This window comes from Streptomyces sp. UG1 (genome assembly GCF_049974585.1).
Classification (GTDB): Bacteria; Actinomycetota; Actinomycetes; order Streptomycetales; family Streptomycetaceae; genus Streptomyces.
The window spans coordinates 1-57,671 of record NZ_JBNGGG010000041.1 but is presented as its reverse complement, the minus strand read 5'-3'; the positions used below and the strand labels follow the sequence as shown (position 1 = coordinate 57,671).

The 57,671-nt window shown below is 71.1% G+C and carries 45 protein-coding genes and 3 pseudogenes (1 of these 48 running past the window's edge); 27 read left to right on the top strand and 21 right to left on the bottom strand.

The window, feature by feature from the left end; all coding sequences use genetic code 11:
* Window positions 1-283, bottom strand: the 5' portion of a protein-coding gene (locus ACP4J3_RS37575; RefSeq protein WP_426540807.1) for a cytochrome P450. 917 nt of this gene lie to the left of the window's left edge; only the first 283 of its 1,200 coding nucleotides appear in the window; the start codon lies at window positions 281-283; the stop codon falls past the left edge of the window.
* A 192-nt stretch (window positions 284-475) separates the two neighbouring features.
* Window positions 476-1,756, bottom strand: a complete 1,281-nt coding sequence (locus ACP4J3_RS37570) for a PP2C family protein-serine/threonine phosphatase (RefSeq protein WP_426540806.1) — start codon at window positions 1,754-1,756, stop codon at window positions 476-478.
* 358 nt (window positions 1,757-2,114) lie between these two features.
* Between ACP4J3_RS37570 and ACP4J3_RS37565 the strand changes: the two genes are divergently transcribed.
* On the top strand, window positions 2,115-2,762 hold the full coding sequence (locus ACP4J3_RS37565; RefSeq protein ID WP_426540805.1) for a DUF1707 SHOCT-like domain-containing protein: 648 nt from the start codon (window positions 2,115-2,117) through the stop codon (window positions 2,760-2,762).
* A gap of 6 nt (window positions 2,763-2,768) precedes the next feature.
* On the opposite strand, the gene ACP4J3_RS37560 is transcribed toward ACP4J3_RS37565, so the two are convergent.
* From ACP4J3_RS37560 to kdpF, 8 genes are all read right to left on the bottom strand, one after another.
* Window positions 2,769-3,491 carry a potassium channel family protein gene (locus ACP4J3_RS37560; protein WP_426540804.1) on the bottom strand — a complete coding sequence of 241 codons (723 nt, stop codon included), beginning with the start codon at window positions 3,489-3,491 and terminating at the stop codon, window positions 2,769-2,771.
* Window positions 3,484-4,896 (bottom strand): TrkH family potassium uptake protein, encoded by a 1,413-nt coding sequence (locus tag ACP4J3_RS37555; protein WP_426540803.1) that lies wholly within the window; start codon window positions 4,894-4,896, stop codon window positions 3,484-3,486. The genes ACP4J3_RS37560 and ACP4J3_RS37555 overlap by 8 nt, the downstream gene beginning before the upstream one ends.
* A 137-nt stretch (window positions 4,897-5,033) precedes the next feature.
* On the bottom strand, window positions 5,034-7,580 hold the full coding sequence (locus ACP4J3_RS37550; protein ID WP_426540802.1) for an ATP-binding protein: 2,547 nt from the start codon (window positions 7,578-7,580) through the stop codon (window positions 5,034-5,036).
* Between the two features lie 41 nt (window positions 7,581-7,621).
* Window positions 7,622-8,305, bottom strand: a complete 684-nt coding sequence (locus ACP4J3_RS37545; protein ID WP_426540801.1) for a response regulator — start codon at window positions 8,303-8,305, stop codon at window positions 7,622-7,624.
* A 13-nt stretch (window positions 8,306-8,318) separates the two neighbouring features.
* On the bottom strand, window positions 8,319-8,933 hold the full coding sequence (gene kdpC, locus ACP4J3_RS37540) for a potassium-transporting ATPase subunit KdpC (RefSeq protein WP_426540800.1): 615 nt from the start codon (window positions 8,931-8,933) through the stop codon (window positions 8,319-8,321).
* A gap of 5 nt (window positions 8,934-8,938) precedes the next feature.
* Window positions 8,939-11,089, bottom strand: coding sequence for a potassium-transporting ATPase subunit KdpB (kdpB, locus tag ACP4J3_RS37535; RefSeq protein ID WP_426540799.1), 2,151 nt, complete (start codon window positions 11,087-11,089; stop codon window positions 8,939-8,941).
* Window positions 11,086-12,750, bottom strand: a complete 1,665-nt coding sequence (gene kdpA / locus ACP4J3_RS37530) for a potassium-transporting ATPase subunit KdpA (RefSeq protein ID WP_426540798.1) — start codon at window positions 12,748-12,750, stop codon at window positions 11,086-11,088. The genes kdpB and kdpA overlap by 4 nt, the downstream gene beginning before the upstream one ends.
* Before the next feature lie 8 nt (window positions 12,751-12,758).
* Entirely contained in the window at window positions 12,759-12,848 is a 90-nt protein-coding gene (gene kdpF / locus ACP4J3_RS37525; protein ID WP_033264828.1) for a K(+)-transporting ATPase subunit F, read from the bottom strand.
* Between the two features lie 598 nt (window positions 12,849-13,446).
* Between kdpF and ACP4J3_RS37520 the strand changes: the two genes are divergently transcribed.
* From ACP4J3_RS37520 to ACP4J3_RS37420, 21 genes are all read left to right on the top strand, one after another.
* A complete protein-coding gene (locus ACP4J3_RS37520; protein ID WP_426540797.1) occupies window positions 13,447-14,925 on the top strand; it encodes a sugar transferase in 1,479 nt (492 codons plus the stop codon).
* Window positions 14,926-14,998: 73 nt separating this feature from the next.
* Complete coding sequence (locus tag ACP4J3_RS37515) at window positions 14,999-16,327, top strand: nucleotide sugar dehydrogenase (protein WP_426540796.1); 1,329 nt, start codon at window positions 14,999-15,001, stop codon at window positions 16,325-16,327.
* Window positions 16,317-17,573, top strand: coding sequence for a glycosyltransferase family 4 protein (locus ACP4J3_RS37510; RefSeq protein WP_426540795.1), 1,257 nt, complete (start codon window positions 16,317-16,319; stop codon window positions 17,571-17,573). The genes ACP4J3_RS37515 and ACP4J3_RS37510 overlap by 11 nt, the downstream gene beginning before the upstream one ends.
* Window positions 17,570-18,940: a Wzz/FepE/Etk N-terminal domain-containing protein gene (locus tag ACP4J3_RS37505; protein ID WP_426540794.1), complete on the top strand. Its 1,371-nt coding sequence runs from the start codon at window positions 17,570-17,572 to the stop codon at window positions 18,938-18,940. Before ACP4J3_RS37510 ends, ACP4J3_RS37505 begins: the two co-directional genes overlap by 4 nt.
* Window positions 18,937-20,487 carry a Wzz/FepE/Etk N-terminal domain-containing protein gene (locus ACP4J3_RS37500; protein ID WP_426540793.1) on the top strand — a complete coding sequence of 517 codons (1,551 nt, stop codon included), beginning with the start codon at window positions 18,937-18,939 and terminating at the stop codon, window positions 20,485-20,487. Before ACP4J3_RS37505 ends, ACP4J3_RS37500 begins: the two co-directional genes overlap by 4 nt.
* A gap of 3 nt (window positions 20,488-20,490) precedes the next feature.
* Window positions 20,491-22,407 carry an asparagine synthase (glutamine-hydrolyzing) gene (asnB, locus tag ACP4J3_RS37495; protein WP_426540792.1) on the top strand — a complete coding sequence of 639 codons (1,917 nt, stop codon included), beginning with the start codon at window positions 20,491-20,493 and terminating at the stop codon, window positions 22,405-22,407.
* Window positions 22,408-22,432: 25 nt separating this feature from the next.
* Window positions 22,433-24,610, top strand: coding sequence for a bi-domain-containing oxidoreductase (locus tag ACP4J3_RS37490; RefSeq protein WP_426540791.1), 2,178 nt, complete (start codon window positions 22,433-22,435; stop codon window positions 24,608-24,610).
* Complete coding sequence (locus tag ACP4J3_RS37485) at window positions 24,607-26,544, top strand: alginate lyase family protein (protein ID WP_426540790.1); 1,938 nt, start codon at window positions 24,607-24,609, stop codon at window positions 26,542-26,544. The genes ACP4J3_RS37490 and ACP4J3_RS37485 overlap by 4 nt, the downstream gene beginning before the upstream one ends.
* Before the next feature lie 8 nt (window positions 26,545-26,552).
* A complete protein-coding gene (locus tag ACP4J3_RS37480) occupies window positions 26,553-28,082 on the top strand; it encodes a right-handed parallel beta-helix repeat-containing protein (protein WP_426540789.1) in 1,530 nt (509 codons plus the stop codon).
* A gap of 1 nt (window position 28,083) precedes the next feature.
* On the top strand, window positions 28,084-29,316 hold the full coding sequence (locus ACP4J3_RS37475; protein ID WP_426540788.1) for an O-antigen ligase domain-containing protein: 1,233 nt from the start codon (window positions 28,084-28,086) through the stop codon (window positions 29,314-29,316).
* Window positions 29,317-29,324: 8 nt separating this feature from the next.
* On the top strand, window positions 29,325-30,536 hold the full coding sequence (locus tag ACP4J3_RS37470; protein WP_426540787.1) for a glycosyltransferase: 1,212 nt from the start codon (window positions 29,325-29,327) through the stop codon (window positions 30,534-30,536).
* A complete protein-coding gene (locus tag ACP4J3_RS37465; RefSeq protein ID WP_426540786.1) occupies window positions 30,533-31,765 on the top strand; it encodes a methyltransferase domain-containing protein in 1,233 nt (410 codons plus the stop codon). The genes ACP4J3_RS37470 and ACP4J3_RS37465 overlap by 4 nt, the downstream gene beginning before the upstream one ends.
* A 3-nt stretch (window positions 31,766-31,768) precedes the next feature.
* Window positions 31,769-32,566 (top strand): glucose-1-phosphate cytidylyltransferase, encoded by a 798-nt coding sequence (locus ACP4J3_RS37460; protein ID WP_426540785.1) that lies wholly within the window; start codon window positions 31,769-31,771, stop codon window positions 32,564-32,566.
* A complete protein-coding gene (locus ACP4J3_RS37455; RefSeq protein WP_426540784.1) occupies window positions 32,563-33,210 on the top strand; it encodes a PIG-L deacetylase family protein in 648 nt (215 codons plus the stop codon). Before ACP4J3_RS37460 ends, ACP4J3_RS37455 begins: the two co-directional genes overlap by 4 nt.
* A 3-nt stretch (window positions 33,211-33,213) precedes the next feature.
* Window positions 33,214-34,239, top strand: coding sequence for an NAD-dependent epimerase/dehydratase family protein (locus ACP4J3_RS37450; RefSeq protein ID WP_426540783.1), 1,026 nt, complete (start codon window positions 33,214-33,216; stop codon window positions 34,237-34,239).
* Window positions 34,236-35,510: a DUF4910 domain-containing protein gene (locus ACP4J3_RS37445; protein WP_426540782.1), complete on the top strand. Its 1,275-nt coding sequence runs from the start codon at window positions 34,236-34,238 to the stop codon at window positions 35,508-35,510. Before ACP4J3_RS37450 ends, ACP4J3_RS37445 begins: the two co-directional genes overlap by 4 nt.
* A gap of 5 nt (window positions 35,511-35,515) precedes the next feature.
* A complete protein-coding gene (locus ACP4J3_RS37440) occupies window positions 35,516-36,805 on the top strand; it encodes a hypothetical protein (protein ID WP_426540871.1) in 1,290 nt (429 codons plus the stop codon).
* Window positions 36,802-37,749, top strand: a complete 948-nt coding sequence (locus ACP4J3_RS37435; RefSeq protein ID WP_426540781.1) for a glycosyltransferase family 2 protein — start codon at window positions 36,802-36,804, stop codon at window positions 37,747-37,749. The genes ACP4J3_RS37440 and ACP4J3_RS37435 overlap by 4 nt, the downstream gene beginning before the upstream one ends.
* The gene (locus ACP4J3_RS37430; protein WP_426540780.1) at window positions 37,746-38,945 is read left to right on the top strand and encodes a polysaccharide pyruvyl transferase family protein; all 1,200 of its coding nucleotides are present in this window, start codon (window positions 37,746-37,748) and stop codon (window positions 38,943-38,945) included. Before ACP4J3_RS37435 ends, ACP4J3_RS37430 begins: the two co-directional genes overlap by 4 nt.
* Window positions 38,942-39,493: a dTDP-4-dehydrorhamnose 3,5-epimerase gene (gene rfbC / locus ACP4J3_RS37425; protein WP_426540779.1), complete on the top strand. Its 552-nt coding sequence runs from the start codon at window positions 38,942-38,944 to the stop codon at window positions 39,491-39,493. The genes ACP4J3_RS37430 and rfbC overlap by 4 nt, the downstream gene beginning before the upstream one ends.
* A 7-nt stretch (window positions 39,494-39,500) precedes the next feature.
* Entirely contained in the window at window positions 39,501-40,832 is a 1,332-nt protein-coding gene (locus ACP4J3_RS37420; RefSeq protein ID WP_426540778.1) for a glutamate-1-semialdehyde 2,1-aminomutase, read from the top strand.
* A 43-nt stretch (window positions 40,833-40,875) separates the two neighbouring features.
* Here the strand turns inward: ACP4J3_RS37420 and ACP4J3_RS37415 are convergent, their stop codons facing one another.
* From ACP4J3_RS37415 to ACP4J3_RS37405, 3 genes and pseudogenes are all read right to left on the bottom strand, one after another.
* Complete coding sequence (locus ACP4J3_RS37415; RefSeq protein WP_426540777.1) at window positions 40,876-41,535, bottom strand: phosphatase PAP2 family protein; 660 nt, start codon at window positions 41,533-41,535, stop codon at window positions 40,876-40,878.
* Between the two features lie 483 nt (window positions 41,536-42,018).
* Window positions 42,019-42,301: pseudogene (locus ACP4J3_RS37410) on the bottom strand (M17 family peptidase N-terminal domain-containing protein); the annotation flags it as partial.
* Between the two features lie 78 nt (window positions 42,302-42,379).
* Window positions 42,380-43,295 (bottom strand): annotated as a pseudogene (locus ACP4J3_RS37405) (GNAT family N-acetyltransferase).
* Window positions 43,296-43,540: 245 nt separating this feature from the next.
* Between ACP4J3_RS37405 and ACP4J3_RS37400 the strand changes: the two are divergent.
* Window positions 43,541-44,341, top strand: coding sequence for an alpha/beta fold hydrolase (locus ACP4J3_RS37400; RefSeq protein WP_426540776.1), 801 nt, complete (start codon window positions 43,541-43,543; stop codon window positions 44,339-44,341).
* Between the two features lie 189 nt (window positions 44,342-44,530).
* A pseudogene (locus ACP4J3_RS37395) lies at window positions 44,531-45,259 on the top strand (ATP-binding cassette domain-containing protein).
* Here ACP4J3_RS37395 and urtE read toward each other — a convergent pair.
* The 5 genes from urtE to urtA all read right to left on the bottom strand — a co-directional run bounded on the left by urtE (window position 45,172) and on the right by urtA (window position 50,027).
* Window positions 45,172-45,864, bottom strand: a complete 693-nt coding sequence (gene urtE / locus ACP4J3_RS37390; protein ID WP_426540870.1) for an urea ABC transporter ATP-binding subunit UrtE — start codon at window positions 45,862-45,864, stop codon at window positions 45,172-45,174. The pseudogene ACP4J3_RS37395 and the gene urtE overlap by 88 nt on opposite strands.
* 5 nt (window positions 45,865-45,869) lie before the next feature.
* Complete coding sequence (gene urtD, locus ACP4J3_RS37385) at window positions 45,870-46,661, bottom strand: urea ABC transporter ATP-binding protein UrtD (RefSeq protein WP_426540775.1); 792 nt, start codon at window positions 46,659-46,661, stop codon at window positions 45,870-45,872.
* Window positions 46,658-47,779, bottom strand: coding sequence for an urea ABC transporter permease subunit UrtC (urtC, locus tag ACP4J3_RS37380; RefSeq protein WP_426540774.1), 1,122 nt, complete (start codon window positions 47,777-47,779; stop codon window positions 46,658-46,660). Before urtC ends, urtD begins: the two co-directional genes overlap by 4 nt.
* Window positions 47,776-48,660 (bottom strand): urea ABC transporter permease subunit UrtB, encoded by an 885-nt coding sequence (gene urtB, locus ACP4J3_RS37375; RefSeq protein ID WP_426540773.1) that lies wholly within the window; start codon window positions 48,658-48,660, stop codon window positions 47,776-47,778. Before urtB ends, urtC begins: the two co-directional genes overlap by 4 nt.
* Window positions 48,661-48,773: 113 nt before the next feature.
* Entirely contained in the window at window positions 48,774-50,027 is a 1,254-nt protein-coding gene (gene urtA, locus ACP4J3_RS37370) for an urea ABC transporter substrate-binding protein (RefSeq protein ID WP_426540772.1), read from the bottom strand.
* 414 nt (window positions 50,028-50,441) lie between these two features.
* On the opposite strand from urtA, the gene ACP4J3_RS37365 reads away from it, so the two are divergent.
* On the top strand, window positions 50,442-50,918 hold the full coding sequence (locus ACP4J3_RS37365; protein WP_426540771.1) for a MarR family winged helix-turn-helix transcriptional regulator: 477 nt from the start codon (window positions 50,442-50,444) through the stop codon (window positions 50,916-50,918).
* Here ACP4J3_RS37365 and ACP4J3_RS37360 read toward each other — a convergent pair.
* The 3 genes from ACP4J3_RS37360 to ACP4J3_RS37350 all read right to left on the bottom strand — a co-directional run bounded on the left by ACP4J3_RS37360 (window position 50,875) and on the right by ACP4J3_RS37350 (window position 55,683).
* The gene (locus tag ACP4J3_RS37360; protein WP_426540770.1) at window positions 50,875-51,993 is read right to left on the bottom strand and encodes a substrate-binding domain-containing protein; all 1,119 of its coding nucleotides are present in this window, start codon (window positions 51,991-51,993) and stop codon (window positions 50,875-50,877) included. The genes ACP4J3_RS37365 and ACP4J3_RS37360 overlap by 44 nt on opposite strands.
* 208 nt (window positions 51,994-52,201) lie before the next feature.
* On the bottom strand, window positions 52,202-53,530 hold the full coding sequence (locus ACP4J3_RS37355; RefSeq protein WP_426540769.1) for a class I SAM-dependent RNA methyltransferase: 1,329 nt from the start codon (window positions 53,528-53,530) through the stop codon (window positions 52,202-52,204).
* 104 nt (window positions 53,531-53,634) lie between these two features.
* Complete coding sequence (locus tag ACP4J3_RS37350) at window positions 53,635-55,683, bottom strand: APC family permease (RefSeq protein ID WP_426540768.1); 2,049 nt, start codon at window positions 55,681-55,683, stop codon at window positions 53,635-53,637.
* 506 nt (window positions 55,684-56,189) lie between these two features.
* Between ACP4J3_RS37350 and ACP4J3_RS37345 the strand changes: the two genes are divergently transcribed.
* Both ACP4J3_RS37345 and ACP4J3_RS37340 read left to right on the top strand, forming a co-directional pair.
* Window positions 56,190-56,861, top strand: coding sequence for a potassium channel family protein (locus ACP4J3_RS37345; RefSeq protein WP_426540767.1), 672 nt, complete (start codon window positions 56,190-56,192; stop codon window positions 56,859-56,861).
* The gene (locus ACP4J3_RS37340) at window positions 56,861-57,538 is read left to right on the top strand and encodes a potassium channel family protein (protein ID WP_194039877.1); all 678 of its coding nucleotides are present in this window, start codon (window positions 56,861-56,863) and stop codon (window positions 57,536-57,538) included. The genes ACP4J3_RS37345 and ACP4J3_RS37340 overlap by 1 nt, the downstream gene beginning before the upstream one ends.
* Window positions 57,539-57,671: the final 133 nt, after the last annotated feature.

The window sequence follows — 57,671 nt, the reverse complement described above, 5'->3', positions numbered from 1 at the left end:
GCTGGGGCTCGTCCGTGAGCAGGAACTCGCCGGGCGGCGCCGGGGGAAGCTCGAAGTCGACCACGTTCATCAGCTCCTTGCGCGAGCTGAACCGCGGGTCGGCCAGGACCGACCTGACCTGGTCGTATCCGGTGATCAGCCAGCCCGGGATGCCGCCGGGGTGGGTGTAGCGGCTGATCGGGCCGTGCCGACGGGCGTCCAGTAACTCGGCCGGCGGGTCGAAGGGGCAGCCGGGCCGACGCGTCGTCGGCAGTGTGGTGACGGTGTGCGGGGATTCAGTCATGACGACTCCTCATCTCGCGATAGTACGCGTTTGACACAGCGGGAAAGCTACGTTGCATTCACGTATTAGTCAATCCATGAAATAGCGAAAGCCCAGCTAGAGAGCGTCGAATTGATGCAATCACGCTGACGGTGAATGCAACGTCCCGTTGCAATGAAAGACTAGGGGCCGACCGGATCCGATGGCCGCGCCTCAGTCGCGCGGGGTGCGCAGGGCCAGGAGGGCCATGTCGTCGTGGCCGTCGCTGGGGTGGTGGTCGGCGAGGAACCGTACGAAGTCGTCCAACGGCAGGTCGACGTGGCCCGCGGCGAGTTCGGCGAGTCGGGCGAGGCCGTGGTCGATGGGGCGGTCGGGATGTTCGACGAGCCCGTCGGTGAAGAAGAGCACGGTGGCCCCGGCCGGCATGGGATGGATGTGGTCGGGACGTTCCTGGTCGAGGTCGACGCCGAGCGGCAGGCCCGGCTCGGCGTGGAGATACTCCACCTGCCGGTCGGGGCCGATCAGCAGCGGGGGAAGGTGACCGGCCGTGCTCCAGTGCAGCCTCCAGCCCTCCTTGGCGGGTTCGATGCGGGCGAGGCAGGAGGCGGTGACCGGGAGGTCGGTGATGGCGTGCAGGGTGCGGTCGAGCTGGGCGAGCACGCTGCTGGGCGGGGTGAAGCGGTCGAACAGCAGGGCGCGCAGCATGCTGCGGGTCTGGGCCATGGCGGCGGCCGCGCGCATGTCATGGCCGACGACGTCGCCGATCACGACGGCGCAGGCGTCGTCGGGCAGCCAGAGGGCGTCGTACCAGTCCCCGCCGAGGTGACCGGGAGCGAGCGCCGGGCGGTAGATGGCCGCGGCGGTGAAGGGGTGCAGATCGGGCAGGGTGGGCAGCAGAAGCCGCTGGAAGTGTTCGGCGCTGTCGCGGACCTGCTCGAACAGGCGGACGTTCTCGATCGCGATGCCGGCGGCGCCGGCCAGAGCGACGACGATGTCCTCGTCGTCGCGGTCGAAGGGCTGGCCGTCACGGCGTTCGGACAGGTAGAGGTCTCCGTAGATGGTGCCGCGAACGCTGACGGCGACGCCCAGCAGAGTGCGCATTCGGGGGTGGCCGGGCGGGAACCCGGTGGAGGCGGGGTGGGAGGGGATGTCGTCGACGCGCAGGGGCTCGGGGTGGTGGATCAGATGCCCCAGGACTCCGCGGCCGCGGGGGAAGTCGATGCCGGCCAGGTCCGCGCGCTCGGACTCCGACAGGCCCGCCGTGATGAACCGCGCGAGCTGGTCGCCGGACTCGTCCAGCACCCCCAGCGCCCCGTAGCGTGCGCCGGCCAGGTCCATGGCGGTGGTGACGATGCGATGCAGCACCGCGGGCAGATCCGTCTCCCGGCTGATCGCCAGCACCGCGTCCAGCAGTCCCTGCAGCCGGTCCCTGGCGGTGGCCAGCTCCCGCAACTGCGCGGCGATCTGTTCCAGCTCGGCATCCGGCCGCGACATCGACTCGGAGTCGGGCGGCTGTTGCGGACCTCCTCCCCCTCCGTCCGCCATCATGGACACCCGACGATCTCGGCGGCTTCGTCCGCACGCACCCAGAGCCTCCCTGACCGGGCCGGTGATCAACCCGCACAGGGTGCCGCAGCAATCGGTCCAACCAGCCGATTACTCCGCAGGCGGCATGTTCCCCACCGTCATACGAGGCGGCCGGATCCCGCGCGGACGAGCACATCGCCAACGCCCCTTGGTGTAGGGGTCGTTGAGCCACCCCCATGAATCCATGTCGCGATATAGCGCTACTCTTCTACTCGCGCCGCTGCCCGCGTCGCCCGGAGAAGTTCGACAGGACCAGGACGGAAGCATGTCGGGAGAGATTTCGCCCACTGGGAAGCCCTCCGGCCCCGGCTCGTCGCCCGAGCTGCGAGCCTCTCATGCGGACCGGGACCGGGTCGTGGATGTGCTGCGTATCGCGGCGGGGGACGGCCTGCTGACCGCGGACGAGCTGGACGAGCGCGTGGAAGCCGCCCTGTCGGCGCGTACCGTCGGGGAGCTGACCGCGCTGACCGCTGACCTGCCGGCCGTGTCCGCTTCGACCGGCACAGCCGTGGCGGAGGTCAAGGACGTACTCCGGATCGAGGGGATTCACAGCGGTGCGGTCAAACGCGTGGGGCGCTGGGTGGTGCCGCGAAGACTGGAGCTGGCCACTACGTGGTGCGAGGTGACGCTCGACTTCACTCAGGCAGTGATCACGCAGGACACCCTGCGGATCGACATGAACACGGCTGGCAAGAAGCTGACGCTGATCACCAAGCCGGGCATCGTGGTCGATACCGGTGCCCTGAGCCTCGTACACAGCAAGATCAAGATTCGTCAGGCTCCGGAGCACGGGACGCCGATCACGCTGCGCGTGGAGCTGGTCGGCACGACGACCCACGGCCGCGTCGTGGTGCGGCCCGCACGACGCACGTTCGGGCAGTGGCTGCTGCGCAGGCCCAGGCCCCTTTCGTAAGGCGGCTCAGTCGCGTTCGGTGAAGGACTCCACCGCCTGGGTCTTGCCGGTGACGATGATGACGTCGCCCTTGGTGATGACGGTCTCGGCGGTGGCATAGGTGAAGCCCTCGCCCGGCCGCTTGATGCCGACGACCGTCACCCCGTACTTCGCACGGATCCCGCTCTCACCCAGCGCCATCCCGGTGGCGATCTCCGGCGCGATGGTCTTCACCAGGGCGTAGTCGTCGTCGAACTCGATGAAGTCCAGCATCCGGCCGGTCACCAGGTGGGCCACCCGCTCGCCCATCTCATGCTCGGGCAGGACCACGTGGTGGACGCCGAGACGCTCCAGGATCTGCCCGTGCTGGCGGCTGATGGCCTTGGCCCAGATGTTGGGGACCTCGGCCTCCAGCAGATTGGCAGAGATGAGGATGGACGCCTCTATGTCGGTGCCGATGCCGACGACCGCGCTGGTGAACTCGTGCACGCCGAGCTGGCGCAACACCTCGGGGTCGGTGCAGTCGGCGACGGCGGTGTGGGTGAGGTCGTCGCTCAGGCGCTGCACGATCTGGGTGCTGGTGTCGACGCCGAGCACGTCCCAGCCGCGGCGCATCAGCTCGTTGGCCAGGGAGCTGCCGAAGCGGCCCAGGCCGATGACGGCGACGCGCTGGTCGCCGTGGGGGTTGGCGTACTGGGTGGCGAGCTGCTTGGCGCGGCGGCGGCGCAGGTTGTGCAGGTAGTTAGCCAATGACGGGTCGCTCCTCGGGTAGCTGGTAGCGGCGGGTGCGCTCGCGCAGGGCCAGCGCGGAGACGAGGGTGACCGGTCCGAGTCGGCCGACGAACATGAGCACGATGACGATCAGGCGCCCGACGGTCGGCAGGTCACCGGTGATGCCGGTGGACAGGCCCACGGTGCCGAAGGCGGACACCGCCTCGAAGAGCACCTGCTCAAAAGGTTTGTCCACGACCACGAGAAGGGCAAGGGTCGCGGTCATCACAAAGCCCACACCGGCGAGGGCCACGGTCAGCGCCTGGCGCAGGACGTGCGGGGCGAGCTTGCGGCCCATCACTCCGGAGTGCGGCTCGCCGCGCACCTCGGCCAGCATCGCCGCGCCCAGCACGGCGAAGGTGGAGACCTTGATGCCGCCCGCGGTGCCCGCGCTGCCGCCGCCCACGAACATCAGCATGCACGTCATCAGCAGCGTCGCGTCCGTCATCGCGCCGATGTCGACGCTGTTGAACCCGGCCGTGCGGGACATGGCGGAGTGGAAGAAGCCGGCCAGGATCTTCTCGGGCCAGTCGAAGGGTCCGAGGGTGTCGTCGTTGCCCCACTCCAGGGCACAGGTCAGCACGGTGCCGAGGGAGAGCAGGATGGCGGTGGTGAGCACCGTGAGCCGGAAGTGCAGCGACCAGCGGCGCCGGCCGGTGAGCTGTCTGCGGCGGCGGTGGCGCAGCAGCTCGAGGAGCACGGGGAAGCCGATGCCGCCGAGGATCACCGCGACGGCTACCGGCAGGGTCACCCACGGGTCCTGGGCGTACCTGGTGAGGCTGTCGGCGTGCAGCCCGAACCCGGCGTTGTTGAAGGCCGACACCGCGTGGAAGAAGCCCAGGTAGGAGGCCTGCCAGATGGACTCGCCGTAGCCGAAGCGCAGCCGCAGCGCGAGGACGGCGCCCACGGCCAGCTCGACCACCAGAGTGCATCCGGCCACGCCGAGCAGCACCTTGCGGACGTCGCCGATGCCCAGGCTCTTGGTCTCCGCCTGGGCGGTGAGCTGCATCCGCAGCCCGAGCTTTCCGGAGATCAGCAGGCCCAGCAGCGAGGCCATGGTCATGATCCCGAAGCCGCCGACCTGGAACAGGGTCAGGATCACGCCTTCGCCGAAGCCGCTCCAGTACGTGCCGGTGTCCACCACCACCAGGCCGGTCACACAGACCGCCGAGGTGGACGTGAACAGGGCTGTCACGAAGTCCGCGGACGAGCCGTCCTCGCTGGCGACCGGGAGCATCAGCAGGACGGTGCCGAGGAGGATCACCGCGCCGAAGCCCGTCACCACGGTGCGTGCGGGATGCGCCGCGAACAGCGCCTGCCATCCCCGCGCGACCCTGGAAGGGCGCACCGCCTTCGTCGGTCGCGCCGCCGCACGTCCGGTCACGCTTCGGTTCCTCCACCTGTCGTATCCCGCCAGGACATCGTCAAGGATCCGACAGGTCTGCGCCAAGATCCCGGCGGCACACCATAACCGAACGTGTAACCGAAGAAAGCATCCGCCTCTCCCGCGGAGGCGGAGCGCTACGTCGTCGTCGTGGTCGGCAGTTCGGGCTGCGCCCGCGGCCGGCCCGGGGCCGTACGGAGCGTGAGGACCATCGTGAGGCCGCCGCCGGGGGTGTCCTCGGCGTTGAGGGTGCCGCCCATGGCCTCGGCGAAGCCGCGCGCGACGGCGAGGCCGAGGCCGACTCCCGCGCCGCGCGGGGCGTCGCCGTAGCGCTGGAACGGCTCGAAGATGCGTTCCTTGGCGTCGTCGGGCACGCCGGGTCCGCGGTCCGCGACCCGCAGTTCGACGCGGTGGCCCATCGCGCTGGCGGACACGTGGACGGGCCGGCCGTCGGGGCTGTACTTGACGGCGTTCTCCACGACGTTGGCGACCGCCCTCTCCAGCAGCCCCTTGTCGACGGCGACCATGGGCAGCGTCTCGGGAATGTCGAGGTGGACGCTGTCCTCGGGCACCCCCACGAGGGCCATCGGGACCACCTCGTCGAGGTCGATCTCCCGGATCAGCGGGGTGACCGTGCCGGTCTGCAGCCGGGACATGTCCAGCAGGTTGTCCACCAGGCCGCCGAGCCGGTCGGCGCCCTCCTCGATGCCCTCCAGCAGCTCGGCCTCGTCCTCCTGCGACCACGCCACGTCGTCGGAGCGCAGCGAGGAGACGGACGCCTTGATGCTCGCCAGCGGAGTACGCAGATCATGGCTGACGGCGGCGAGCAGCGCGGTGCGGATCCGGTTGCCCTCGGCCAGCTCCTTGGCCCGGTCGGCCTGCACCTGCAGCCGCTGGCGGTCCAGGACCACGGCGGCCTGGGCGGCGAACGCGGCCAGCACCCGCCGGTCCTCGGCCGGCAGCACCCGCCCGGACAGGGCGAGCGCCATATGGTCGCCGACCGGCATGTCGACGTCCGCGTCCTCGGGCCGCTCGATCGCGCCGGGGTCTCCGACCCGGCCCGCGCAGGTCCACGGGTCGACGTCGCTCTCCCGTTCCAGCAGGGCCACCGACTCCATGGCGAAGGTCTCCCGGACGCGCTCCAGCAGCGCGTCCAGGCTGGTCTCCCCGCGCAGCACACTGCCGGCCAGGAGGGAGAGGATCTCCGACTCGGCGCGCAGCCGGGCCGCCTGGTGGGTGCGGCGGGCGGCCAGGTCCATGACGGAGGCGACGGAGACGGCGACCGCGAAGAAGACCGCGATCGCGACGACGTCCTCCGGCTCCGCGATGATCCAGGTGTGGACCGGCGGGGTGAAGAAGTAGTTCAGCAGCGCCGATCCGACGGTCGCCGAGGCGAGGGCCGGCCACAGACCGCCGAGCAGCGCCGCGGCGACCGTCAGCAACAGGAACAGCAGCACGTTGTTCGTCAGGTCCGGGCCCACGTCGACGCGCGTGAGAGCGAGGGTGAGCAGCAGCGGGCCGGCCACGCCGACCAGCCAGGCCGAGATGATCCGCGAGCGGCCCAGCCGGGTGCCGCGGGCGATGGGCAGCCCGCGGCCCTTGCCCGCCTCGTCGTGGGTGATCAGGTGGACGTCGAGGTCGGGTCCGGACTCGCGGGCGACGGTGGCGCCGACGCCGGGTCCGAAGACGTACTGCCAGCTCTTGCGCCGGGAGACGCCGAGGACGATCTGGGTGGCGTTGACGCCGCGCGAGAAGTCCAGCAGCGCGGTCGGGATGTCGTCGCCGATGACGTGGTGGAAGGTGCCGCCGAGGTCCTCGACCAGGGTGCGCTGGACGGCGAGTTCCTTGGGCGAGGCGGACGTCAGTCCGTCGCTGCGGGCGATGTAGACGGCGAGCACCTCGCCGCCGGCGCCCTTCTCCGCCAGCCGCGCCGCCCGCCGTATGAGCGTGCGCCCCTCCGGTCCGCCGGTCAGGCCGACCACGATCCGCTCGCGGGCCTGCCAGGTGGAGCGGATGTTGTGCTCCCCGCGGTACTGCTGGAGGTACTCGTCGACCCGGTCCGCCACCCACAGCAGGGCCAGCTCGCGCAGGGCGGTCAGGTTGCCGGGGCGGAAGTAGTTCGACAGGGCCGCGTCGACCTTGTCGGGCTGGTAGATGTTGCCGTGCGCCATGCGGCGGCGCAGGGCCTGCGGCGACATGTCGACCAGTTCGATCTGGTCGGCGCGGCGGACCACTTCGTCGGGAACGGTCTCCTTCTGCCGGATCCCGGTGATCGTCTCGACGACGTCGCCGAGCGACTCCAGGTGCTGGATGTTCACCGTGGATATCACGTCGATGCCGGCCGCCAGGAGTTCCTCGACGTCCTGCCAGCGCTTGGTGTTGCGGGAGCCGGGCACGTTGGTGTGCGCGAGCTCGTCGACCAGGGCCACCTGGGGGCGGCGGGCGAGGACCGCGTCGACGTCCATCTCCGTGAACGTCGTGGCGCGGTACTCGATCTCGCGGCGCGGGACGAGTTCCAGGCCGTGCAGCATCACCTCGGTGCGCGGCCGGTCGTGGTGTTCCACGAAACCGACCGCGCAGTCGGTGCCGCGCTCCACGCGCCGGTGGGCCTCGGACAGCATGGCGTAGGTCTTGCCGACGCCCGGCGCCGCGCCGAGGTAGATGCGTAGCTTGCCACGTCGCATGAGTTCTCGACTTGCTCCTCTTGCTCCTCTTGCTCCTCGGATCACTCCTCGAAGCGGTATCCCATCCCAGGTTCGGTGATGAGGTGGCGCGGGTGCGAGGGATCCGCTTCGAGTTTGCGGCGGAGCTGGGCCATGTACACCCGCAGATAGTTCGTCTTGTTGCTCTGGGACGCCCCCCAGACCTCGCGCAGGAGCTGCTTCTGGGTGACGAGGCGTCCCGGGTTGGTCACCAGGATCTCCAGCAGATGCCACTCGGTCGGGGTCAGCCGTACGTCCCGCCCGCCGCGGTGGACCTTCTTCGCGGCCAGGTCGACGGTGAACTCGTCCGTCTTCATCAGCGTCGTCTCGGTCACGACCGGCAGGCTCTCGGTCCGGCGGACGGCGGCGCGCAGGCGGGCGAGCAGTTCGTCCATGCTGAACGGCTTGGTGATGTAGTCGTCGGCGCCCGCGTCCAGCGCCGTCACCTTCTCGTCGGACGCCCGCCGGGCGGACAGCACGAGGATCGGCACGCGGCTGCGGCCCCGCACCGCCTTGATGACGTCGACGCCGTCCATGTCCGGCAGCCCCAGGTCGAGGACGACGACGTCGGGGCGGCGCGCCGCCGCCAGCCGCAGGGCCGTGGCGCCGTCCGGGGCCGCGTCGACGCCGTAATGGCGGGCCTGCATGTTGATGACGAGCGCGCGTACGAGCTGGGGGTCGTCCTCCACTACCAGCACCCGGGTCATCGGTGTGCCTCCATCAGCTCCGCGCCGCGAGTTCCTTGAGTGCGATGTTGAGTTCGAGGACGTTGACGTGCGGCTCGCCCATGAAGCCGAGGGTGCGGCCGTCGGTGTGCCCGTCGACCAGCTTGTGCACCTGGGCGACGGACAGTCCGTTGTGCTCGGCGACCCGCTTGACCTGGATGTCGGCGTACGCCGGGGAGATGTCCGGGTCGATGGCCGAGGCCGAGCCGGTGACGGCGTCCTTCGGTACCTCGGACTCGGGTACGCCGTTGAAGGCGGCGACCTGCTGCTTGGCGGCCTTGACGTCCTTGACGAGCGTCGGGTCGCTCGCCCCGAGCTGGCTGGAGCCGGTGGACAGGGGGTCGTAGCCGCTGTTGGAGGGCCGTCCCTGGAACCACTTCGGGTCGGGCTTGTCGGTGCCGGGCAGGTTCCAGCTCTGGCCGATCAGCTTCGAGCCGACCTCCTTGCCGTCGACCTTCACGATCGAGCCGTTCGCCTTGTCGTGGAAGGCCAGCCGGCCGATGCCGGTCACGACGAGCGGGTAGGCGATGCCGGTCACGACGGTGAGGACGAGCAGCATGCGCAGGGCCGCCCAGACCATGCGGCCGGTGTTCAGTACGGAGTTGTTCATGTTCTTCACCCGATCCCGGGGATGAGCGAGATGAGCAGGTCGATGAGCTTGATGCCGATGAAGGGCACGATCAGGCCGCCGAGGCCGTAGAGGCCGAGGTTGCGCCGCAGCATCATGTCCGCGCTCATCGGCCGGTAGCGCACGCCCTTCAGGGACAGCGGCACCAGGGCGATGATGATCAGCGCGTTGAAGATCACGGCCGACAGGATGGCCGACTCGGGGGAGGCCAGATCCATGATGTTGAGCTTGTCGAGGGAGGGGTACGCCACCGCGAAGATCGCCGGGATGATCGCGAAGTACTTCGCGACGTCGTTGGCGATGGAGAACGTGGTCAACGCGCCCCGGGTGATCAGCAGTTGCTTGCCGATCTCGACGATCTCGATCAGCTTGGTCGGGTTGGAGTCGAGGTCGACCATGTTGCCGGCCTCCTTGGCGGCCGACGTACCGGTGTTCATGGCCACGCCGACGTCCGCCTGGGCGAGGGCCGGGGCGTCGTTGGTGCCGTCGCCGGTCATCGCGACCAGCTTGCCGCCCGCCTGCTCCCGCTTGATCAGCGCCATCTTGTCCTCGGGAGTGGCCTCCGCGAGGAAGTCGTCGACGCCCGCCTCCTCGGCGATCGCCTTGGCGGTCAGCGGGTTGTCACCGGTGATCATGACGGTCTTGATGCCCATGCGGCGCAGCTCCTCGAACCGCTCGCGCATGCCGTCCTTGACGACGTCCTTGAGGTGGATGACGCCCAGGACCCGGGCACCCTTGTCGTCCTCGACGGCCACGAGCAGCGGCGTGCCGCCCGCTTCGGAGATCTTGTCCGCGATCCCGTCGGCGTCGTCGGAGACCTGGCCGCCCTGGTCCTCGACCCAGGCGATGACCGAACCGACCGCGCCCTTGCGGACCTTGCGGCCGTCGACGTCCACACCGGACATACGGGACTGGGCCGTGAAGGCGATCCACTCGGCATGGGCCAGCTCGCCCTGGTGCCGCTCGCGCAGCCCGTACTTCTCCTTCGCCAGTACCACCACGGAACGCCCCTCGGGCGTCTCGTCGGCCAGCGAGGAAAACTGGGCGGCGTCCGCCACCTCGGCGGCCGTGGCGCCGCGCACCGGCACGAACTCGGCGGCCTGCCGGTTGCCGAGGGTGATGGTGCCGGTCTTGTCGAGCAGCAGGGTCGACACATCCCCGGCGGCCTCGACCGCGCGGCCCGACATCGCCAGGACGTTGCGCTGCACCAGGCGGTCCATACCGGCGATGCCGATCGCGGACAGCAGCGCACCGATCGTGGTCGGGATGAGGCAGACCAGCAGCGCGGTCAGCACGATCAGCGAGGTCTGCCGGTCGGCACCCGCGTAGACGGCGAACGGCTTCAGCGTCACCACCGCGAGCAGGAAGACGATCGTCAGCGACGCGAGCAGGATGTTCAGCGCGATCTCGTTCGGCGTCTTCTGCCGGGCCGCGCCCTCGACCAGGCTGATCATCCGGTCGATGAAGGTCTCGCCCGGCTTCGTCGTGATCTTGACGACGATCCGGTCGGACAGCACCTTCGTGCCGCCGGTCACCGCGGACCGGTCACCGCCGGACTCCCGGATCACCGGAGCCGACTCACCGGTGATCGCCGACTCGTCCACCGAGGCCACGCCCTCGACGACGTCTCCGTCGCCGGGGATGACGTCGCCGGCCTCGCACACGACCAGGTCGCCGACCTTCAGGTCGGTGCCGGGGATCCGCTCCTCGGCCGTGCCGTCCTTGCCGAGCCTGCGGGCGACGGTGTCGGTCTTGGCCTTGCGCAGCGTGTCCGCCTGCGCCTTGCCGCGGCCCTCGGCGACCGCCTCCGCGAGATTGGCGAAGATCACGGTCAGCCACAGCCAGCCGGCTATGGTCCAGCCGAACCAGTCGCCCGGGTCCTTGAACGCGAAGATCGTCGTCAGGGCCGAGCCGATGAGGACCACGAACATCACGGGCGACTTGACCATCACCCGCGGGTCGAGCTTGCGGAAGGCGTCCGGCAGCGACTTGACGAGCTGCTTGGGGTCGAACAGACCCGCGCCTGCCCGGCACTCGGGAGCCTTGTGCCCGGTCGGTGCGTCCTGGTGGGGCGCGAGGGTGGGAGTGGACATGGAGTCCTGCTTCTTTACGTCGGTGTGCTGCGTGTCGGTCGTCATGCCGCCAGCCCTTCGGCCAGCGGTCCGAGCGCGAGCGCCGGGAAGAACGTCAGGCCGGTGATGATCAGGATCGCCCCCACGAGAAGGCCGGTGAACAGCGGTTTCTCGGTGCGCAGGGTGCCCGCCGTGGCCGGGATCGGCTGCTGCTCGGCGAGCGAGCCGGCCAGCGCGAGGACGAACACCATCGGCAGGAACCGGCCCAGCAGCATGCACAGGCCGAGCATCGTGTTGTGGTACTCCGTGTTCGCGCCGAACCCGGCGAAGGCCGAGCCGTTGTTGTTGCCGGCCGAGGTGTAGGCGTACAGCACCTCGGAGAAGCCGTGCGCCCCGACGTTCGTCATGGACGACTCGCCCTTGCCCAGCGCCATCGCCAGCGCGGTGCCGGTCAGCACCAGCGCCGGGGTGATCAGGATGTAGCAGGCGGCCAGCTTGATCTCGCGGGTGCCGATCTTCTTGCCCAGGTACTCGGGCGTACGGCCCACCATCAGACCGGCGATGAACACCGCGATGACCGCCATGATCAGCATGCCGTACAGACCGGAGCCGACCCCGCCGGGCGCGATCTCGCCGAGCATCATGCCGAGCAGCAGCACCCCGCCCGACAGCCCGCTGAAGGAGTCGTGGAAGGAGTTCACCGACCCGGTCGAGGTCATGGTCGTGGACACCGCGAACAGCGAGGAGTTGCCCTCGCCGAAGCGCTGCTCCTTGCCCTCCATCGCGCCGCCCGCGAGCTGCGAGGCGGTGCCCGGGTGGGCGTACTCGGTGATCGTCACGGCGATCACGCCGAGGAACCAGATCACGCCCATGGCCGCGACGACGGCGTAACCCTGCTTCACCGAGCCGACCATCCTGCCGAAGGTGCGCGGCAGCGAGAACGGGATCACCAGCAGCAGGAAGATCTCCAGCAGGTTGGTGAAGCCATTGGGGTTCTCGAACGGGTGCGAGGAGTTGGCGTTGAAGAACCCGCCACCATTCGTACCCAGGTCCTTGATGGCCTCCTGGGAGGCCACCGCACCGGGGCTGATGGCCTGCTTGTCGCCGGTCAGCGTGGTGACGCTGTGGATGTCACCGAAGTTCTGGATCGCACCGGCCGCGATCAGGATCACGGCGGCGACCACGGAGATCGGGATCAGGACGCGAACGACGCCGCGCACCAGATCCGCCCAGAAGTTGCCCAGCTCACCGGTCCGGGAGCGGGCGAAGCCGCGCACCAGCGCCACCGCGACCGCGATGCCGACCGCCGCGGAGACGAAGTTCTGCACCGCCAGGCCCATCGTCTGGGTGACGTGGCTCATGGCCGACTCGCCCGAGTACGACTGCCAGTTCGTGTTGGACACGAAGGAGGCGGCCGTGTTGAACGCCTGGTCCGGCGTGATCGCGTTGAAGCCCAGCGACAGCGGCAGCTTGTCCTGCACCCGCTGCAGCAGATACAGAAAAAGCACGCTCACCGCGGAGAAGAACAGCACCCCGCGCAGGTACGCCGGCCAGCGCATCTCCGCGTCCGGATTGGCACCGACGGAGCGGTAGATCCACCTCTCGACCCGGAAGTGCTTCTTGGAGCTGTACACGGCGGCCATGTAGTCGCCGAAGGGACGGTGCACCAGGGCGAGCGCGCCGATCAGCGCGGTCACCACGAGCACGTCAGCAAGTACGGGACCCATGCCTGATCTCAGAACCTCTCCGGGAACACAAGGGCGAGGACGAGATAGCCCAGCAGGGCGACGGCCACCACGAGGCCGACGATGTTCTCGGCGGTCACAGCTTGCCCACCCCCCGGGCGATGAGAGCCACGAGCGCGAACACCGCGACCGTGGTGAGGACGAAGGCCACGTCGGCCATCGCGATCTCCTAGTGAGGTTCGAATGAGAATCGGACGAATCGAGGAAAGCGCCTCTGTGACCGGATTCGGCCGCCCTTGACAGCCCTCTTACGGCGGCCCTGCCGCCTTTGACGCATCTCTAACGCCCGTCCGACCCTGTGTGATCGGGGCCACGCACGCCGTCTTTCTCAGCCAATCCCCAACCAACCTGCGGCGCACGGCCCTTGACGCGTCTCCTGCGCCTAACGTTGGATCAAGCCCCAAAGCTTGAACACAAATCACACACATCCCCTCTACACATCGGCCCACCATGGTCTAGATTGACCGTGCTTCAGCAGTTCGGACACGTAGCGACCCAAATGATCTATGGGTGATCAATGCGGGGACATGCGGGTCCGCGGGCACCAAGGTGAGTTGCGCGGGAGGCGGGGGCCTCCCGCGCGGAGAGAACAGCGCGGCGCGGGGGGCGGGGGGCGCCTCCCTGCGGAACACAGTGTGCGGCGAACACGTCGAACCACTGGTGACCTTGGGGGGTCCTGTGCAGCAGGGGGGATTAATCGACCCGTTTTCGTCGGCGCGCAGGCGTCTGGAGAACGGGACGATCGGCCGGCCCACGAGCGACTGGGAGCACCGCTACCGCCGTGCCGTGATCATCAGCGATACGGTGACCACCGCCGTCGTGGTGGCGGCGATCGGCCTCTTCTTCGGGGCCCGGGACGCGGCCGACTGGCACGAGAAGTGGAGAATTCTCGCGTTCGGCACCGAACTGCTGGTGCTGGGAACGCTCGCGGTGAGCCGGTCATGGGCGCCGGCCGTGCTCGGCCAGGGCGCCGAGGAGTTCCGCCGGCTCGGTCGCTCACTGTTCACGGCGGTCGTCGTGCTGGCGCTCGGCGGGATCGCCCTCACCTCGCGCAACATCAAGCTCTGGATCTTCGTCGCCATCCCGGCGATCGCGCTCACCACCATGACCGCGCGCTATCTGCTCCGTCTGTGGCTGCACAGACAGCGCAAGGAGGGACGGTGCCTGCGACCGGTGCTCGCCGCCGGGAGCCCGGCCACCGTGCGCGATCTGATCATCCGGACCCGCAAGTTCCCGCACCTCGGCTGGCGGGTGGACGGCGTGTGCACGGCGGACGGTCTCGGGCCCGACGGCGACCAACTGGACGGGGTGCCCGTCGTAGGACGACTCGCGGACGTCGCCACTCACGTCCGCCGCGACGGCTACCGTGTCGTCGCGGTCACACCGGACCCGCACTGGTCACCGGACAAGCTGCAGCGGCTGGCCTGGAACCTCGAGGGCAGCGATGCCGAGATGGTCGTGGCCCCCGTGCTGATGGAGGTGGCCGGCCCGCGGCTGCACGTCGACGCGGTGCTCGGGATCCCGCTGCTGCGGGTCAGCATGCCGGCCTTCACCGGGGGCCGCCGTGCGGTCAAGGAGGTCGTCGACCGGCTGGGTGCGGCGCTCCTGCTGATCCTGTTCGCGCCGCTGATGGTGCTCGTCGCGCTGCTCGTGGTGGCGGACAGCCGGGGCGGGGCGCTCTACCGGCAGCGCAGAGTCGGCAAGGACGGCCGCGAGTTCACCATCTTCAAGTTCCGCACCATGGTCGCCGGGGCCCACGGGGCACGTGCCCGCCTTGCCGACCGCAACGAGGGCGCCGGCCTGCTGTTCAAGCTCCACCGGGATCCGCGGGTGACCCGGGTGGGAGCGGTGCTGCGCCGGTACTCCATCGACGAACTCCCGCAGCTGTTCAACGTACTGACCGGATCGATGTCGCTCGTCGGTCCGCGCCCGCCCTTGCCGGAGGAGTGCGCCGCGTACGGCCCCGACATCCGGCGGCGGCTGCTGGTCAAGCCGGGGCTCACCGGCCTGTGGCAGATCAGCGGACGCAGCGACCTGCCGTGGGAGGAGGCGGTCCGGCTGGACCTGCGCTACGTGGAGGACTGGTCGCTCGCCCTCGACACGGTGATCTTGTGGAAGACGCTGCGCGCGGTGCTCCACGGGCAGGGGGCCTACTGATGCGCGGGGAGCGTCGTCCGGCCGGCGCACGGACGGCAGGCCGCGAGGGCCTGCCCGGGGGGAGGAACGGGTCATGAGAATAAGCGTCCTGGGGCTCGGCTATGTGGGCTGTGTGTCGGCCGCGTGCCTGGCGAGCCAGGGGCACGACGTCATCGGGGTGGACGTCAACCAGGTGAAGGTCGACCTGGTCAACGACGGCAAGGCCCCGGTGGTCGAGGAGCGGATCGGCGAGCTGGTCGCCGAGGCCGTGCGGGCCGGGTCGTTGCGCGCCACCGGCGACGTCCGCGAGGCGATCATGGGCAGTGAGGTGTCGCTGGTCTGCGTGGGCACGCCGTCGGAGTCCAACGGCAGCCTGTGCACCACGTACTTGGAGCGGGTCACCGAGCAGATCGGCGCCGCGCTGGCCGAGCGGGGCAAGCAGGGGGGCCGGCACACCGTCGTGTTCCGCAGCACCATGCTCCCGGGCACCTGCCTGAACCTGCTGGTACCGATCCTGGAGAAGTACGTCGGCGGCACGGCCGGGGTGGACTTCGGGGTCGCGGTCAACCCGGAGTTCCTGCGCGAGGGCACCAGCGTGCGGGACTTCTTCGACCCTCCCAAGACCGTCATCGGCGAACTCGACCCGGCGAGCGGCGACGCGGTGGCGGCGCTGTACGACGGCCTGCCCGGCGAGGTGTTCCGGGTGCCGGTCCCGACGGCCGAGGCGATCAAGTACGCCGACAACGCGTTCCACGGCCTCAAGATCGGCTTCGCGAACGAGCTGGGCGCGGTGTGCCAGGCGCTCGGGGTGGACTCGCACCAGGTGATGGACGTGTTCCTGGCCGACCGCAAGCTGAACATCAGCCCCGCCTATCTGCGGCCCGGCTTCGCCTTCGGCGGTTCCTGCCTGCCCAAGGACCTGCGCAGCCTGGTCCACGCGGCGCGGCGGGCCGACGTCTCGGTGCCGATCCTCTCCCATGTGCTGCCCTCCAACTCCGACCATCTGCAGCGCGCGGTGGAGCTGGTCGAGCGCACCGGCAAGCGCCGGGTGGGGCTGTTCGGGCTGTCCTTCAAACCCGGCACCGACGACCTCCGCGAGAGCCCGCTCGTCGAGCTGGCGGAGCGGCTCTTCGGCAAGGGCTACGACCTGCGGATCCACGACGCCAATGTGAGCCTGTCCCGGCTGATCGGCGCGAACCGCGAGTACATCGAGACCCGGCTGCCGCACCTCGCGCAGTTGCTCGCGGACTCCGTCGACGAGGTGCTCGAGCACGCCGAGGTGTGCCTGGTCGGGACCAGGGATCCGGACGTGCTGTCGGCTCTGCCCCATGGCGGCGAGGGCCCCGTGATCGTCGATCTCGTCCGCCTCCCCGACGCCGAGGCGCGCCGGGCCGAACCGGGGTACATGGGCCTTGCTTGGTGACACGGTCGGCACAGGCCGACGCGCGCTGATCCTCGTAGAAAACCTGTCGGTGCCGTTCGACCGGCGGGTGTGGCAGGAGTGCACGACGCTGCGCGACGCGGGCTGGGAGGTGCACGTCATCTGTCCTCGGGGGAGCAAGCGGGACACGGAGCCGGAGGCGGAGATCGACGGGGTGCGGATCCACCGCTACCCGCTCAGCGCGGCCACCGGAGGGCCGGCCGGCTATCTGCGGGAGTACGCAGCGGCGCTCTGGCACACGGTCCGGCTGGCCCGGAAGGTCGGCCCGGTCGACGTGGTGCACGCCTGCAACCCGCCCGATCTGCTGTTCCTGCCGGCGCTGTGGCTGAAGCGGCGCGGCGCGCGGTTCGTCTTCGACCAGCACGACCTGGTACCCGAGCTGTATCTCTCCCGGTTCGGCCGCGGAAAGGACCTGCTGTACCGCGCCGTGTGCGCGCTGGAGCGGATGACCTACCGGAGCGCGGACGTCGTACTCGCCACGAACGAGAGCTACCGGGACGTCGCGGTGCGCCGTGGCGGCCGGCGCCCCGAGGACGTCTTCGTGGTGCGCAGCGCGCCCGACGTCGACCGGTTCCACCCCGTCCCGCCCGAGCCGGAGTTGAAGCGCGGCAAGCCCCATCTGCTGTGCTACCTCGGCGTCATGGGCCCGCAGGACGGGGTCGACTACGCCTTGCGGGCCCTGGCGAAGCTGCGCGACGAGCTCGGGCGGAGCGACTGGCACGCGGTGTTCGTCGGCGCCGGCGACACCTTCGAGGCGATGGTGGAGCTGTCCCGGCGGCTCGGGCTCGCGGAGCAGGTGCAGTTCACCGGGCGCATTCCGGACGCCGACCTGGCGCGCTACCTGTCCACCGCGGACGTGTGCCTCTCCCCCGACCCGCGCAATCCGCTCAACGACGTGTCGACCATGAACAAGGTCCTGGAGTACATGGTGATGGGCCGGCCGATCGTCTCGTTCGACCTGAAGGAGGCGCGCGTCTCCGCCGGTGACGCCGCCCTCTACGCGCCCGCCAACGACGAGGCCGAGTTCGCGAAGCTCATCGCGGTGCTGCTGGACGATCCGGAGCAGCGGGCCAGGATGGGCAGGACCGGCCAGGACCGGGTCGGCGGCCCGCTGTCCTGGCGGAACTCGCAAACGTCGCTGCTCGCCGCCTACGCCGCTGCCTGCCGTGACCACACTCCGGTGTCGGGGCACGGCCCGGACCGGGCAAGAAGGAGGCCGCGCCATTGAGCGATGACACGATACGCCTGGTCACGATCGGGCGGATGATCCGTCGGCGCCGGCGGCTTCTCACCGTCCTCGCCCTGGTGGGTGCGCTCGTCGGCTACGGCGCCTCCCTGCTCTTCCCGCCGCGTTACACGACGTCGGCCTCGGTACTGCTGCCAGGGGCGTGGGAGGAGCGCGAGCTGCTGACCCAGACGGAGATCGCGACCAGTTCGGTGGTGGTCGACCGGGTGGCCGCCACGCTCGACTGGTCCGGGGTCGGCGCCAGCGAGCTGCGGGACCGGGTGAGCGCCGAGGCCGCCGACGGGAACATCATCAAGATCTCCGGCACGGCCGACACTCCGAAGCGCGCGCAGCAGCTCTCCGACCAGGTGGCCGAGCAGTTCGTCGCGTTCGCGGCGCGGATCGCGGGCGAGGACACCGACGCCGAAGCGGCGGCGCGGCCCGAGGCGCTGCGGCAGATGGTGGTGCGGACCAGCCGCCGTATCACCGAGCTGGCCGACGCGGCCGATCCGGGGCGGACCGTGGAGAGCGTGCAGACCCGCACCGAGCTGGCGAAGCTGCGCACCGCGCTGCAGGAGGCCATCACCAAGCTGGACCAGGCCGACTCGGCGGCCGGCAAGGCCAACATGGTCGTCATGGGCCCGGCGGCCCGGCCGACCGGCGAGGCCCCGCCGACGAGGCTGCAGCTCATCGTCGCCGGGGCGGTGCTGTTCTTCCTGCTCACGGTCGTCGGCCATCTCACCGCCGCGCGGATGAGTCGCCGGCTGCGCACCGAGCCGGAGATCACCGCGGCGCTGGGCGCGGCGCTGCTGGGGACCGTCGACGTACCCGGTGGCCGGCCCGCACACCGGCCGGAAGGACGTGGCCCGCGGGCCCGGATCCGCCGGCTGCTGGGCCTGGACATCCGGTGGGACCTACCGACCCCGCGGACGTCCGGCGACGAGGCCGGCCTGCGGATCCGCTACCGCCGGGTGTGCGCCCGGCTCCGGGACCGGCTGCCGGCCGCCCGGCGGCTGCTGGTCGTCGTCCCGGACGGCGACGAGGTCGCCCGCCGCGCCGCCGAGCGGCTCCTCGCCGAGGCCGGGGGCGATCCGCTGCTGCGGGTGGTGGGGGTCTCGGAGTCCCGGCCGCTGGTGCCGGACCGCGACGACGAGTCCGGTGCCCTGGTCGTGCTCAGCGCGGGCGGCTCGACCGCGGGCGAGCTCGCCGGCATCGCCGAGGCGTGTGCGGACGCGGGGCACGAGATCGTCGGCATCGTCCTCGCGGGCGCGGTCCGGGGCCGTCCGGCGCGCTCTGCCGACCGTCCCCGGGAGGCCGCCGCCGTGCCGGCGCTCGCGGTGGGCGACGACTCGACGGGAGGTTCGAGGTGACGAGCACGACTTCGGAGGCGTCGGCCGCCGCTCCCCTCCTTGACCTGCACGCACTGGTGGTGGCGGTGCGCAGGCGGCGCCGCCTGTGGTGTTCCGTGGCGCTGCTGGGGCTGCTCGTCGGCGCGGGCGTGGCGGTCCTGATGCCACCGCCGCCGACCGCGGTGACCAAGGTGCTGGTCGCGCACGAGGAGGACCAGCCCAGCGACCCCGGAACGCTGATCCGCACCGATGCCGCACTGCTGCACACCACGCGGATCGCCGACAAGGCCCTGCGGTCCCTCGAATCCCCGGAGAAACCGGCGGACTTCATGAAGGACTACGAGGGCACCGGGCTGACCAACAACCTGCTCCAGATCACTGCCACGGGTGACAGCGACGCGGAAGCGGTGGCCCGCGCCAAGGCGCTGGCCGACGCGTTCGTCGCGGACCACGTGAAGCGGATCCAGCAGGCCGCGGACGCCGAGGCCAAGACCCTGCTCGACCAGCGTGACCGGATGCGGGACGAACTCGCCGAGGTCAACGAGGAGATCGGGCAAGGACCGCCGCAGAGCGGGCCGGAGGCGTCGGCGAACATGGAGTCGCTCTTCGCCCGCCGGGCCGAACTCACCTCGCGCATCTCCGACTTCGACCAGCGCGCCGCAGAAGCGCGCACCGGCACGCCCCAGCTCATCGCCCGCACCCAGATCGTGGACGCCCCGCGCGCGGTGGAGCTCTCCCTGCCCAGGACCGCTGCCACCAACGCCGGCATCGGGCTCGTCCTGGGGCTGGTCCTCGGGCTCGCGGTGGCCGCGGTCGGCGCGGTCGTGGCGGACCGCCCCGTGCTGCGCCGGGAGATCGCGGCGAACCTCGGCGCCTCGGTCATCGCGGAACTGCCCCGCAGGACGGCCCGGCTCTGGCGGCGCCGACGGACCCGGGCGGCGCGCGAACGGCTCACGGTGATGCTGGCCCGCACCGTGCGTGGCTCCGCGGAACCGGTGTCGCTGCTGGAACTGGGCTGTGCGCGCGGCGCGAGCGTGATCGCCCTGGACGTCGCCAGGGCACTGGCGGCGGACGGGCCCGTGGTGATCGTCGACGCTCTGCCCGGCTCGCAGCTCGCGGGCCGCCGCCGCAGGCCGGGAGACCCGGCCGTGGTCAGCGGCGAGCGTGCCGCGGCCGTGCCGCAGCAGGAGCGCCGGCTCGGCGTCGGCTCGGTGGCGCCCGGCGCGGCGTGGACCGACCTGCGGTACCTCGGCACCCGGACCGTGCTCGTCGTACGGGCCGGGCACGGCAGCGCGGCATGGCTGCACACCGTGGCACGGCAGCTCGCGGACCTGAGCATTCCGGTGATCGGTGTGGTGCTGATCGACCCCGATCCGCGCGACCGGACCGACGGCACGCTGTGGGACGGGCTGCACACCGCGCTGCGCGGCCACAGCGAGCGGCCGGCCCGGCAGAACGGTGGGGGTACCTCCCACGCCGTTCAGGCAGTGGGGGAAGGACGGCTGCCTACGGAGCGGCAGCCGATGTGGGCGGGACGGGGCCCGGACAGCGACCAGGAGGCGCGGTAGTACATGTGTGGCATCGCAGGCACGTACCGATGGCCGGACGGAAAGGCCGTGACCGACCGGCTCGCCGACACCCTCGCCCACCGCGGCCCGGACGGGGCGGGCCGGTACAGCCACCGCGCCGGTGACGGCGAGGTGCACCTCGGGCACCGCCGGCTGGCCATCATCGACCTGTCCGACACCGGCGCCCAGCCGATGGTCTCGGGCGGCCTCGCCCTGTCGTACAACGGCGAGCTGTACAACGCGCCCGAGCTGCGTGCCGAACTGACCGCCACCGGGGTGCGCTTCCGCGGCACCTCCGACACCGAGGTTCTGCTCGAGGCCTGGCGGCGCTGGGGCACCGACTGTCTGCCCCGGCTGCGCGGCATGTTCGCGCTGGCGGTCTTCGACGAGCGCACCGGTGAGCTGGTGCTCGCCCGCGACCAGCTCGGCATCAAGCCGCTGTTCCTGCTCCGGCGCGGCGCGGGCCTGGTGTTCGCCTCCGAGCTCAAGGCGCTCGCCGCCGTGACGGGCGGGTCGCTGGAGGTGGACCATGCGGCGCTGGTGGCCTCGCTCCTCTACTACTGGGTGCCGGACTCGCGCTGCGCGTTCCGCGAGGCGGAGAAGCTGCCGCCGGGGAGCTGGCTGCGGATACGGCCCGACGGCCGGGTGGAGCGCGGCCGGTACTTCAGCCTCCGGGACGTCGCCCACGAGGGCCGGGGCAGCGAGCCGCCGGACCTGGCCGCCGTCGTCGAGGAGTCGACCCGGCGCCATCTGCTCTCCGACGTCCCCGTGGCGACGTTCCTCTCCGGCGGCCTCGACTCCAGCTACCTGACCGCGCTGGCGGCCCGTCATCAGCCCGGGATCTCCGCCTACACGATCGGATTCCGCGCCGAGGACGCCAAGTTCGAGGCGATGCCGGACGACCTGCGCTACGCCCGGCAGGTGGCCCAGCGGTTCGGCGTCGATCTGCACGAGATCGAGATCGCCCCGAACGTGCTCGACCTGCTGCCGCGGATGACGTACCACCTGGACGAGCCGATCGGCGACCCCGCCGCCATCAACACCTTCCTGATCTGCTCGGCCGCCCGGGAGGCCGGGGTCAAGGTGATGCTCTCCGGGATGGGCGCCGACGAGCTGTTCGCCGGCTACCGCAAGCACCTGGCCAACCTGATCGCGCTGCGCTACCAGCGCGTCCCCAGGCCGCTGCGGCGCGGGGTGTCGGCGGCCGTCGACAAGCTGCCGGTCGCCACGTCCCGCCGGGGCTACCGGTCGGTGCGCTTCGCGAAGCGGTTCCTCTCCTTCGCCGAGCTGCCGGAGGAGACCGCGTTCCGGCGCAGCTACACCATGTACGACCGGGGCGAGCTGCTCGCCCTGCTCGATCCGGACCTGGCCCCGGCGGTCGAGGACGTGCTGAGCGAGCACGCGGACGTCTACCGGGACAACGAGCTCGACGACTTCGTCAACCGCATGTGCCTGGGCGACGCCCGGATGTTCCTGCCGGGTCTGAACCTCACGTACACGGACCGCTCCAGCATGGCCGCCTCGACCGAGGTGCGGGTGCCGTACGTGGACGTCGAGGTGGTCAAGGCGGCGTTCGCCGTGCCCGGCGACCGCAAGATCGTCGGACGGCAGGGCAAGGCCGTCCTCAAGGAGGCGGCCACCTCGATCCTGCCCCGGGAGATCGTCTACCGCCCCAAGGGCCTGTTCAGCGCCCCGCTGCGGGCCTGGATGAGCCGGGACCTGGCACCGCTGGTGCGTGAGGTGATCAACGACGGCGAGCTGGTCCGCTCCGGGTTCCTGCGCCGCGACGCGCTGATGCGGCTCGCCGCCGAGGACGCCGCCGGGCAGCGGGACTTCTCCAAGCATCTGTGGCATGTGCTGACCCTCGAGTACTGGTATCGCGGCGCGACCTCTGGCTCCGGTCAGAGGCAGGCCGCCTGACGGCGTGGAATACAAGGGGACCTTGGTGAAACAGGTTGTGCAGAACTACAAGAGCGGCGAGCTGGCGCTGCTCGACGTGCCGGTGCCGGGCTGCAAGCCGGGCGGTGTGCTGGTCCGCACCGCCTACTCGCTGATCTCCACCGGGACCGAGCTGATGAAGGTCTCCGAGGCCGGCATGTCGATGGTGGGCAAGGCCCGCTCCCGGCCGGACCAGGTGGCCAAGGTCATGCAGAGCGTGGCGACCAACGGGGTGCCCGCCACCTACCGCAAGGTGATGGGCAAGCTGGACTCCTACACGCCGCTGGGCTACTCGCTGTGCGGGGTGGTCGAGCAGGTCGGCGCCGGGATCGACGACGTGGCGGTCGGCGACCTCGTGGCCTGCGCGGGCAACGAGCACGCGCTGCACGCCGAGTTGAACTGGGTGCCGAAGAACCTCTACGCCCGGGTGCCGGACGGACTCGCGCCCCGGCACGCGGCCTTCGGCACCGTCGGGTCGATCGCGTTGCAGGGCGTGCGCCGCGGCGAGCCACAGCTCGGTGACACGGCGCTGGTCATCGGCCTCGGGCTGATCGGGCAGCTCGTGGTGCAGTTGCTGGCCGCTTCGGGGGTCAAGGTCGTCGGGGTCGACCCCGACCCGGCGCGCTGCGAACTCGCCGAGCGTCTGGGCGCGGCGGCCTGCGGCGACCCCGAGTCCCCGGCCGTGGAGAACTACGTCGCCGAGGTCACCGGCGGTCACGGCGTGGACCAGGTGTATCTGGCCGCCGGCGGCGGCAGCAACCAGCCCGTCGAGCTGGCCGCCCGGTTGAGCCGGGACCGCGGCCGGGTCGTCGACATCGGCAAGTGCCGCCTGGACCTGCCGTGGAACGCGTACTACGAGAAGGAGCTCGACGTCCGCTTCTCCCGCAGCTACGGCCCCGGGCGCTACGACCCGGAGTACGAGCTGGAGGGCCGCGACTACCCGATCGGCTACGTGCGCTGGACCGAGCGCCGCAACCTGGCGTGCTTCCTCGATCTCGTCGCCCGTGGCCGCGTCGACGTGGAGCCCCTGGTCTCCCACATCGCCGACTTCGACGACGCCGTCGAGACGTACCAGAGCCTGAAGGACGGCGACCTGAAGGCCGTGGCCGTGCTGTTCCGGTACCTCGGAGACGTGGCCGAAGCGCAGGCCCCGGCAGTGGCCGTGCCCGCGGTGAGCGTGCGGCCGGGTCCGGTCCGGGCCGCCGGGACGCCGGTGCGGCTCGCGTTCGTCGGCGCGGGCAACTACGCGACGTCGATGCTGCTGCCGCACCTGATTCAGCGCGACGGCGTCGAGCTGTCGACGGTCGTCACCACGACGGCGCTGTCCGCGGCCAACGCGCAGCGGAAGTTCGGCTTCGCCGAGGCGACCACCGATCTCGACGCCGTGCTCGGCGACAAGTCCATCGACGCGGTGTTCGTGGTCACCCGCCACAGCTCGCACGCCGAACTGACCCGCAAGGCGCTGCTGGCGGGCAAGGCGGTGTTCGTGGAGAAGCCGCTGGCCCTCACCGAGGACGAGCTGGCCGGCGTGCTCGCGGCGGTGGAGGAGTCCGGCAACGACCGGCTCCAGGTGGGCTTCAACCGCCGGTTCGCGCCGCTGCTGCTTCAGGCCAGGCAGCGGTTCGGCGCCCGCACCGGTCCGGCGAGCCTGCGCTACCTGGTCAACGCGGGGCAACTGCAGCACGGCAGCTGGTACCTCCAGCAGGCCACCGAGGGCTCGCGGTTCGCCGGCGAGGGCGGGCACTTCATCGACACGGCGAGCTGGCTGCTCGGGGCCGACCCGGTCTCGCTGTACGCCGTCGCCACGTCCAAGAACGAGGACCTCCAGGTCGTACTGCGCTACTCCGACGGGTCCACCGCCACCATCAGCTACGTCACCACGGGCGCGCCCGGCTTCCCCAAGGAGACGCTGGACATGGTCGCGGACGGCAAGGTGCTGCGGCTCGACGACTTCGTCCGGGCCGCCGTGTACGACGGCCGCCGCAAGCAGTGGGTCGGTTCGCGGCTGCCCAAGGCCCGGGACAAGGGCCAGAACGCCGAGCTGGCCGCGTTCGTCAAGGCCGTGCGGACCGGCGGGCCGATGCCGGTGCCGCTTCAGTCGCTGGTCGCCACCACGGCGGCCACCCTCGCCGTGCAGTCCGGCCTGGCGGCCGGTGCCCCGGTGACGTTGGCGGGGGCGCGATGAGCATGAGCCCGGGCTGGTACCTGCGCCGGCTGTCCCGGATGGGACCGCGGGAGGTCGCGGGCCGGGTCGGCGACGCGGTGCGCAGACGGCGGTGGCGGTCGGCGCGGCTCGACTGCCCGAGCGTGAGCGGCGCCCGGTTCACCGCGGTGCTGCCCGCCGGGACGGTCGCCGCGGTGCCGCCGGACGCCGCGAAACGTCTCATCGCCGAGGCGGACCGGCTGCTGGCCGGGCACGCCGAGTACTTCGGGGTGGACCGCGACGATCTGGCCGCTCCGGACTGGTGGTACGACCCGAAGACCGGGCGCCGGGCGCCGTCGGGCTACGCCTTCGACGTGCCGTACCGCGACGAGGACGTGGTCGGGGACATCAAGCAGATCTGGGAGCCGTCCCGGCACCAGTACCTCACCGTGCTCGCCGCCGCCTACGCGATCACCGGGAACGAGCGGTACGCCGAGCGCGTGGCCGAGCACCTGCGGTCGTGGTGGGCGGCCAACCCGCCGCTGCGCGGAGTGCACTGGATCAGCGGCATCGAGCTGGGGATCCGGCTGCTGTCCTGGGTGTGGATCCGCCGGCTGCTCGACGGCTGGCCGGGCGCGGCCTCTGTGTTCGAGGACAACCCGGTGGCGCGGAACCAGATCTGGCACCACCAGCGCTGGCTGGCCGCCTTCCCCAGCCGGGGGTCGTCGGCGAACAACCACGTCATCGCCGAGGCCGCCGGGCAGTTCGCCGCGGCCTGCGCGTTCGGATGGTTCCCCTCCTCGGCGCGCTGGCGGGCCGACGCGCTGCGGTCGCTGGAGCGGCACCTGCGCGGCAACACCTTCGCCTCCGGCCTCAACCGCGAGCTGGCCACCGAGTATCACGGCCTGGTGCTGGAGCTGGGCCTGGCCGCGGTGGCCGAGGCGGATGCCGCGGGCGTGCCGGTCCCCGCGTCGGTCCGGCTGGTGCTGCTGCGGATGACCGACGCGCTCGCGGCCGTCGTGGACAGCCGGTTGCGGCCGCCGCGCCAGGGGGACGCGGACGACGGGCACGGTCTGGTCGTCGACGGTGCGGGCACCGACCGCTGGGGCTCGCTCCTTGCCACCGGGGACGCCGTGTTCGGCCGGCTCGGCTGGTGGCCGGAGGTGACCGGCACCGATGTGCGCACCCCGCTGCTGGCCGCGCTCATCAAGCCCGCCGCACTGTCCGTGACCCGCCCGGCGGGCCGCCCGGCCCACTTCGCCGACGCGGGGCTGACCATCCTGCGCGGTCCCGGCGAGATCTGGTGCCGCTGCGACGGCGGTCCGCACGGCTTCCTGTCCATCGCCGCGCACGCCCACGCGGACGCGCTGTCCGTGGAGGTCCGGCACGACGGGGTCGACGTGCTCGCCGACCCGGGGACGTACTGCTACCACGGGCAGCCCGAGTGGCGGCGGTACTTCCGGTCGACCCTCGGCCACAACACCCTGCAACTGGACGGCGCGGACCAGTCGGTCTCCGGCGGCCCGTTCCTGTGGACCCGGCATGCCCGCACCCGCGTCCTGACCGCCGACGCCTCCCGCTGGTGTGCCGAGCACGACGGTTACCAGGGCTCGGTGCACCGCCGCCGGGTGGAGCTGACGGCCGCGAGCCGGGAGCTGAGGGTGGTCGACGAGGTCCGCGGCCCGCACAACTCGCGCCGCGCCGTGCGCCTGGCGTTCCACCTCGGCCCGGCGATCGCCGCGGACCTGACGGGCCATCGGGCACAGCTCACCTGGACCCGGGACGGCGAGGACCGCTCCGCGGTGCTCGACCTGCCCGGGGAGCTGTCCTGGCGGACACATCGCGGCGAGACCGAACCGCCGCTGGGCTGGTACTCCCCCGGATTCGGGCGCAAGGAGCCCACCACGACGCTGGTCGGCACCGGCTTCACCGTCGGCGCGCAGGACTTCACCACCGTCCTCGGGTTCGGCGGCTAGGGGGGCGCGTGGGGATCGGGAAACGGCACTGGGCGTGGGCGGCGGCACCGCTGACGCTGGCACTGCTGGCGGCGACCGGCTGTGAGGGGTCGAGCACGTCGGACGCCGGGGCGAAGCCGACCGCCGCGCCGTCGTCCACACCCGTGGCCCGGGTGTGCGCCAAGCCGGCGGCCGGGCCGGCCAAGCCGCCGGCGGGCGCGGTGACGGTCGACCCCACGGTGGTCGGCGACCTGGCCGCGAAGACCAGGAGCAACCCCCCGAACACCACGTTCTGGCTCCGCCCGGGCAAGCACCGGCTCGAACCGGACCGCTACGCCCAGGTCGTCCCCAAGGAGGGGAACCGCTACCTCGGCGCGCCGGGCGCGGTGCTCGACGGCCGGAAGAAGAACCAGTACGCGTTCGGCGGCAGGGCGGACGACGTCACCATCCAGCACCTGACCGTGCAGCGCTTCGTCGCGCCGCCCGACGAGGGCGTGGTCAACCATGACTCGGCCGACGGATGGGTGATCGAGCACGCGACGATCCGGGACAACTCCGGTGCCGGGCTGATGGCCGGTGCCCGTCAGCGGGTCCGCGCGAGCTGTCTGCGCGACAACGGCCAGTACGGCATGAACGCGTACAAGGCCGACGGCCGTATCACCGGCCTGGTGGTCGAGGGCAACGAGATCGTGGGCAACAACACCGACGACTGGGAGCGGCGCCGGGAGGGCTGCGGCTGCACCGGAGGCATCAAGTTCTGGGCCGTCGACGGCGCCGACGTGCGCGGCAACTGGGTGCACGACAACCGCGGAACCGGGTTGTGGGCGGACACCAACAACAACGACTTCCGCATCGAGGACAACGTGCTCGAGGCCAACGACGGGGCCGCCCTGATCTACGAGACCAGCTACAACGCGGTCATCCGGAACAACACGATCCGGCGCAACAACTGGGTCGAGGGGCGCAGGCAGGCCGACGGCGGCGACAACTTCCCGTTCGCGACCGTCTACGTGTCCGAGTCCGGCGGCGAACCCCGGATCAAGGCCCGCACGGACAAGATCGAGATCTACCGGAACGTACTGGAGAACAACTGGTCCGGGATCACCCTGTGGGAGAACGCCGACCGGTTCTGCAACAGCCCGGCCAACACCTCGTCCGGTGACTGCACGCTGCTGGTGAAGGACACCGACCGCTGCGTGCGGCCGGCGATCGCCACCGCACCGCTCTACGCCGACTGCCGGTGGAAGACCCAGCGGGTGGACATCCACGACAACCGCTTCGTGCTGGACAAGTCCGTCGTCGACTGCACGGTGAAGTGCGACCGCATGGCGGTCCTCGCCAACTACGGCACCTACCCGGACTGGTCGCCGTACCAGGGCGAGCGGGTGGCCGAGGCGATCACCCGGGGGCAGCACAACCGCTGGCACGACAACACCTACCTCGGGCCGTGGCAGTTCGTGGCCCACGACCCGAGCCGGGTGCTCGACTTCGGGCAGTGGCGGTCCGCGCCGTACCGGCAGGACGCGGGGAGCACCTTCCGCGCACGGGACGGTGGTTGAGATGGCCGGGGATCACACACCGAAGATCGTCGGGACGGTCTGGGGGCTGCTGGTCCTCAACACCCTCGGCTCCGCCGGGGCGAAGACCATCGTCCCGCTGCCCCGCTCCCTCATCCAGATGGTCACCATGGGCGCGCTGGTCGCCGCGTTCACGCTGGCGCTCGCCGTCAATCTCCGGCTGCGCATCCGGCCCAGCGCCTACGTGTTCCTGCTCACCCTGCTGCTGGTGCCGAGCGTGATCGCCAGCGCGCACCTGGAGTCCGGGTTCGGAGCGCTGTTCCGTTGTGCCCGGCTGGCGCTGTTCGTCGGCACGCTGTGGCTGCTCACCCGCTGGTGGGACGGCGGCCTGACGTTCGTCCGGCACCACATCCGGATGTACTTCGCGGTGCTCGGTTCGGTGGCCGCCGGCCTGGTCATCTCGCCGGGCGCGGCCTTGCCCGAGCTGTACGGCGGGCGCCTGGTCGGCGCGCTGTGGCCGCTCACCCCGCCGCAGATCGGACAGTACGCCGCGGTGATCACCGGGCTCACCGTGCTGCTCGTGCTGGGCCGCCGGACCGACCGGGGCAGCGCGGCGGTGGTCATCGTGCCGTCGCTCGTCCTGCTCGCGCTGACCCATACCCGGACGGCCACGCTCGGCCTGCTCATCGCGTTGACGTTGGCGATCGGCTCGCTCGTCCTGACCAGCGCCGCCGCCCGCCGGTTCTTCGCCTGGGCGGTGGTGTGCGCCGCCGTGGCCGCGGTGGGGTTCGGCTCCGCGCTGCGCTCGTGGTTCCTGCGCGGACAGAGCCAGGAGCACTTCACCAGCCTCACCGGCCGGCAGAAGGTCTGGGACGCCCTGCTGGCGGCGCCCCGGACGACGTCGGAGCGGTTGTTCGGCATGGGCTTGGGCGACAAGTCGTTCGGCGGGCTGCCCATCGACAACAGTTGGCTGGCCGTCTACCACGAACAGGGTCTGACCGGCACCGTCATCGTGGCGGCGTTCGTCCTCGTGCTGGGCGGCGTCGCGCTGCTGCGCCCTCCGTCGCTGCCGAGGGCCTGCGCGATCTTCCTGATCACTTACTGCGCGATCGCGTCGTACACCGAGGCCGGTCTCGGCGACGCCTCGCCGTATCTACTGCATCTGGCCGTGGCCGCCTCGCTGCTGGCGGCGGCACCGGCCGCGGCCACGCCCCTGCCGGCACCCGCGGCGGCCCCGCAACGACGTGTCCCGCGCTGGGCCCAGGATCGGAGGTGACCCCGAGCATGCATGTCCTGGTGGTGCACAACCGCTACGCCTCGGCGCAGCCGAGCGGGGAGAACAAGGTCGTCGACCAGGAGGTGGAACTGCTGCGCGCGGCCGGCCACCGGGTGGAGGTGTTCGAGCGGCGCAGCGACGACATCGCCGCCCGGTCCCTGCCGGCCAAGGCCGCGATACCGCTCCTCGTGCCGTGGAACCCGGCGGTCCGCAGGGAGCTCGCCGCCCGGCTGCGCGCCGAGCGGCCGGATGTGGTGCACGTCCACAACGTCTTCCCGCTCCTGTCGCCCGCGGTCCTGGCCGCCTGCGCCGACGCCGGTGTGCCCGCCGTCGCCACGCTGCACAACTACACCCAGGTCTGCCCGCCCGGCACGCTGCAGCGGGACGGCCGGCCGTGCGCCGAGTGCGTCGGGTCGGCGGCGCCGCTGCCCGCCGTCCGGCACGGCTGCTACCGCGACTCCCGCCTTGCGACGGTGCCGCTCGCGGTGAGCCTGTCGGTCAACCGGCGGCGGTGGTGGTCCGGCGTGGAGCGGTTCCTGTGCATCTCCGCGGCGCAGCGCGAGGTACTGGTGCGCTCCGGCATGCCGGCCGAGCGGCTGGCGGTCAAGCACAACTTCGTGCCGGACCCGGACGACCGCCGATCGGGCGCCGGCGAGCATCTGCTCTACCTCGGCCGGCTCGCTCCGGCCAAGGGCGTACGGCTGCTCATGGCCGCGTGGGACGAGATCGCCGCGAGCGGCGGTGTGGGCGTGCCGCTGGTGATCGCCGGCGCCGGGCCGCTGGAGCGGGAGGTGACCGCCTGGGCGGCGGGCCGCGACGACGTGCGCCACGTCGGTCTGCTGGACCCGGCGGAGAGCCGGAAGGCCGTCGCGCGGTCGGTCGCCGTGGTGGCTCCCTCGACCTGGCTGGAGGCGTTCGGCCTGGTGGTCGTGGAGGCGATGGCGGCCGGGGTGCCGGTCGTGGCAGCCGGTCACGGCGCGTTCGTCGAACTCGTCGAGGACGGGGTGACCGGGCTGCTGCACCGGCCGGGCGATGCCGCCTCGCTCGCGTCCCGGATGCGCCGGATCGCGGCCGGGCCGGGTCGCAACCGGGAGATGGGCCAGGCGGCCCGGCGCCGTTACGAGCAGGGTTTCAGCCCGGCCGTCGGCCTTGAGCGCCTGGTGGAGGAGTACCGCACCGCGATCGCGGGTCGGACGGAATCAATGGGGGGCAGTAGATGACACGATGCCGACTCTGCGGCTCGGCGGCGCTGGCGAGCGTCGTCGACCTCGGGGCGACGCCACCGTGTGAGAGCTTTCTCGCCGCGGACCAACTGGACCTGCCGGAGCCGGCATACCCGCTGCATCTGCGGGTCTGCACCGACTGCTGGCTCGCGCAGATCCCGCCGCTGATCACGCCGGAGGAGACGTTCAAGGAGTACGCGTACTTCTCCTCGTACTCGACCTCCTGGGTGGAGCACGCGCGAACCTTCGTCGCCGACGCCGTACAGCGGCTGGAGCTGAGCCCCGACGCCTTCGTGGTCGAGGTCGCGAGCAACGACGGGTACCTGCTGAAGCACGTGGCGGACCGGGGGATCCGCTGCCTCGGCATCGAGCCGTCGGTGAACGTCGGCGCCGCGGCGCGGGACGCGGGGGTGCCCACGCTCACCGAGTTCCTGACCCCGGACACCGGCTCGGCGGTCCGCGCCGAACACGGCCCGGCGGACCTGGTCGTGGCCAACAACGTGTACGCGCACATCCCCGACGTGGTCGGGTTCACCCAGGGGCTGCGCACCCTGGTCGCCGACGACGGCTGGGTCTCCATCGAGGTGCAGCACCTGCTGACCCTGATCGAGCAGAACCAGTACGACACGATCTACCACGAGCACTTCCAGTACTACACAGTCGCCTCCGCGATCCGGGCGCTGGCGAGCGGCGGCCTCTCGCTCGTGGACGTCGAACTGCTGCCCACACACGGCGGCTCCATCCGGCTGTGGGCCCGGCCCACCGAGGTGGCCGGCGAGCCGACCCGGCGGGTGGCCGACGTACTGGACCGGGAGAAGGCCGCCGGACTCCAGGAGCTGTCGGGATACACCGAGTTCACCGCCAGGGTGGCCAAGGTGCGCCGGGACCTGCTGAAGTTCCTCATCGAGGCGGCCGAGCGCGGCCAGACGGTCGTCGGCTACGGCGCCCCCGGCAAGGGCAACACCCTGCTCAACCACTGCGGCATCCGGCCCGACCTGCTCCCGTACACGGTCGACCGCAACCCCTACAAGCACGGCAGGTTCACCCCGGGCACCCGCATCCCCGTCCTGCCGCCCGAGCGGATAGCCGCCGACCGACCGGACTACGTGCTCGTCCTCCCGTGGAACCTGCGGGCCGAGCTGATCGAGCAACTGTCCTTCGTGCACGACTGGGGCGGCCGACTGGTCTTTCCCATCCCGGAGCTGAGCATTGTCGAGGTGAGGTAGGTCATGAAGGTCGTTCTGTTCTGCGGCGGTTACGGGATGCGGATGCGCAGCGGATCCTCCGACGACGTGCCCAAGCCGATGGCGATGGTCGGCCCACGGCCGCTGATCTGGCACGTCATGCGCTACTACGCGTACTTCGGGCACACGGAGTTCATCCTGTGCCTGGGCTACGGGGCGCACCACATCAAGGACTTCTTCCTCAACTACGAGGAGACGACGTCCAACGACTTCGTGCTGCGTAACGGGCGCACCGAGCTGCTGTCCACCGACATCGCCGACTGGACGATCACGTTCGCGCAGACCGGCATCGAGTCACCGATCGGGGAGCGGCTGCGCCGGGTGCGGCACCACCTGGACGGCGACGAGATGTTCCTCGCCAACTACGCCGACGTGCTCACCGACGCCCCGCTGCCGCAGATGATCGACTCCTTCGCGCAGCGCGACGCGGGCGCGTCGATGATGGTGGTGCCGCCGCAGTCCTCGTTCCACTGCGTGGACCTGGGCGAGGACGGACTGGTCGGGGGCATCACCGCGGTGAGCGACATGCCGCTGTGGGAGAACGGCGGCTACTTCGTGCTCCGCCAGGAGGTCTTCGACCACATACCTCAGGGCGGGGACCTGGTCGCCGACGGCTGCGCCCAACTGGCCAAGCGTGGCCGTCTGGTGGCGCACCGGCACCGCGGCTTCTGGAAGCCGACCGACACCGTGAAGGAGCGGGCCGCGCTGGACGCCGCCTACGCCCGGGGCGAGCGCCCGTGGGCCGTGTGGGAACGGGACGACGTCGCGGGGGTACGGGCATGATCCGGCTCGGCACCGGGCGCCTGGACCGGATCGTCGCGGTCGGCGCGCACTGCGACGACATCGCCATCGGCGCGGGCGGCACGCTGCTGACGCTGTGCCTCGCGCGGCCGGGTGTCCGCGTCGACGCGCTGGTGCTCTCCGGCGGCGGCAGCGAGCGCGAGCAGGAGGAGCAGGCCGCGCTCGCCGCCTTCTGCCCGGGCGCCGACCTGCGGCCGACCGTGCTCAAGCTGCCGGACGGGCGGATGCCCGCGCACTGGGACGAGGCCAAGTCCGCGGTCGAGGAGCTGCGCGAGCGCACCGAGCCGGACCTGGTGCTGGCCCCGCGCACCGACGACGCCCACCAGGATCACCGCGGCCTGGCGAAGCTGGTGACCACCGGATTCCGCGACCACCTCGTGCTCGGCTACGAGATCGTCAAGTGGGACGGCGACCTGGGCCGTCCGGTGGCGTACCAGCCGCTGTCGCCGGAGATCGCCGAACGGAAGGTGCGGCTGCTGCAGGAGCACTACCCCTCGCAGCGGCACCGGCCCTGGTACGACCGGGAGGCCTTCCTGGGCCTCGCGCGGATCCGCGGCATCGAATGCCACGAGCGCTACGCCGAAGCGTTCGCCGCCACCAAACTCACTCTCAACCTGGGGGGTTGAACCTTGCGCGTACTGCTCACCGGACACCAGGGCTACCTGGGCACCGCGATGGCCCCGGTCCTCGCCGCCGCCGGGCACGAGGTCGTCGGCCTCGACGCCGGCCTGTTCGCCGACTGCGTCCTCGGTCCGACACCCACGGACCCGCAGGGTCACCGGGTGGACCTGCGCGACGTCACGGCCGAGCACCTGGCCGGGGTGGACGCCGTGATCCACCTGGCCGCGCTCTCCAACGACCCGCTGGGATCGCTGGCGCCGGAACTCACCTACGACATCAACCACCACGCGTCCGTACGGCTCGCCCGGTTGGCCCGCGACGCCGGAGTGCGGCGCTTCCTGTACGCCTCGACCTGCTCGGTGTACGGCGCCGCCGGCGGCGACGACCTGGTGGGCGAGGACGCCCCGCTGCGCCCGGTGACGCCGTACGCGGAGTCCAAGGTGCGGGTGGAGGACAACCTGCACGCGCTGGCCGACGGCGACTTCACCCCCGTGTTCATGCGCAATGCCACCGCCTTCGGCTACTCACCCCGGCTGCGCGCCGACATCGTGCTGAACAACCTGGTGGGCCACGCGCTGCTGTCCGGCGAGGTGTTGGTGCTCTCCGACGGCACCCCCTGGCGCCCGCTGGTGCACGCCGCCGACATCGCACGGGCCTTCACGGCCGCGCTGACCGCGCCGCGCGAAGCGGTGCACGACCGGGCGTTCAACATCGGCAGCGAGATCAACAACGTCACGGTCGCCGAGATCGCCGGGCAGGTCGCCGAGGCGGTGGACGGCTCCAAGGTGGTGATCACCGGGGAGACCGGCGCCGATCCGCGGTCGTACCGGGTGGACTTCTCCCGGTTCCGCGCCGCGATCCCCGGCTTCGACTGCGAGTGGACGGTGAAGCGGGGCGCGCTCGAACTCGCCGACGCCTACCGGAAACACGGGCTGACCCGGGAGGACTTCGACCAGCGCTTCACCCGGCTCGCCGTGCTGCGCGCGGCGTCCGAGGCCGGTGCCGTGGACGACACCCTGCGGTGGCGCCGATGACCACGGTCGGCGCCGAGATGTACTCCCTGGTGGAGCGGATGTACCCGCTCTGCCGGAGCATCACGGGCGACGGTGTGCGCGCCACCCTGGACATCGTCGGCGAGTACATCCCGCTGGAGATGCACGAGGTCCCGACCGGGACGCAAGTGCTCGACTGGACGGTGCCGCAGGAGTGGAACATCCGCGACGCGTACATCGCCGACGCCACCGGCCACCGGGTCGTCGACTTCGCCGAGTCCAGCCTGCACGTGCTCGGCTACAGCGTGCCGGTGTCGCGGACCATGCCGCTGGCCGAACTCCGCGCACACCTGCACACCCTGCCGGACCACCCGTCCTGGGTGCCGTACCGCACCAGCTACTACCAGCCGGAATGGGGGTTCTGCCTGGCCCAGGAGACCCTGGACGCGCTGCCGGACGGCGACTACGAGGTGTGCGTCGACTCCACCCTCGCGGACGGCCACCTCACCTACGCCGAGCATGTGATCCCGGGTCAGGTCCCCGACGAGGTGATCGTCTCGTCCCACGTCTGCCACCCGTCGCTGGCCAACGACAACCTGGCCGGCATCGCGGTGGCGACGTTCCTGGCCCGGACGCTGGCGGAACGAACCCCGTACTACACCTACCGATTCGTCTTCGCGCCCGGCACCATCGGGGCGATCACCTGGCTGGCCCGCAACGCGGAGCGGGTGGAGCGGGTCAAGCACGGGCTGGTGCTGGCCTGCGCGGGCGACTCGGGCCGGTTGACGTACAAGCAGAGCAGGCGCGGCGACGCGGAGATCGACCGCGTGATGCGACACGTCTTGGCCGCCTCCGAACGCCCGCACCACGTCACCGAGTTCACTCCCTACGGCTACGACGAGCGGCAATTCTGCTCGCCCGGGTTCGATCTCGGCGTGGGCTCGCTCAGCCGGACCCCGTACGCCGGCTACCCCGAGTACCACACCTCGGCGGACAACCTGGACTTCGTCTCCCCCGAGGCGATGGCGGACACGCTCGCCGTCTGCCGCGAGGCGTTCGCCGTCCTCGACCGCAACCGGCGGTACCTCAACCTCAGTCCCTACGGCGAACCCCAGCTCGGTCGACGAGGGTTGTACGAAGCGCTCGGCGGCCGCAGCGACACCAAGCAGGCCCAGATGGCCATGCTCTGGGTGCTCAATCTCTCCGACGGCGAGCACAGTCTGCTGGACGTCGCCGAGCGGTCCGGACTGCCGTTCGACGCCGTCGCCGCCGCGGCCGACGCCCTGCGCGGCGCCGGGCTGATCAAGGCATGACGCCGATGACCACCGAGGAGGAGAAGACGAGGCCGACGGCGGCGGGGGCCAGGCGCGCCATCGCCGGCCGGCTGTCCTGGGGACTGGCCGACCAGGCGGCCTCCAGCATCGGCAACTTCCTGGTGGGGATGTACGTGGCACGCTCGCTGGGGCTGGCCGCGTTCGGCGCGTTCACCCTGGTCTGGGTGACCTACGGCGTGGTGCTGAACGTCTCGCGCGGGCTCGCCTCCGATCCGCTCGTGGTGCGCTTCAGCGGCGTGCCGGACGCGTCCTGGCGTGCGGCGACGGCCCGGGCGTCGGGTACCGCGCTGGGCGTCGGTGCCGTCATCGGCGTGGTGTCCATGGCGGCCGGGCTGAGTCTCGGAGGCCGGCTGGGGGGAGCGTTCGTCGGCCTCGCCATCGTGCTGCCGGGGCTGCTCCTGCAGGACGCCTGGCGATTTGCGTTCTTCGCCGCGGGCGCCGGGCGGAAGGCGTTCGTCAACGACGTCGTGTGGGGCGTCGCGCTCGTCCCTGCCTTGGTGATGGCGGCCAAGGCGGGCAGCGTGGCGGGCTTTGTGCTCGCCTGGGGCGGGTCCGCCGCGGTGGCCGCGGGGTACGGCTGCTTCCAGTCCGGCATCCGGCCCAGACCGGCCCTGGCGCGGGCGTGGCTGCGCGAGCAGCGCGACCTCGGCTACCGGTACCTGGTCGAGAACGTCAGCCTCAGCGGTGCGAGTCAGCTGCGGGCGTACGGGCTCGGCGCGATCGCCGGGGTCGGCGCGGTGGGTGCGGTCCGGGGCGCCGAGCTCCTGCTCGGCCCGTTCCTCGCCGTGCTGATGGGCGTTTCGCTCGTCACCGTACCGGAGGCGGCACGGGTGCTGCGGCAGGCCCCGCACCGGCTGGGCAGGTTCTGCGGTCTGCTCTCCGGCGCGCTGGCCGCCTTCGCGCTGCTGTGGGGCGGCGCGCTGCTCCTGGTGCCGGACTGGGCCGGCGAGCACCTGCTCGGCCAGGTCTGGGACTCCGCCACCCGGCTCATCGTGCCGATCTCGCTAGGCGTCTCGGCCGTCAGCTTCGGCGTCGGCGCGGCGGCGGGGCTGCGCGCGCTCGCCGCGGCCAAGCGCAGCCTGCGCTGCCAGCTGTTCGCCTCCGCCTGCTACGTCGGCGGCGGCCTCGCCGGGGCGGCCGCGGCCGGCGCGGTCGGCTCGGCCTGGGGCGTCGCCGCCGCGAACGCCTGCGGTTCCGCCGTGTGGTGGCTGCAGCTGCGGGCCGCCCTGCGCGAGCGCCACCACAACTCCGTTCCCGAAGTGAGGACTTCATGACCGCGCAACCCAGGCTGAGCATCGGCCTGCCTGTCTACAACGGCGAGGAGTACCTCGCCGAGTCGCTCGACGCCCTGCTCGGCCAGACCTACGAGGACTTCGAACTGGTCATCTCCGACAACGCCTCGACCGACGGGACCCAGGACATCTGCCGCAAGTACGCAGCCCAGGACTCCCGCATCCGGTACATCCGGCTGACCCGGAACATCGGCGCCGCGCCCAACCACAACTACGTGTTCACCGCGTGCCGCGGCGAGCTGTTCAAGTGGGCCTCGCATGACGACCTGTACGCCCGGGACCTGCTGCGGCGCTGTGTGGAGGCGCTGGACGAGCGGCCGCACGTGGTCCTCGCCCACGCCGACCAGGCGGTCATCGACGGCGACGGCAAGGTGAAAGTCCCGTACGACTACACGCTCGCCACCGCCTCCCCGCACGCGCCGGAGCGCTTCCGCAGCTTCCTGTTCGAGCCCGGCGGCGACGACTTCTACGGCGTGCTGCGGGCCGACATGCTGCGCAGGGTCAGGCCGCACGACAGCTACCACCACGCGGACCGCACGTTCGTCGCCCAGATCGTCCTGCAAGGCCCCTTCCACCAGGTGCCGGAGCTGCTGTACTTCCGCCGCGACCACCCCACCCGCGCCGAGCGGGCGAACCCGTCCAAGCGCTCCCGGTGCGTCAACCTGGACCCGCGCCGGGCGGGCCCGCTGCACCCGACGCCCCGGTTGCTCGCCGAGTACGTCTGGGGTTTCGTTTCCGCCATCCAGCGGGCGCCGTTGTCCCCGGCCGACCGGCGCGCGTGCTACCGCCACCTGGCCGCGTGGATGACCAGCCGGGCCCGGCCGGGCGCCGGCGAGCGGGTCGAGGACCGCGCCCCGGTCGATCCGGGCCGGCTGACCGTCTCCGTCGACGCCCTTGTCGCCGGCCGTGAAGGGAGGCAGGCGTGAGGGCTCCGGTGCGCGTCGGGCTGTTCGGTCTGCTCGGCTCCGGCAACCTCGGCAACGACGGTTCGCTCGAGGCCGTGCTCGGGTACCTCCGCGCCGAGCACCCGGAGGCGGTCGTGGACGCGCTGTGCGGCGGACCCGAGGTCGTGTCGACCCGGTACGGCATCCCCGCGACACGGCTGAACTGGTACAGCGGGGAGTACCGGACCGCGTCGAGCGCGGGCGCGATCGCCGGGAAGGGTCTGGGCAAACTCGTCGACGCCGTCCGCACCGCCGCCTGGGTGCGCCGGCACGACGTGGTGATCGTGCCGGGCATGGGCGTGCTGGAGGCCACGCTGCCGCTGCGGCCGTGGGGCTTCCCGTACTCGCTGTTCCTGCTCTGCGCGAGCGGCCGGCTGTTTCGCACCCGGGTCGCGCTGGTCAGCGTCGGCGCCTCCCCGATCAGCCACCGGGCGACCCGAGCCCTGGTGCGCTGGTCGGCACGGCTGGCCACGTACAGGTCGTTCCGGGGCGCCATGTCCCGCGAGGCGATGCGGGCGATGGGCGTGGACACCGCGCGCGACGAGGTCTATCCGGACCTCACCTTCGCCCTGCCGAACCCGCGCGCGAGCGCGCCCGCGGACCCGCCGGGCCCGGTCTGCGTCGGCGTGATGGCCTTCCACGGCGGCAACGACGAGCGCGCCCGGGCCGAGGAGATCCACCGACGCTACCTCGACGGGACGACCCGGTTCGTCCGCGCGCTGGTCGAGGACGGCAGGCCGGTCCGGCTGCTCATCGGCGACGAGCTCGACGCGCCGGTGGTCGCCGCGGTCCTCGACGCGGTGGACTCGCCGCTCGTCACCGCCGCCGAGGCGACCTCGCTCGCCGACCTGATGAAGGAGGCGGCGGCTGCCGACGCCGTGGTGGCGACCCGCTACCACAACCTGGTCTGCGCGGTGAAGGTCGGCACGCCGACGCTCGCGCTCAGCTATTCGGCGAAGAGCGACGTGCTGATGGCGGAGATGGGCCTCGATGCGTACTGCCACCCGGCCCGCGAGGTCGACGCCGACCGGCTGCTGGAGCAGTTCCGGGCGCTGGAGAAGCGATCGGCGGAGCTGCGGCGGACCCTCGCCGAGCGGAACCTGGCCGCTGTCCGGCGCGTGGAGCACCAGTTCACCGCCCTGACCGCGTCCCTGCTCCCGGCGACGGAGGCCTCATGAAAGCGACCGAAGTCCCTCAGATCGCGGGCGCGTTCCTCTTCGAGCCGACGCCCTACGCCGACGAACGCGGCTTCTTCTGCCGCACCTTCGACGCCGACGTGATCCGCTCGGTGGGCCTCGACCCGCACGCCTTCGTCCAGGACAGCGTGTCCCGCTCGGCCCGGGGCGTGCTGCGCGGCCTGCACCTGCGCTCCGGCGCCGGCGAGGCCAAGCTGGTGCGCTGCTCGTACGGCAGGATCTTCGACGTGGTCGTGGACCTGCGGCCGGACTCACCGACGTACCTGGGCCGGGCCTCTTTCGAACTGTCCGGCGAGACGCAGACGACCCTCTACATCCCGGCGGGATGCGCGCACGGCTTCCAGGCGCTGACCGAGACCGCCGACACCTCGTACCGGATCGACCGCCCGCACGACCCGGCCGAGGACGTGACGATCGCCTACGACGACCCGGAGCTGGCCATCCCCTGGCCGCTGCCGGTCACATCGATGTCCCGGCGGGACCGGGAGGCGCCGAGCCTGGCCGAGGTCCTGAAGCGAATGGAGAGGTGAAGCAGGCGTGGACAACTCAGGCGAAGAGCTCCTGCTGCCCCGGTCACGGCAGGCGAACGAGCGGCTGCACGCCCTGATCCCCGGGGGCGCGCACACCTACGCCAAGGGCGACGACCAATACCCCGAGAACCTGGCCCCGGTCATCAGTCACGGCCGCGGTGCCCACGTGTGGGACGTCGACGGCAACCGCTACATCGAGTACGGCTCCGGCCTGCGCTCGGTCAGCCTGGGCCACGCCCACCCGCGCGTGACCGAGGCGGTACGGCGCGAACTCGACCGCGGCAGCAACTTCGTGAGGCCGTCCATCCTGGAGGTCGAGGCGGCGGAACGCTTCCTGGCCACGGTGCCGACCGCCGAGATGGTGAAGTTCGCCAAGAACGGCTCCGACGCCACCACCGCCGCGGTCCGCCTGGCCCGCGCCGCCACCGGCCGCCAGCGGGTGGCGATCTGCGCCGACCACCCCTTCTTCTCCACCGACGACTGGTTCATCGGTACGACACCGATGTCGGCCGGCATTCCGGCGCCGACCACCGACCTCACCGTGACGTTCCCGTACGGGGACCTGACCGCCACGGAGGAGCTGCTCACCCGCCACCAGGACGAGATCGCCTGCCTGATCCTGGAACCCGCCACCCACACCGAGCCACCGCCCGGCTACCTCGCGGGCCTGCGCGAACTGGCCGACCGGCACGGCTGCGTGCTCGTCTTCGACGAGATGATCACCGGCTTGCGCTGGTCCGAGGCGGGCGCCCAGGGCCTGTACGGCGTCGTCCCCGACCTCTCCACGTTCGGCAAGGCGCTGGGCAACGGGTTCGCCGTCTCCGCACTGGCCGGGCGCCGCGAGCTGATGGAGCGGGGCGGACTGCGCCACTCCGGCGACCGGGTGTTCCTCCTCTCCACCACGCACGGCGCGGAGACGCACTCGCTGGCGGCCGCGACGGCCGTGCTCACGACGTACGTCGAAGAGGGCATCACCGACCGACTCCACACACTCGGCGAGCGGTTGGCCGCCGGTGTCCGTGAGGCGGCGGCCGGCATGGGCGTCGGCGACCACGTCGTCGTCCGCGGCCGGGCCAGCAACCTGGTCTTCGCCACCCTCGACGAGAACCGGCAGCCGTCGCAGCGGTACCGCACCCTGTTCCTGCGCCAACTCCTCGCGGGCGGGGTGCTGGCCCCGTCGTTCGTGGTGAGCAGCGCGCTCGGCGAGGCCGACATCGACCGCACCGTCGAGGTGGTGGCGCAGGCATGTGCGGTGTACCGAAAGGCACTGGACGCCGCCGACCCCACCCCTTGGCTGGGGGGACGGCCGGTGAAGCCGGTGTTCCGCCGCCTGGCGTGACATGACATGGCGCGACGTAACTGTGACATGACGTGACGTGACGTCAGAGACGCTCCCGCCCAAGGGCGTCGGCCGTCCGATCGACCAGCCATGCGGTCGCCGTTACCACCGCCAGCGCGGTGCACCAGCCGCCGATGACGTCGGTCGGATAGTGCGCGCCCAGGGCGACCTGCGCCCACCCCATGGCGGCGCCGGCAACCAGCGCCGCGGCGAATACGAGCGACGCGCCGACCGCCCTGCCGAGGCCGAACCGTCCGGCCACGAACAGCCCCACCACGAGGGCGAGCGCGGTGAGGAAGGCGGTGTGCCCGCTCGGATAGGACAGGTTGTCGTCACCGTGGATGGTGCGTCCCACCAGGGGCTTGAGCAGCGTCGTCGTCCCCACGCTCAGCCCGGCACCGGCAACGACGAGCACCGCCGCCCGAGGCCGCCGAAGCAACAGGCATCCGCTCACGGCGACCAGGACCAACATCGCCGCTCCGGCGGGCTCCCCCAGGAAGTCGATGCCCAGAGCGACGTACCGCCACGACGGCCCCGCACCGTCCACCGCCGCCCAGATCCGCGCGTCCACCCTGCCGGGCGCGCCGTCGCCGGCGTACAGGCCCCCGAGCACGACGACCACCAGCGCGGCGAGGGCCGCGATCAGCCCGAGCCACACGCGCAGCGACGGGGGCAGCACCGCGGGCCCCGACCGGCCGGTCACACGCCTCAACGAGCCCCCCGTCGTCTCCGACCCGACCCTGGGTCAGGACTTGTTTCTCGGCTCGCTGTCCCGTGTGCGGGCGCCCAGAGGGTCACGAGCGTCACGGCCGACAGCCCTTCCCTTCTCTTCGTGCGGAACAAGGCTGCCACGAGTCATGGCCTCCATCCCACAGCATCGCGCACCCACGCCGAGCGACCTCTCGGGCGCGGTCGAGGATCTCGCGCTGTACCGGGAAAAGTTCCGGCGACGACTGCCGGAGTCGCTGATGGTGTTCTGCTTCTTCTTGCCGGAGACGACCGCCTTGCGCCGGGGCGTCCCGCCAGGGGGCGTCTGCCCTGGACTTCCGTGCCGTCCGCGGATTCCGACGCCCTCGGCCCCGGCGTCGGCGAACAAGTCCTGACCTCGAGGATCGCGGCAGAGCAGCCGGTCGGTGAACACCAGCCGCAGCTTGCGCCCCGGCACGCCGCCGGGCGCCACCACTACGGGCCCAGGTCCGAGCAGCGCGGCCTCGGCCAGGGGCGACGTTCTTCTTGCCCTGGGCGCCCTTGCCGGTGTCCTTGGCGTTCTCCTTGTAGACGTCGAAGGCGTACGCCCCGAGCAGCACGCCCTCGGCGACGGCGCCGACGTCACCGGAGTCGCCCAGCGGCAGCGCGAACGCGGCCTTCTTGGAGCCGGCGAGGGCGCGGGCGGCGACACCGGCGGCCTTGCGCAGGGCCTCGGCGTCGTACGCGGCGTCCTTCTCGGGCGCGGCGCCCAGCCCCACCGCCCAGCCTCACAACTCCCCCAACCCGTACGGCCCTTCTCACGTCACGGACCGGGCCGACCCGCCTTGCCCCCGAGGTCGTCACCGCGGGCGGTACTCCCAGCGGCGGTCCGTGCGGGTCAGTTCGCGGAAGCCCGCGGTGATCAGGTGGTCGATCGCGGTCCAGTCGGTGGCCGGCTCGTAGGCGAGGAGGCGGTCGACGCCCACACAGGCGCAGCCAGTCGGCGGCCTGGGCGAGCAGCCGGTGCTCCAGTCCCTGCCCGTGGTGGGCGCGGTCGATGTGCAGATTGCCGATGTCGGCGAAGCCCGCGGTCCGCGTGTGGCGTTCGGGGCGGCCCAGGGCCGTGTCGACCTCGATGAAGCCCAGGGCCTGCCCGTCGACGTACGCCGTGAAGCGGGTACCGCACTCCCCCAGGGTGCGGTCGACCGTGACGCCGGGACGCGGTTCGGGCCGAGGCAGGTCGGCGACGTACGCGATCAGCAACACCTCCGTGTCACCGGTGTGCCGGAAGCCCGCGCGTTCGTAGCGGGCGCGGACATGTGGCCAGGGCCGGGGCAATCCGTAGACGGCCGGGGCGGGCAGAGCGCCGTCGGCGTACCGGATGCGGACGTTCCAGCGGGCGAGCTGCGCCAGGCAGGTGGCCATCAGCAGGTCTGCCGCCGCCTCCGAGTCCGCCCAGAAGGAGGCCGGCGGACGGCAGACGAACCACTGGATCTCACCGGCGTCCCGGTAGTCCCCGCCAACCTCGCTGTCGGCCCGGTAGCGCAGCAGATGGGCCGCGGCGACGACGTATCGGCGCTGCTCGGCGACGAGCGTGACCCGCTCGCTCACCCACGGGTCGGTGATGAGCTCGTCCGGCTGCCGTTCCAGGCCGCTGAGCACGGTGTTGACGGAAACCGAGACGCCGGGGACGACGGCGCCGACGTGCATGTTGATCAGTTCGGTGAGCTGGTCGCGGTCGTCGCGGCGGAAGGGGCGTACTTCGAGCGCGGGCATGCGGGACCTCCGGGACAGGGTGATGGGCTGGAGGCCGCCACGCGGTGCGGTACGGGGCCGAGAGTACGTCGACGGCGCCGCCGCGCACCGGTGACTTTCGCCGGATGACCGGGTCCCAGGTCTAAGTTCGCCTGTTGGTGAGGGTGGGCAGTTGGGCGCGGTGACGTCGAGAGTGGCGGGATCGCGATGTCTGTCGGCGGATCAAGGCGTACCGAACGCTGGTGCGGCGGCTCTAAATTCGGTTCATGGAAGAGATCAGCTACCAGGCGGCCGACGACTGCACCCTGCACGCCACCATCACTGGAGAGGGGCAGACCCTGGTCCTTATGCATGCCGGCGGCCCTGACCACAAGAGCATGCTTCCCCTGGCCGAACGGCTTGCCGATCGCTTCATGGTCGTACTGCCCGACCTGCGGGGCTACGGCCGGTCGGTCTGCAAGGACCCGGCCCGCTACACCTGGGCCCAGTATGTCGAGGACATGACGTGGCTCCTGGACCACATCGGTCTCTCCAGCGCCGTGCTCGCCGGCGCAGGCTTGGGCTCCACGATCACCCTTCGGACGGCGGCCGCATACCCGGACCGGGTCCGGGCGGCCGTGCTCATCGGGGTTGAGGACATTGAGGACGACGAGGCCAAGGAGGCCGAGATCCGCTTCCTCGACGCGTTCGCCGCCCGCGTCGAGGCGGAGGGCATCGAGGCGGGTTGGGAGCCCATCCTCGCCGACTTCCCTCCTGTTGTCGGCGCCATGGTGCGCGACGCCATCCCCCGATCGGACCCCGCCAGCATCGTGGCCGCAGCCGCTATCGGCCACGACCGTTCCTTCCGCAGCGTCGACGAACTCGCGACGATCACCGTGCCGACCCTCATCTTCCCGGGCACCGACCCACGCCACCCCACCGCTCTTGCCGAAGCGGCCGCCGACACCCTCCCCAACGGACAACTGGCCACGATCCCGATCGGCGACGACCTCCAGACTGCCGTGGACCTCGCCCGCGCCACCGCTCCCGCCATCCGTGAATTCCTAACAGATCGGTCCCACCCGTGATCGGCACGGGGTGATCATGGCGGTTGCATGTGTGGTGACATCCGATGGACGGCCCGGGCCGGGCCCTGCTGATGATCAGCCGCGGCCTGCTCCAGGCCCTCCTCGAGCGCGCCTCCGCAACCTGCGCCACCCCAGCCTCCGACGAGCGGCGGAACCGCCTGTCCCCATCCGCACGTTCCGGAGGAATCCGTGCTTGAACTGCGCGCCACCGCCACCGGATACGACAGGAAGGCTCCCATCGTGCGAGACGCCTCGCTGACCGTCGCACGCGGCGAGGCCGTCGGTCTTCTCGGCCCTCGCAGCCTTGTGGCACCGCCCCGACGCAGGCACCGTGACGCTCGACGGCGAACCCGTACGACACTGGCGTCACCGCGCCCCACCCGCCCACCGCACCGCTTTCGGCGTGGTGTTCCAGCAGCCCCGCCTCTCCGCCGCCCCCCGCCTGAAGGCTCACCGACCTGATCGCCGAACCCCTGCGCGCCACCGGCCGCCGCGACGAGATCCCGGAACGCGTCGCCGAGCCGACCGCCGCCGTCGACCCCACCCCCTGACCTCCTGGGCCGTCGCCCGCACGAGGTCAGCGACGGCCGGCTCCAACGCGCCTGCCTCACCCGGGCCCTGGCGCTGCACCGCCCGCACCGGCTGATCTGCGACGAGATGACCGCCATGCTCGACGCGTCCGCCACCGCCGCGCTGGTGGCGGCCGTCGAGGACTACCGCACCACCACCGCCGCCGGCCTCCTCGCTGTCGGCCACGACCAGGTGCTCCTGGACCGCTGGTGCGACCGCCCGCTCCACTGGAGCGGGCGCTGCGGCGCCCGCCCCAGGTGTCACACGCTGAGCGCCGCCCGCACTGTTTGCTCGGCGCCCGTCCCGCCATCGCCGGAGGACGTGACCCGTCCTGCTTCCAGCACGTAGTACCGCTCGGCCGCCCGCATGGCGAAGCCCACGTGCTGTTCGACGAGCAGGACGGACAGGCCACCGCGCCGTGTCAGGGCGAGGATCGTCTCCTCGATCTCGGCGACGACAGAGGGCTGGATGCCCTCGGTCGGTTCGTCGAGCAGGAGGAGCCTGGGCCGGGTGATCAGGGCCCGGGCGATGGCGAGTTGCTGGCGCTGGCCGCCGGAGAGGAGTCCGGCGCGCCGGCCGGACAACTCTCGCAGCACCGGGAAGAGATCCAGGGCCTCCGCGGTGGCCTCCTTGCCGTCGGGGCGGCCGTCGGCGACGAGTTGGAGGTTCTCAGCGGTGGTGAGGTGCGGGAATGACTGCTGGCCCTGCGGGACGTACGCCATGCCGCGGGCCACGCGCCGGTTCGGGGCGAGGCGCGTGATGTCCTCGCCGTCCAGCAGGACGGTCCCGCTCTTCGGCCTGAGCAGGCCCATGGCGGCACGCAGGAGGGTGCTCTTGCCGGCGCCGTTGTGGCCGAGGACAGTCGCGACGCCGTCCTTCGGGACGGAGACGGTCACACCGTGCAGCACGGTCGTGCGGTCGTAGCCCGCCTGAACGGAGTTGATCTCCAGCATGGGCGTCACGCCTCCTCGGCGACAGGTACGGAAGCGGTGGCCGCCTGGGCGGCGGGCTCGGGTTCGCAGGCGCGCCCGAGATAGACCTCCTGGACCCTCGGATCGGCCTGGACCGCGGCGACCGAACCCTCGCTGAGCACCTTGCCTGCGTGCAGGACGGTGACGCTGCGGGCGAAGGAGCGCATGAAGTCCATGTCATGTTCGATGACGACGACCGTGCGGTCCCCGCTCACCCGTCGCAGCAGTTCGCCGGTCGCCTCGCGTTCGTCGTGGCTCATGCCGGCGACGGGCTCGTCGAGCAGCAGCAGCTTCACGTCCTGGACCAGTAGCATGCCGATCTCGAGCCACTGCTTCTGGCCATGGGCCAGCACACCCGCCGGACGGTCGCGCAAGTCCGTCAAGCCCGTGGTCTCCAGCGCCTTGGTCACCGGCTCGGGGATGCCCTTGCGGCGCCGGAGCATCGTCAGCGGGCCGCGTCCGGCGCCCGCCGCGATGTCGAGGTTCTGCAGGACGGTCAGCTCCTCGAAGACCGTGGCCGTCTGGAACGTACGCCCGATGCCCATGCGGGCGATGCGGTGCACGGGCCTGCCCAGGAGTTCCTCGCCGCCGAAGCGGGCCGATCCTGTGGCCTTGACCAGGCCGGTGACCGCGTCGACGAGGGTGGTCTTGCCGGCGCCGTTCGGGCCGATGAGGAAGCGCAGGTCGCCGGGGCGGATGTCCAGGTCCACGCCGTCGACGGCCGTGCAGCCGTCGAACGTCACCCGCAGGTCGCGGACGGTCAGTCCCTCGCCGCTCATGCTGTCTCTCCTGTCGGGGTCGTACGGGTACGGCGGTTGCGCAGGACAATCACCAGGGACGCCAGTCCGCCGGGCAGGAAGCCGACCGCCACCACGAACAGCAGGCCTTGGAGGTACGTCCACGCGGCGGGGAAGGCGTCGGAGAGCGTGCTCTGCGCCCAGGACACCGCGATCGCGCCGAGCACCGCGCCCACGAGGCTGGCCCGGCCGCCGACCGCGGCGCCGATGACGAAGCCGATGGACGGCACGATCCCGATCAGGGCCGGGGAGATGATGCCGACGGCCGGGACGAAGAGGGCGCCCGCCAGTCCCGCCATGCCCGCCGCGACGACGTACGCGACCAGCTTGACGTTGGCCGGGTTGTAGCCGAGGAAGCGGACGCGCTCCTCGGAGTCCCGTACGGCGATGAGGAGTTCGCCGTACCGGCTGACGAACAGTTGCCGGGCGGCGGCCATCAGCACCAGCAGCACGGCTGCGATGACGAAGTACACCATCCGCTGGTTGACGGGGTCGTTGAGCGAGTAGCCGAAGAAGCCCTGGATGTCGGTCAGCCCGTTGGTGCCACCGGTCGTGGCCTGCTGGCCGATCAGCCAGATCGACAGGGCCGCCGCAAGCGCCTGGCTGAGGATCGCGAAGTAGGCGCCCTTCACCCGGCGTCGGAAGACGAAGAAGCCGAGCAGGGCTGCGACCGCCATGGGCAGCAGCACGGTCATGGCGAGGGCGAAGGCCGGGTTGGCGAAGGGCTGCCACCACCAGGGCAGCGCGTCCGAGGTGCCGTACAACTGCATGAAGTCGGGCAGCGTCTGGCCGGTGTCGGCGGCGTCGGCGAGCTTGAGGTGCATGGCCATGGCGTAGCCGCCGAGGCCGAAGAAGACGCCCTGGCCGAGGACGAGCAGCCCGCCGCGGCCCCAGGCCAGGCTGACGCCGACCGCCACGATCGCGTAACAGAGGTACTTCGCGAGGAGGTTGAGCCGGAAGTCCGAGAGGGCGAGCGGGGCGACGCCGATGAGCAGGACGGCGCCGAGGAGGAAGGCACCGGGCACCCGGAAGCGTTCCAGCGGGGACGCCGGCGGCTGCGCCACTGGCGTCGTGGGGGTCGGGGAGGTCGTTGTCGTCATGCCAGGCTCCGGGTGCGCAGTGTGTACAGGCCCTGGGGTCGCCACTGGAGGAAGGCGACGATCGCCACGAGCACGATGACCTTGGCGACGCTGACCGTCGTGGAGTACTCCAGCACCGACTGCAGCACGCCGAGCGCGAACGCCGTGATGACGCTGCCCTTGAGCTGGGCGATGCCGCCGACGACCACGACCAGGAAAGCGTCGACGATGTAGTTGGTGCCCATCGTCGGGCCGATCGGGCCGACCAGGGTGAGCGCGACGCCGGCCACACCCGCCAGGCCCGAGCCGATGAAGAACGTCGTACGGTCCACCCGCTCGGTGGCGATGCCGGAGACCTCCGCGAGGTCGCGGTTCTGCACGACGGCCCGGATACGGCGCCCGAGCGGTGTCAGCCGCAGGATCAGCGTGAGGCCGAGGACGCACAGCAACGCCAGGCCGAGAATGAACAGCCGGTTGTTGGCGAGGGTGATGCCCGCGACCGAGATGTTGCCGGTCAGCAGGTCCGGGGCGTGGGTCTGGACGTTGGGGGCGCCGAAGATGTCGCGGGCCAGTTGCTGGAGCATCAGCGAGACGCCCCAGGTCACCAGCAGGGTGTCCAGTGGCCGGGTGTACAGGCGCCGGACGAGCAGCCACTCCAGCAGCGCGCCCATGGCGCCGGCGACCAGGAAGGCGAGCGGCAGGGCGACGAGCAGGGAGACGCCGGCGTCGCTGATGGACTTCTGCAGCACGTACGTGGTGTAGGCGCCGGCCATGATGAACTCGCCGTGCGCCATGTTGATCACGCCCATCTGGCCGAAGGTCAGGGTCAGGCCGAGCGCGATGAGCAGGAGGACGGCACCGATACTGATGCCGGTGAAGGACTGGTTGAGGATGACCGTCATGAAGCGGCTCCGGAAGGGGACGGGCGTGCCGGGTGCGTGCGGGATGCGCGGGCGCGGGGCGGACCGGCCGGTGAGAAGGCCGGGTCCGCACGCGAGGGATGAGCCGATCCGGGTCAGGAGAGACCGGAGGCCCAGTCATAGCCCTTCAGGTACGGGTCCGGCTTGATCGGCTTGCCCGAGTTCCACACCTCGGTGATCAGACCGTCCGAGCCGACCTTGCCGATCCGGGCCGTCTTGTAGACGTGCTGGGTGGCGCCGTCGACGGTCACCTTGCCCTCGGGAGCGTCGAAGGTGATGCCGTCCGAGGCCGCCTTCACCTTCGCCACGTCGAAGGAGCCGGCCTTCTCGACCATCGCCTTCCACAGGTAGACCGAGATGTAGGCCGCCTCCATCGGGTCGGACGTCGGCTTGTCCTTCCCGTAGCCGGCCTGGTACGCCTTCACGAACTTCTCGTTCGCCGCGCCCGGAGTGGTCTGGTAGTAGTCCCAGGCCGTCAGCTGGCCGTCCAGGTACTGGGTGCCGATGCTCTTGACCTCCTCCTCGGCGATGGAGACGGACAGCACCGGCAGGCTCTTGGCGGTGAGACCGGCGGACTTGTACTCCTTGAAGAAGGCCACGTTGCTGTCCCCGTTGAGGGTGTTGAACACGGCGTCCGCTCCGGCGTCCTTGACCTTGTTGACGATGGTGCTGAACTCCGTGGAACCCAGGGGCGCGTAGTCCTCCCCCATGATCTCCATGCCATTGGCCTTCGCATAAGCCTTGATGATCTTGTTGGCGGTGCGTGGGAAGACGTAGTCACTGCCGACCAGGTAGAGCTTCGTCAGGCCCTGTTTCTTGAGGTAGTCGAGAGCCGGGACGATCTGCTGGTTGGTGGTGGCGCCGGTGTAGAAGATGTACGGGGACTGCTCCAGGCCCTCGTACTGCACGGGATAGAACAGCAGCGACTTGTTGCGCTCGAAGACGGGCTTGACGGCCTTGCGGCTCGCGGAGGTCCAGCAGCCGAAGGTGGCCACGACCTTGTCGTCCGTGATGAGGGCCTGTGCCTTCTCCGCGAAGGTAGGCCAGTCCGAGGCGCCGTCCTGGCTGACGGGCTTCAGCTTCTTGCCCAGGACTCCGCCGGCGGCGTTGATCTCCTTGACCGCGAGCAGCAGCGCGTTGTGGACCGTCACCTCGCTGATGGCCATGGTGCCCGAGAGCGAGTTCAGCAGCCCCACCTTGACAGTGTCGCCGGAGGTGTCGGCCTTGGCGCCGTCGCCTGACGACGTGTCGCTGCCGGTCTTGGCGCCGCACGCGCTGAGAGCGGCGGACGCGCCGAGGGCCGAAACGCCCGCCAGGAGACCGCGTCTGCTGATGCTGAGCCCGGACATGCACTACCTCCTTGCCCCGAAGGGCGATGTGAACGGAGCGGAAGACTCTGGGGGAGGGATGAAGGGGACGCGCTTCAGAGGCGGCGGCGTTGGCGCACGGATCCCCAGCCGTTCCGGGGTGGCGTCCGGGCTGGTCGCTGAAGTGCGTCCACAGCCTGCGGCGGAACTGTTTCCCCTGCGTTTCGGTGCAATTGAAGGATAGTTTCCAGCGGAAGTATCAGTGCGGACTGAATGAGAAAAGTCATCGCTGGAGATGCATGCCTGTTGACAATTCCAGTGAATCCTTTGTCGCTTCCTGCGGAAAGGAACTGTTCCCCTGTTTCCCCTGTTTCCCCTGTCAAGGGTGCGGTGTTCGCCGGTAGGCTGCCAGGCATCCCCGCCACGGGGGCATGCGGACGCGAGTTGAGGAGTGCGATGGCGAGGCGGCCTGAGGAACTGCTCCACCTGCTGACACGAGCGGAACGCCTCTCCGTGCGCCGACTGCAGTCCGTGCTCGACGAGTTCGACTGCTCCGTCGAGGCGTGGCGGGTGCTGGACCTGCTCTCGGACGGGCGGGGCCACAACATGACGGCCCTCGCCGACCATGCCTTCTTGCCGGCGCCGAGCCTGACCAAGCTGATCGACCAACTCGTCGACCAGAACCTGGTCTTCCGCCGGGTCGACCCCACCGACCGGCGCCGCATCCTGGCCCACCTCACGCCGCGGGGCATGCAGCGCCGGCAGCGACTCGCCCGTGAAGTGCGCTCCGACTGGGCGGAGTTGGCGCCCCTGCTCGCCCAGGGCGACGGGGAGCAACTGGGGATGCTGCTGAACAGGCTGGCCGGGGCGCTGGAAGGCAGCAGCACGGTCACAACAACTCGTGCGGAGCGCGCAGTTGGGCGAGCACGGTGAAGTCGAGCCCGTCCGCCTGCGCCAGGTAGATGCGCTGACGCACATGCCGGCCGTCCAGACTCAGCAGGCCGCGCGGACCTTCGTATGAGACGTGCTCGGCGGCGGCTCCGATGGCGGACACGTCCAGGGTTCGGGCCCGTTCGATGAGCGCGGTCAGCAGCAGAACGCCCTCGTAGCAGGACTCGCCAAGGCTGCCCGGGGTCGGGGCGTCGGTCCCGAAGCGGTCGGCGTACTGGCCGTGGAAGTCCATGGTGTTCCGGTCGGCCAGTGAGGTGAAGAACCCGGCGGTGCTGAACAGGTCGACGGTGGCCTCGAAGCCGCTGCCCAGGAGCATGTTCTCGTCCATCAGCGTGCTCAGCCGCAGACACCGCTGATCGAGTCCGGAGGCGGCGAAGGCCCGGTTGAAGCGGACCGCGTCGCTGCCGACCAGGAGCATCAGCACGCCGTCGGCGTCCGCCCGCTCAATGCGCCGCAGCACGTCGTGGAAGTCCTCGGTGCCCAGAGGCAGGTACGCCTCGCCGCACACCCGGCCCCGGCAGTCACGCGCGTACCAGCGGGCGGCCCGGGCCGTGCGCCGGGGCCACACGTAGTTGTTGCCCACGACGAACCAGCGACGCACCCCCCGCGTCTCGGCCAGCAGCCGCATCGCGGGCAGCAGTTGCCAGGCCGGGGTCTCGCTGGTCATGAAGACGCCCTCGGTGCGTTCGCCACCCTCGTACAGGGCCGTGTAGACGTACGGCACACGGTGCGCGATCCGCGGCGCCACCGCCTGCCGCACCGAGGAGATGTGCCAGCCGGTGACGCCCTGCACCGCTCCCGTCTCCACCAGTGCCTCGACGTCCTCCGCGACCCGCTGCGGATCCGCGCCGCCGTCGACCTCCAGCAACCGCAACTCTCTGCCCAGAACACCGCCCGCCTTGTTGACCTCCTCGGCCGCCAGCCGTGCGCACGCCTCACAGGTGGGGCCGAAGATCCCGGCAGGCCCCTGCATCGGGTACACGAGCGCGACGTTCAGGGTCGAATCGTCGGCCGTGAACCACTCGGGGCTGTGAAGGCGCAGTGGTGGCCGGTACATGGCCCCATGATTTCCCGACCGCCCACGACACCCGAGCAGGGGCCGGGATCGAGACCATTTCGTATGGATGGGTCAGGGCCCGTGGCTTCGACAGCCGGATCGGACCTGCCGCGCCCGGGTATACGCATCGCCGAGGACGCTCGCCCCCCCCCACGGAAACATGTCGGCACGACCCGCCCGCAACCCGGCAAATCAGAAAAACGGCAGGTCAGACGCCCTTTGCTGCGGGCTCAAGAATCGCCACGCACTCCACGTGCGAGGTCATCGGAAACAGATCGAACGCCCGAAGCACCCGCACCCGATACCCCCCGTCCCGGAAGTACCCCAGATCCCGAGCCAACGCCGCCGGATCGCAGGCCACATACGCGATCCGGCGCGCCCCCAGCGACGCCAGATGCGCCACCGTCTTGCGCCCCGCACCGGCCCTCGGCGGATCCAGCACCACGAGGTCCACCTCGGTGATCCCGGTCCGCGGCAGCACCGTCTCGACCTTGCCCTGCTCGATCCGTACCCGGTCGAAGTCGGCGAGATTGTGCCGGGCGTCCTCCACCGCGCGCTTGCCGGACTCGATGCCGAGGACCGCGCCCTGCTCGCCGAGCCGGTCGGCGAGGGCGCCCGCGAACAGCCCCACGCCGCAGTACAGGTCGAGCGCCATCTCGCCCTTGCGCGGCAGCAGGCCCTGCATGACCGCCGTCACCAGGGTGTCGGCGGCCTTCGGGTGGACCTGCCAGAAGCCGCCGCCGCCCACGCGGTAGGTACGGCCGTCGGCGCGTTCGCGGACGAAGGGGCGGCCGTGGACGCGATGGATGCCGCCGTCCTTCTCGCCGATCCGCATCACCGACACCGGCCGGTCCAGCTCCACGATCGGCAGGCGTGCGCCCGGCCGGGGCGTGAGGATCACCTGGCGGTCCTGCGAACCCGTCGCGGCGATCGCCTCCACCGACGCCATGCCCGTCCAGTCCCGCTTCTCGATGCCCAGCTCGCTGACACCCGCCGCGGCGATCATGCAGTGGTCGACCGGCTCCACCTCGTGCGAGCGGTGCCGGCGCAGTCCGGCGTGGCCGTCCGCGTCGACCGCGTACTGCACGCGCGTGCGCCACTGCGGCACCTGCCCGGCGGGCAGCTTGTCGCCCTCGGCCGGCATGACCGTACCGTCCCAGCCGACGTCCTGCGGCGTCAGTCCCGCGAGCCGCTGCAGCTGCTCGGCGATGACCTCGCCCTTCATCCGGCGCTGTGCCCCGGGCTTGGCGTGCTGCCAGTCGCAGCCGCCGCAGCGGCCGGGGCCGGCGAAGGGGCAGGGCGCCCCGATGCGGTCCTTGGAGGCGTGCAGCACCTCCACCGCATCCGCGCGCAGGAAGCGGTCGCCCTCCTCGCCCTCGGTCACCCGGGCCACGACCCGCTCGCCGGGCAGCGTGTGCCGGACGAACAGCACCTGGCCCTCGGACGTCCGGGCGATGCAGTGGCCGCCGTGGGCGACGGGGCCGATCTCGACCTCGTACTCCTCCCCCACCAGCGACTTCTTCGGTTCTGCCTGCATGGTGGGGTGACTCCAGATTCCAGATCGAGAAGGGGAACGGCCCGCAACCAGCCGTCTCCGGGGGCCTGACAACAGCCCACCAGTCTACGTGCTCCCGGCCCGCGTCAGCGCGGGGCGCCCGTCTCCTTGGGCCGCTCCTGGGCCGGCCCGCGCCGTACCGAACCCGGCGCGTTCCACTCCTGCTGCTTGCGGGCCCGCCTGCGCGCCACCTCGGAGGACTGGAGCTGGTACGGCACCGAGGTCACCATGATGCCCGGCGTGAAGAGGAGTCGGCCCTTCAGACGCAGCGCGCTCTGGTTGTGCAGCAGGTGCTCGTACCAGTGGCCGACCACGTACTCGGGGATGATCACCGACACGGCGTCGCGCGGGGACTCCTTGCGCAGGCTCTTCACATACTCGATGACCGGCCGCGTGATCTCGCGGTACGGCGAGTCGAGCACCTTCAGCGGTACGTCGATGCCGCGCCGCTCCCACTCCGCGCGCAGCGCCTTCGTCTCCACCGGGTCGACGTTGACGCTGAGCGCCTCCAGGGTGTCCGAGCGCATCAGCTTGGCGTAGGAGAGGGCCCGCAGGGTGGGGCGGTGGATCTTGGAGACCAGGACGACGGAGTGCACGCGGGAGGGGCGGACGATGTCGTCGCTGGGGCCCTCGGGTGCCGCGAGCTCGTCGGAGACCCGGTCGTAGTGCTTCCGGATCGCGGTCATGGCCGCGTAGAAGATCACCATGCCGACCAGGGACACCCAGGCGCCGTGCTCGAACTTGGTGATCAGTACGACGACCAGCACCAGGCCGGTGAAGAAGGCACCGAACGCGTTGATCGCGCGGGAGCGGATCATCCGGCGGCGGGTGGCCGGGTCCCGCTCCGTGGCCAGGTGACGGTTCCAGTGCCGGACCATGCCGGTCTGGCTGAGGGTGAAGGAGACGAAGACGCCGACGATGTAGAGCTGGATCAGCCGGGTCGAGTCGGCGCCGTAGACCCACACCAGGAAGATGGCGGCGCCCGCCAGCAGCACGATGCCGTTGGAGAAGGCGAGCCGGTCGCCGCGGGTGTGGAGCTGGCGCGGCAGGTAGCGGTCCTGGGCGAGGATCGAGCCGAGCACCGGGAAGCCGTTGTAGGCGGTGTTGGCGGCGAGGAACAGCACGAGCGCGGTGGCGGCGGCCAGCAGGACGAAGAAGAAGGTTCCGTCGCCGAACACGGCGGCGGCCACCTGGGAGATCACCGGGTTCTGCACGTAGTCGGCGCCGACCGGGACGCCGTCGCGCAGCAGATCCTTGGCCGGGTTCTCGGCCATGTGGACGTCGGTGGCCAGGGCCAGGCCGATGATGCCGCAGAACATGGTCACCGCGAACACGCCCATGAGGGCGAGCGTCGTCGCCGCGTTCTTCGACTTGGGCTTGCGGAAGGCGGGCACGCCGTTGCTGATCGCCTCGACGCCGGTGAGCGCGGCGCAGCCGGAGGAGAAGGTGCGCAGCAGCAGGAAGACGAGGGCGAAGCCGGCGATGCCCTGGTGCTCGGGCTCGATGTGCAGTTCGGAGGTGGGCGCCTTCATCTCGTCGCCCAGCACCAGACCGCGGAACGCGCCCCATGCGATCAGCAGGAAGACGCCCGAGACGAAGACGTAGGTCGGGATCGCGAAGAGTCTGCCGGACTCCTTGACCCCACGCAGGTTCATCAGTGTCAACAGCACGATGATGACGACCGCGGACAGCACCTTGTGCTCGACGACGAACGGGATGGCCGAGCCCAGGTTCTCCACTCCGGAGGAGATCGACACGGCCACCGTGAGGACGTAGTCGACCAGCAGGGCGCTGGCGACGGTGAGCCCGGCCTTCGGTCCGAGGTTGGTGGTGGCGACCTCGTAGTCGCCGCCGCCGCTCGGATAGGCGTGCACGTTCTGCCGGTAGGACGCCACCACGGTGAACATCAGGATGACGACCGCGACCGCGATCCAGGGGGCGAAATGGTAGGCCGACACACCCGCGATGGACAGGACCAGCAGTACCTCGCCGGGCGCGTACGCCACCGAGGACAGCGGGTCGGAGGCGAAGACGGGCAGTGCGATGCGCTTCGGCAGAAGCGTTTCGCTCAGCCGGTCGCTGCGCAGCGCGCGCCCGATCAGAATCCGTTTGGGCACGTCGGTCAGTTTGGACACAACAGAGAAGCGTAAGCCCCCTGCCTGGGGCGGAGCACATCCGGGTGAAATCACGCGGGGCGCGGGGGTGAATTCCGTGCCGGTTCGCGCCGGGCGGCGCTCCGGGCGGCCGCCGCGTGCCTCCATGACCTGCGTCCGTACGCTCATCACATCCGGGAGACCTCATGTCGCACGCGACCGCTCAGCTCGTCGGTGCCCTCGTCACGCTCGCCGGACTCGCCGCCCTCGCACTGGCCAGCGTGCGCAGCTTCAACCGCCGCTGACCGGCGCCCGGGATCGCTCCTGGAGGCCCTGGCCGGACTGTCGGACCCTGGCGCTACGGTGGACCGTGGCGCAGGCGAGCCGCGATGGTCGAACCGCCAGGGATCATCGGCGGGATTCCCCGGCATGATGTTGCCCAGCGGTCCGCGACCGGCCCGCGTCTGTTGCCCGGCGAACCGAGAGAAGGTTATGAGCACCACGTTCACGCAAGTCGGACGCCTCACCAGGAGTGCGGGGTAAGCGCCGTGCACATCGTCATCATGGGTTGCGGAAGGGTGGGCTCCGCTCTGGCGCAGACCCTGGAGCAACAAGGGCACACGGTCGCGGTGATCGACCAGGACCCCACCGCGTTCCGGCGGCTGGGCCCCGGTTTCGGCGGCCGTAGGGTCACCGGCGTCGGCTTCGACCAGGACACCCTGCGCGAGGCGGGCATCGAGGAGGCGGGCGCGTTCGCCGCCGTCTCCAGCGGTGACAACTCCAACATCATCTCCGCGCGCGTGGCCCGCGAGATGTTCGGCGTGGAGAACGTCGCGGCGCGGATCTACGACCCCCGCCGCGCCGAGGTCTACCAGCGCCTGGGCATCCCCACCGTGGCCACGGTCCGCTGGACGGCCGACCAGATGCTGCGCCGACTGCTGCCCTCGGGCGCCGAGCCGCTGTGGCGGGACCCCACCGGCGGCGTCCAGCTCGCCGAGGTGCACGCGTCCACCGCCTGGGTGGGCCACAAGATCAGCAAGCTGCAGGAGGAGACGGGCGTGCGCGTCGCGTTCCTGACCCGGCTCGGCGAGGCGATCCTGCCCACCTCGCAGACGGTCCTGCAGGAGGGCGACCTGGTGCACGTGATGATGCGCTCCGACGAGGTCGACAAGGTCGAGGCGTCCTTCGCCAAGGGTCCCGAAGAGGAGGGCGGTCACTGATGAGGGTCGCCATTGCCGGCGCCGGCGCGGTGGGCCGCTCCATCGCGGGCGAACTGCTGGAGAACGGCCACGAGGTCCTGCTGATCGACAAGGCGCCGACCGCCATCTCGGTCGAGCGGGTGCCGCAGGCGGAGTGGCTGCTGGCCGACGCCTGCGAGATCACGTCCCTGGACGAGGCGGCGCTGCAGCGCTGCAATGTGGTGATCGCCGCGACGGGCGACGACAAGGTGAACCTGGTCGTGTCCCTGCTGGCGAAGACGGAGTACGGCGTCCCGCGCGTCGTCGCCCGCGTGAACAACCCCAAGAACGAGTGGCTGTTCAACGAGGCCTGGGGCGTGGACGTGGCCGTCTCCACCCCGCGTCTGATGTCGGCCCTGGTCGAGGAGGCGGTGAGCGTCGGCGACCTGGTCCGCCTGCTCCGCTTCAGCCACGGCGACGCGAACCTGGTGGAGCTGACGCTGCCGGAGGAGTCGGCCCTGGCCGGCACCCAGGTCGGCGACGTCGAGTGGCCCCAGGACACGTCCCTGGTCACCATCATCCGCGGCACACGCGTCCTGACGCCGTCCCGCGAGGACTCCCTGGAGGCCGGCGACGAGCTGCTCTTCGTGGCGGCGCAGGCCCGCGAGGAGCAGTTGGAGGACCTGCTGTCGGTGCGCCGCGAGGACACCGCGAGCTGAGCCCTCTGGGGGTTACGACGGGGGGGGGGGGGGCCGGGGGGGCGGGGGGCCCCCCCCCCCCCCCCCCAACACCCAAGGCCGCGCGGCGGGGGCCCCCCCCCGCCCGGGCCCCCCCGGCCCCGGCCGCCCCCGC

Coding starts and splice junctions, on each gene's coding strand:
- ACP4J3_RS37570 (WP_426540806.1), bottom strand. CDS start 1,756: ATGTCGCGGCCGGATGCCGAGCTGGAACAGATCGCCGCGCAGTTGCGG.
- ACP4J3_RS37565 (WP_426540805.1), top strand. CDS start 2,115: ATGTCGGGAGAGATTTCGCCCACTGGGAAGCCCTCCGGCCCCGGCTCG.
- ACP4J3_RS37550 (WP_426540802.1), bottom strand. CDS start 7,580: ATGCGACGTGGCAAGCTACGCATCTACCTCGGCGCGGCGCCGGGCGTC.
- ACP4J3_RS37545 (WP_426540801.1), bottom strand. CDS start 8,305: ATGACCCGGGTGCTGGTAGTGGAGGACGACCCCCAGCTCGTACGCGCG.
- kdpC (WP_426540800.1), bottom strand. CDS start 8,933: ATGAACAACTCCGTACTGAACACCGGCCGCATGGTCTGGGCGGCCCTG.
- kdpB (WP_426540799.1), bottom strand. CDS start 11,089: ATGACGACCGACACGCAGCACACCGACGTAAAGAAGCAGGACTCCATG.
- kdpA (WP_426540798.1), bottom strand. CDS start 12,750: ATGGGTCCCGTACTTGCTGACGTGCTCGTGGTGACCGCGCTGATCGGC.
- ACP4J3_RS37515 (WP_426540796.1), top strand. CDS start 14,999: ATGAGAATAAGCGTCCTGGGGCTCGGCTATGTGGGCTGTGTGTCGGCC.
- asnB (WP_426540792.1), top strand. CDS start 20,491: ATGTGTGGCATCGCAGGCACGTACCGATGGCCGGACGGAAAGGCCGTG.
- ACP4J3_RS37485 (WP_426540790.1), top strand. CDS start 24,607: ATGAGCATGAGCCCGGGCTGGTACCTGCGCCGGCTGTCCCGGATGGGA.
- ACP4J3_RS37475 (WP_426540788.1), top strand. CDS start 28,084: ATGGCCGGGGATCACACACCGAAGATCGTCGGGACGGTCTGGGGGCTG.
- ACP4J3_RS37470 (WP_426540787.1), top strand. CDS start 29,325: ATGCATGTCCTGGTGGTGCACAACCGCTACGCCTCGGCGCAGCCGAGC.
- ACP4J3_RS37465 (WP_426540786.1), top strand. CDS start 30,533: ATGACACGATGCCGACTCTGCGGCTCGGCGGCGCTGGCGAGCGTCGTC.
- ACP4J3_RS37460 (WP_426540785.1), top strand. CDS start 31,769: ATGAAGGTCGTTCTGTTCTGCGGCGGTTACGGGATGCGGATGCGCAGC.
- ACP4J3_RS37455 (WP_426540784.1), top strand. CDS start 32,563: ATGATCCGGCTCGGCACCGGGCGCCTGGACCGGATCGTCGCGGTCGGC.
- ACP4J3_RS37445 (WP_426540782.1), top strand. CDS start 34,236: ATGACCACGGTCGGCGCCGAGATGTACTCCCTGGTGGAGCGGATGTAC.
- ACP4J3_RS37440 (WP_426540871.1), top strand. CDS start 35,516: ATGACCACCGAGGAGGAGAAGACGAGGCCGACGGCGGCGGGGGCCAGG.
- ACP4J3_RS37435 (WP_426540781.1), top strand. CDS start 36,802: ATGACCGCGCAACCCAGGCTGAGCATCGGCCTGCCTGTCTACAACGGC.
- rfbC (WP_426540779.1), top strand. CDS start 38,942: ATGAAAGCGACCGAAGTCCCTCAGATCGCGGGCGCGTTCCTCTTCGAG.
- ACP4J3_RS37400 (WP_426540776.1), top strand. CDS start 43,541: ATGGAAGAGATCAGCTACCAGGCGGCCGACGACTGCACCCTGCACGCC.
- urtE (WP_426540870.1), bottom strand. CDS start 45,864: ATGCTGGAGATCAACTCCGTTCAGGCGGGCTACGACCGCACGACCGTG.
- urtD (WP_426540775.1), bottom strand. CDS start 46,661: ATGAGCGGCGAGGGACTGACCGTCCGCGACCTGCGGGTGACGTTCGAC.
- urtC (WP_426540774.1), bottom strand. CDS start 47,779: ATGACGACAACGACCTCCCCGACCCCCACGACGCCAGTGGCGCAGCCG.
- urtB (WP_426540773.1), bottom strand. CDS start 48,660: ATGACGGTCATCCTCAACCAGTCCTTCACCGGCATCAGTATCGGTGCC.
- urtA (WP_426540772.1), bottom strand. CDS start 50,027: ATGTCCGGGCTCAGCATCAGCAGACGCGGTCTCCTGGCGGGCGTTTCG.
- ACP4J3_RS37365 (WP_426540771.1), top strand. CDS start 50,442: ATGGCGAGGCGGCCTGAGGAACTGCTCCACCTGCTGACACGAGCGGAA.
- ACP4J3_RS37360 (WP_426540770.1), bottom strand. CDS start 51,993: ATGTACCGGCCACCACTGCGCCTTCACAGCCCCGAGTGGTTCACGGCC.
- ACP4J3_RS37355 (WP_426540769.1), bottom strand. CDS start 53,530: ATGCAGGCAGAACCGAAGAAGTCGCTGGTGGGGGAGGAGTACGAGGTC.
- ACP4J3_RS37340 (WP_194039877.1), top strand. CDS start 56,861: ATGAGGGTCGCCATTGCCGGCGCCGGCGCGGTGGGCCGCTCCATCGCG.